Source organism: Kitasatospora sp. NPDC094016 (genome assembly GCF_040304045.1).
In the GTDB taxonomy this organism is placed as follows: domain Bacteria; phylum Actinomycetota; class Actinomycetes; order Streptomycetales; family Streptomycetaceae; genus Kitasatospora.
The window spans coordinates 1-51,312 of record NZ_JBEOUK010000057.1; the positions used below are offsets into that span (position 1 = coordinate 1).

Genomic DNA, 51,312 nt, shown 5'->3' on the forward strand with positions numbered 1-51,312 from the left:
CAGACCGCCGCCCCACCCGCGTCCACGCACTCTGCACCCAACACGGCATCACAGCAACGGCCTGACCCAGATCAAATACTTCGCCAGCAGAGTCGCCGGTCCGACTTCCTGTGCGGAACCGCCGGTTTGCTGCGGCCCGTCGTCCTGCTGGGTCCTTGTCCGGCTCCCGCTCAGAGGCCTGGTGGATCCGCTGGGACGGGTCCTTGTCGCTCACGGTACGTCGCAGGCGGTGGCGGGGGTGGTCGGAGGGTCAGGCGGTGGGGAAGTCGCCGGCCTTGATTCCGGTGAGGAAGGCGGTCCAGGCGTCGGCCGGGAAGACCAGCACGGGCCCGTCGGGGTCCTTGGAGTCCCGGACGCGGCCGGGGTGTGCGTCGTCGACCTCGACGCAGTTTCCCTGATTGCCGCTGTAGCTGCTCTTGCGCCAGGAGGCAGGGTTCTGAGCGGTGTTGGTCACGGACGATCCTCCGCAAGCTGGGTTGCGCTGCTTCAGGGCGGGTCCTTCGCGCTCACGGTACGTCGCAGCCCCGGTCGTGCGGCCGGGGCTGTGACGGGGGTGGCTGGCGGGTCAGGCGGTGGGGAAGTCGCCGGCCTTGACTCCGGTGAGGAAGGCGGACCAGGCGTCGGCCGGGAAGACCAGGGCCGGGCCGCTGGGGTCCTTGGAGTCGCGGACGGCCATGCCGCCGGCGACGACGTTCCCTGCCTCGACGCACTCGTTCGCCTGTGCGCTGTAGCTGCTCTTGTACCAGCCCCGAGCGGAGATCTTCGGCTTGGTCATGCGCTCACCCTCTTGTCTGATCTCGTACTCATGCCTCTGTCGCGATTGCGGTGATCATATCCAGCGACTGGGCGGGGTTCAGTGCTGACGATCGCAGGTCCTCGAAGACGAGTCCGTAGCCGTCGAGTTCTGCCTCTCGTTCCAGGTAATGGCTGCTCGTCAGATTCTCCAGAAACACCGCTCCCGAGGTGGGGGAGCCAGTGAATCCGTACATCACGAATGCCCCGCAGGCGCCAGCGGTCGGACCGATGTCGAGCGGAACCACTTGCAAGGTGACGTTGGGGAGTTGTGCCGCTTCGACGAGGTAGCCCAGTTGTGCACGGTGTGCATCGGCGCCGCCCACCGGGCATCGGAGGGCCGGCTCCCAGACGATCGCGCAGAGTCGGGCCGGATCGGGCTTGGTCAGAACCTCCTTGCGTTCCATCCGGAGCTTGACCAACTGGTCGATGCGTTCCGGGCGGACAACAGCCGGGTTGGCCTGAAGCAGAGCGCGGGTGTAGTCCTCGGTCTGCAACAGGCCTGGCAGGACCAGTGGCTGCCAGTTCCGGATGTAGCGGGCGTCTGCTTCCAGATCGAGGAAGTCCACATAGGCGGGCGGGATCGTGTCGCCGTGGTCGTGCCACCAGCCGCGCTTCTTGCTGTCGCGGGCCAGCGTCTCAAGGGAGTCGCGGTCCCCCGGCTCCGTGACGCCGTACAGGTCCATCAGGACGCCGAGGTCCAGCCGGCGGATCCCGACCGCGCCGGTCTCTATCCGGCTGATCTTCGCGCGCGAGCACGCGAGCGCGGATGCGGCGTCCTCGGTGGTCTTGTTCGCTGATTCCCGGAGCCGACGGAGCTCCGACCCCAGGCGGCGGCCGCGGACGGTCGGCCTCGGTTCGTCGGTCATGCGCGATTCCTCCCTTGAACTGCCCAGTCTGCCCCGTGACGGACCGTCGGGGCCACGCGCCGCACAAATCTGCACGGTTGCAGTCGTTCTTGTTGCAGACGGTATTGGCGCAGTGGCATGCTACAGGGAGTAGTCCATGAAAGACACAGTGTGATCTTGATGGATCGTCACCCGGGCATCCCCATGCCCGCCGACCGTCCTCGGGCCTTGCCTCGCGCGCCCGGATCACCACGCCGCCGAGGAGGCGTCGCCATGTCCGAAACGCTGAAGATCCCGCCCTCCGCCGTGGGGGAGTACTCCTGCTGGCTGTCGCGCCACCACAAGTCCGTGCCCACCGCGCGGGGGCTGCTGCGCGGCTTCCTCTCCGACCACTCGGGGGGCGAACTGTTCTGCGACCACTCCGGGTTGGTGCTCGGCGAACTCGTCACCAACGCCGTCCAGCACGCCCGCACCCCGTCCGACCGGCTGCTGTTCGTGCGCTTCGCCCTCTCGGCCGACGACTTGCGGATCGAGGTCCACGACGCCGACCCCCGGCAGCCCGTGCTGCGCCGCGTGGGCGGGGACGAAGAATGCGGGCGGGGGCTGTGGCTGGTGTCCGAACTCGCCCTCCGATGGGGCTGCCGACCGCGCGCGGGCGGAGCCGGCAAAGCGGTGTGGGCGGTCCTCGGACCCCAGAGCGGCGCCGCCGCGTGACCACCATCCCTCCCCGCGACTACCCGCACCCGGTCACCGTCGAGATCGGCGGCGTCACCAAGGCCGCCACCTTCGCCCGGCTCGCCGACGCCCTGGCGGCCGTGCGCACCGCCCTGGCGCGCCTTCCCCTCGACGACGACCACGCCGCCTACCTCGCCGACCTGTTCGCCCCCGAATCCACCGCCCACATCGCCCGCCGACTGGCCGACTTCGGCGCGCTGCGCACGATCGCCTTCGTCGGCATCCACGCCCACCCCATCCACCTGCGTCCCGCCGAAAGCCCCGACGGCGCCGACGACTTCCCGGGGCCGGCGTGAGGCGCAGCTGCGCCCGGGTCGTGAGGTGGTGCTGTCTGCGCGGCCGGTTCTCCCTGCCCGTAAGGGCGTTGAGCCCGGGGCGCCGTGCCGCCCACGCCGAGATACGGCGCCGGGCAGCCGCCCCCGGCAGTGCCGAGGCCCTGCTGCGGGCCGTCGCCGACCGCGCCCGCCAGACGCCCTAGCGTCCGTCCCGCGCCGCTGCGGGGCGGAGAACGGGATCGATCCCGGCCAGGCTGTCGCGCAGCCGACGGGCCCCCAGGGCGACGTGGTCGTCGGCGGCCCGCGACAGCTCCTCGCAGAGCCGTAGCGCGTCGTCCCGGTCGTCGGCGAAGACGCCGAACACGTCGACGACCGCGGTGTGGATCCAGTCGCCGTGGTTGTCGTCGGCCACTGCCAGCGCGGACGCGACGATCGTCAGCCCGGCCAGGTCGTTTCGCCGCAGCAGGGCTTGCGCGCTCACCCGGGTGACGAAGGTGTCGCCCGTGTCGAGCACGAGCGCCAGCAGCGGCCCGCGGGCCTCCCGCAGTTCGGCGAAGCCTGCCAGGGCGCGACCGGCGTCCGCGCGGTCGCGGTGGTCGCGGCTGCGCCCGAGCTCGCCGAGCGCCGCGACTGCCGCCCGCCGCGCGTCCCCGTCCATCTGCCCGCCCGCCCCTTCCGCGAGGTCCGGCGAAAGTGCCGCCGGGGTGACCGCCACCGAATGTGGCGAATCGTCAACCATGAGTCAAGCAAGGGGAGTTGGAGAAGCCGTCCGGACGGCCTCAGCGCCGCGCGTGGCGGACCTTCAGCCGTCCGAACCCGGTGGTCCCGGAGATCCGGATCGTCGGGCCGCCGGCGGTGGGGTGCCGCGGGGGCGTGTAGCGGGCCTCCTTCCAGCCGGGCTGCATGCCCTCGATGTCGACGACCGCGTCGCGGGGCACCGTGATCCTGGCGCCGCCGGTGCCGAGTTGCAGTTCGATGTCGACGACCGGGTGCTCGAAGACCGCCCGGGACAGGTCCAGGCGCACCCTGCCGAGCGCGGAGGCGACCTTGAGCGTCCGGGGCACCCGCCAGGCGCCGCCGCGCCGGATGCGTCCCGCGGCGGCGCCGATCGTCGTCTCGGCTCCCGCGCCCGGCTCCGGGAGCGAGGCCAGGGACCGTGCGAGTGCGCCCTGCGTCCTGGCGGTGAGCGCCTGGTGGAGGCGTTCGTCCATCTCCTCGTGGGAGATGCGCCCTTGGCTGTACGCCTCTTGCAGGCGCTGCGCGGCCGCGTCGCGGTCGTCGTCGCCGGCCAGGGGGGAGAGGTCTTCCGGCAGAGAGGTCACCGCCGCACCCTAGCGCCGCCCCCGCCCCGCCCGGCCCGGGTTGACACGCTTCTTCACATCTAGAATATTGGATACGTCATCTGGTCGAGGGTCGGGCGAAGGGAGCACGCGGTGGATCCGCTGGCCGTCCACAAGGCGCTCGCCAACCCGGCGCGCGCGGACTTCCTGCGCTGGCTCAAGACGCCCGAGCGCTACTTCGACGAGGACTACTACCGCGAACGCGGCGTGGGCTTCCACATCGGCGTGTGCGTGACGGACATCCGGGAGAAGTCCGGGCTCGCCCAGTCCGTGGTCTCCGGCTACCTGCAGATCCTGCGCGACGCCGGACTGCTGGTGTCCGAACGCGTCGGCAAGTGGACCTTCTACCGCCGCGACGAGGAGACGATCGCCGCGTTCGCCGCCTACGCCCGCGACGAACTCTGACCCCACCGCCCCTCAGGGGCGCACCCCACCGCCCCCGCCGGGGCGCCCCGGGCTGCGCCCTTCCTTTTCGCCCCATTCCATCTAACTATCTAGATTTGTAGCCCCGTGCGTGGGGGGTGGGTGCCGTGCGCCCGCACACCCCGCGCGCCGGGCGGACGGAGACAGCACATGGGAAAGACCGGCCCCGCCGTCCTGACGCTCTCCCTGGGAGTGTTCGGGATCATCACCACCGAGATGGGCGTCGTCGGCGTCCTGCCCCGCATCTCCGAGGACCTCGGCGTCACACCCTCCGCCGCCGGCTGGCTGGTGGGCGTCTTCGCCCTCGTGGTCGCCGCCACCGGACCGTTCGGCACCCTGCTGGCCTCCGGCCTGCGCCGCAAGGCCGTCCTGGCGAGCGCCCTGGCCGTCTTCGCGCTCTCCAACGCCGTGTACGCGCTCACCGACGACTTCGCCGTGATGTTCGCCTTCCGGATCCTGCCCGCGCTCTTCCACCCCGTCTTCTTCGCCGTCGCCCTCACCACCGCCGCCAACCTGGTCCCCGCACACCGCGCCACCCGGGCGGCCACCACCGTCTTCGCCGGCGTCACCGTCGGCTTCGCCTTCGGCGTGCCGCTCACCTCCTACCTCGCCGAACACGCGGGCCTGGCCGCCGCGTTCTGGTTCGGCGCCGGCGTCAACCTGCTGGCCTGCCTGGGCGTCCTGCTCCTCCTGCCCTCCACCACCGCAGCGCCCGCCACCCCCGCAGCGCCCGCCGGCCGGCGCCCCTCCTACCGGGGCCAGCTGGCCATCCTGCGCCGGGGCCGGCTGTGGCTGTCGGTGCTCGCCGTCGTGTGCGTGTTCGCCGCGATGTTCTCCGTCTACGGCTACTTCGCCGAATACCTGGAACGCGTCACCGGCCTGAGCGCCTCCCTGGTGGGCGCCGCACTGATGGCCTTCGGGATCGTCATGGTCCTCGGCAACCTCCTCTTCGGCCGCCTCCTGGAACGCGACCTCCTGCGCACCGTCACCGCCTTCCCCGCCCTCTACGTCCTCCTCTACGTCCTGCTCTATGCGATCGGCCCCTGGCCCGCGCCGATGACCGCCGGCATCCTGCTCTGGGGCGCGGTGCACTCCGGCGGACTCGTCGTCAGCCAGAGCTGGCTGGCCCGCGACGCCCAGGACGCACCCGAGTTCGGCAACAGCCTGTTCATCTCCTTCTCCAACCTGGGCATCACCGCCGGCAGCGCGGTGGGCGGCCTCGTCGTCTCCACCGCCGGCGCCCGCCACCTGCCCTGGGCCGGAGCGGGCTTCGCCCTCGCCGCCCTGGCCGCCGTCCTGCTGCGCCGCCGCCTGGGCCCCGCCACCCCCGTCCCCGCCACCCCGGCCCCGCAGGCGCAGGACGCGCCGCCCGCCACCGTCTGACGCCCGCCGTATCAGTCCAGGCAGGACAAGGCGCCCGCCACGAGCGAGCGTGCTGGCGCGCCCTGCACCGCCCCCTGCGAGAGGCGGTCGAAGGCCCGGGCGTACAGACCGACCTGGTTGGGCCGGGCGAGGGTGGAAGCGGCGTCCGGCGTGTCCGCGTGGACCCCGGTCCCCGTGTCCTTGCGGATCTCGCTCAGCCGACCGGCCAGGGCTTCGCGGGCCCGTTGGACGCTCGCAGAGGGGTGCGCGGGCATGGAGCCGGCGTTCGTCAGATTTCGTACAGGTGGTGCGGGACCGCTCGCTCCCAGACCGCTTCGAACGCGGTGGCACACAGCGCCACGGTCTGCGGGTCCGCCGTGATCTCGTCCTCGACCACCGCGCCGTCACCGGAGAAGTGGTGCACCCGAAGCAGCGCGCCGTCGAACAGCCAGAAGTCGTTGCCCGGCAGGGGGATGCCCGTGGCCCGTCGCCGGGGCAGCCAGCGGACCTCCTCACCCGCCGTGACGTTGGCGTGGGTGACGTAGTGCTCCCACCGGATGTACGCGGACACGGGCTCGGAGACGACCCGGGCCCGGCGCACGGCCACACCCCGGGCCACCGTGTCCGTGATCAGCTGGTCGTAGGGATGCCACCAGGACCCGCGGTCCTGCCAGTCGATCCGCTCGCCGCGCCGCCACGCCTCGAACCGCTCCGTCGGGGCGTAGGAGTCCCGCAGCTCCAGATGGACGGCGGAGCGCCGGCACCGCCCGAGCAGCTCAGCGAAGTCGGGCACGCTCGACGGCATCACAGGCCTCCCTGATCATGGGCGCCATGGGGTCGATGCCAACGAACTCCACGGCCATGGCCGGCTCCCTGGTCCAGGTGCTCTCTCGGGCTCGCACAAGCTTTGCCGAACAGCGGACACGACGTCAATGCGGGTCCCCGCCAGGGAGATTGACGTGCAAGCCCGTGCAAGTTCGTGGAGCCCGGTGCCTCACCGTCCGTAGCGTGGCCTGTGCCGGTCACCGCAGACGGCGCAGGAAGCATCCGGGTCGAGCGCGGAGCCCGGGACGACGTGAAGGAGTCCGGCTATGGGTTGGGGAACCGGCAAGGGTGGGAGCAGCGGCGGCGGATCGGGCCGCAACGACGGCGGACAGGGCAAGCACGCGGGGAACAAGGACCCGGGCAAGTCGGCCCCGAGCCCCGACACGCAGGGCAGCAAGGGCGACAACAAGCACGGCAAGGGGAAGTAATTGCCTGAGCACGAGGGTCAGCCGGAGCAGGTTGCCGTTCGCGGCCTGCTCTCGGCCGTCGGTAAGGAGCTCGGCCGCGACGTGGCCCCGCAATGGGCGGCAGCCGCCGAAGCGGCGCCCCGGTCCTGGTTCCTCGCCGACCGGGTGTGGCTGGACGACGGGCACGGCGGCTACACGCCGTGCGACCGCGCATCCGATCCGGATGGCTGGAACAAGGCCGCCTACGCCGACGTACCGGTCGTCACGCAGGTCAACGACGGGAAGGACCCGGCCGCAGACCCATGGCCGTCGTCCTCGGCATCGGCCCCGTCCATCGTGTTCCGCATGCTCGAAATGCTCGATCTGCGGGACGGCATGACCGTGCTGGAGATCGGCACCGGCACGGGGCTGACCGCCGCTTACCTGAGCCACCGGCTCGGTTCGTCGAACGTCGTTTCCGTCGAGGTGGACGCGCAGGTCGCGACGCGAGCCCGGGCCAGTCTGGCGAACGCCGGGTTCAGCCCCGAAGTGGTCTGCGGCGACGGCACCCGAGGTTGGGGCCTGCGGGCCCCGTACGACCGTGTCTCGGTGACCTGCGCCCTGCAGAGCATCCCCGAGGCGCTGGTCCGCCAGACCAGGCCCGGCGGGCTGATCCTCACACCGTGGGACAACCCGTGGGTCTGCTGGGGCCTGCTGCGGCTGTCGGTCGCCGAGGACGGCAGCGCCGAGGGCCGTTTCAGTCCCTACAGCGCGTTCATGCTCGCGCGGAATCAGCGAACGGACCTGCGGATCTACCGGGACGTGGTCCGAGACGAGCACGTGCCGGACGAGTCGCACACCGAGCTGCCTGCGCACGGGATCGCGGAAGACCGGTGGGACCTCGCGTTCACCATCGGCGTGCACCTCGGCAACGTCTGGACGGCGTGGGACGACGACCCCGACGTGGACGGCGTCGCCCGCCGGCTCTGGCTCGCCACCACCGACGCCACGTCGTGGGCGGCCGTCGATCGGGCGGACGAGGGGTCGGTCGGCTACACCGTGTGGCAGTACGGCAAGCGGCGGCTGTGGGACGAAGTGGCACAGGCGCGCACCTGGTGGATCGACCACGGCGAACCCGGGCCAGAGCGGTTCGGGTTGACCGTGACGCCCCAGGGCGAGCACCGGTACTGGCTCGACAGTCCAGGCAATGCCGTCCACTCCAGGGCGACGGCTGGGCGCTGACCGGGGCGCGGGCATCTCCCACCGCGACGGTCCGTGCCTGCCTGCGTCCCGCACCCGGAAGGGTGACCATCCGGCCCGAACGCCGCCCGGGCCGGTCCAGACGGCAAACCGCCCCGTTCGACCAAGTGCCGGGCGGGGCTCTGTCGGCCCCGGGCGGTCCGGCGGCGCGGGCGCGGTGACGGCCGGATGCCGGGGGTGTGAGCCGGGTGCCGGTGGCCTGGCAGCGGCCTGCCGGTGGGCCCTGGGACCTTTCCGGGGACAGGCCGGGTGCCCATCCGGCAGGCGCGCGACAGACAGGGAACCACCATGACCACCGACATCACGATCATCGGCGCCGGACTCGGCGGGCTGACCCTGGCCCGGGTCCTGCACCTGCACGGCATCGCGTCCACCGTCTACGAGGCGGAGGCCTCGCCGGCGGCGCGTGCGCAGGGCGGGCTGCTCGACATCCACGACCACAACGGGCAGCTCGCCGTCCGGGCGGCCGGCCTGACGGAGGAGTTCGAGGCCCTCGTCCTGGAGGGCCGCCAGGCGCTGCGGATCCTCGACCGGGACGGGAACGTCCTGCTCGACAAGGCCGACGACGGCACGGGCGGGCGCCCCGAGGTGCAGCGCGCCGAACTGCGCCGGATGCTGCTCGACTCGCTGCCGGCCGGCACCGTCCGGTGGGGCCGCAAGGCCGCCGGCGTCCGCGCCCTGGGCGCCGGCCGCCACGAGGTGGCGTTCGCCGACGGCACCACCGCCGCCACGGGCCTGCTGGTCGGCGCGGACGGCGCGTGGTCACGGGTGCGGCCGCTGCTGTCCGCCGCCACCCCCCGGTACACCGGCACCTCGTCCGTCGAGACCTACCTGTTCGACGCCGACACCCGCCACCTCGCCGCCGCGAAGGCGGTCGGCGGCGGCTCGATGATGGCACCCTCCCCGGGCGCGGAGATCTTCGCCCACCGGGAGAGCGGCGACACCCTGCACACCTACGTGCTGCTCACCAGGACGCAGGAATGGTTCGCCGCCGTCGACTTCACCGACCCCGCCGCGGCACGCGCCCGCATCGCGGCCCAGTTCGACGGCTGGGCACCCGAACTCACCGCGCTGATCACCGAAGGCGACACCGCGCCGCTCCTGCGCCCCCACTACACCCTGCCGACCGCCCACCGCTGGGACCGGGTGGCGGGGGTGACCCTGCTGGGCGACGCCGCCCACCTCACCGCCCCCAACGGCGAGGGCGCCAACCTCGCCATGCTCGACGGCGCCGAACTCGGCCAGGCCCTGGCCGCGCACCCCGGCGACACCGAGGCCGCCCTCGCCGCGTACGAGCGGGCCATGTTCCCCCGCGGCGCCGAGGCCGCCTCCGAGGGCGCGCACATGCACGAACTCCTCAACCGCGACGACACCCCCCGCGCCCTGATCGCCGCCTTCCTCGACGCCGGCCCGGCCTCCTGAACCACCGCGCGGGAAACCGCCGGCGGGCGGCGCTCAGGCGTACCGGTCGAGCAGCGCCTCCAGGTAGTCCTCCAGGCGCCGGCCCAGCAGGGCCGCCGCCGACGCCCGCCCCCGCCCAGGGCCCCACCAGGCCCGCCCCACGGCCGCCGGCCGCGGGCGGGCCGGCCGTCAGGGCGCCGTACGGGCCTCGGCGTCGGCGGCGGCCACCACCGCCGACAGCAGGCCCGGGAAACGGCCCTCCAGCTCCTCGGCGCGCAGCGAGTTCATCTTGGTGGTGCCGACGTAGTACTGGTGCAGCAGTCCGGCCTGGCGCAGCACGTTGAAGTGGTGCGTCGAGGTGGAGCGGGAGACCGGAAGGTCAAAGGAGCCGCAGCTCAGCGCCGCGCCCGCGTGCGCGAGCCGGCGCACCACCGATCTGCGGGCAGGGTCCGCGAGTGCCTCCAACACCTGCTGGACGCTGAGGTCCTCCACACCAGGGTGCACGATCACCCGCGCCGCCACGCGTGCCCGTCCCACACCCACCACCCCTTCCCAACGCTCGACCCCCGTCCCGGTTCGGTAAAAGCCGCGCGGCGTGCGCGACTTCGCGCCTCGACGCTACTACGAGCGCGCCGTGCGCCACGCCCACCGCAACACCTCCGCAACACGCGCGCGCCCGCCCCGGCGCGCCCGCGACCCCCGCGCCCCCGCCCGCCCCCGTGCGCGCACGCGGGCGAGCGGCCCCTCGACACCGGGGGCCGCCCGCCACCGCGACGGACCCGTCAGGCCGCGCGCACCGGCGGCCCGGCCGGGCGCGCCAGCCGGGCCAGGGCCAGCGGCTCGAAGATCCCCATCAGCACCGGGTCCACCGGCCGCACCGCCGCCGCAGCGGGCGCGACCGGGGCGGGGGAGCGCAGCAGCGCGAGGTAGAGCTCCTGGGTCTCGGCGGCCGGGTCGATGCCCAGCTCCTCCGCCAGCACCTGGCGCAGCTGCTGGTAACAGCGCAGCGCCTCGGCCCGGTTGCCGGCCGCGGCCAGCGCCTCCATCCGGCAGCGGTAGGCGCTCTCGCGGAACGGGGCGCGGCGCACCGCCTCGTCGGCCCAGCGCAGCGCGTGGTGCTCCTCGCCCAGCGCCGAGGCCGACAGGCTCGCCGTCTCCAGCGCGGACATCCGCAGCTCCTCCACGTGCTCGCGCACCCCGCCCGCCCACTCGCCCTCGTGGTCGGGCAGGAACGCGCCGCGCAGATTGGCGATCGCCCCCGCGGCCAACTGCTGCGCCACCGCGTAGGAGCGGGACGCGTACGCCTCCCCGGCCTCCCCGACCGCGCCGGCGGCGGCCTCCAGGTCCACCGCCGCGTCCGCGGGCAGCCGCAGGACGTAGCGCCCGCCCTGGGCGATCAGCGGGGTGGCGCCCGGGCCCTGGCCCGGGGAGGCGACGAAGGCCCGCACCCGCGAGACCACGCTGCGCAGCGCGGAGGCCCAGGTGTCGGGCAGGCCGTCGGGCCAGATGGTGTCGGCCAGCTGGTCGCGGCTGGTGCCGGCGGAGCGCTCCAGGACCAGGCGGGCGAACGCCACCTGGGCCTGGGCGCTGGACAGGTGCTGCGGGGCGCCGTGGTCGTGCTCGATCGCCACAAGTCCTGTCAGGCGGATCAGCATGAGAATTCCCCCGATCTGCCGGACGGACTGTCTTCCCGGAAGCCGTTCAACGTGCTCCAACCCCCTTGAGCCAAAGCGGAGCCGACGGCCCGTGACGCCGGGCCGACGGCGTGGGAAACCTGGACCGGAAATTCCGCCTACCAGCCGTTCGGTTTCGGCGGATTTCGACCATACATTCGGCGCATCACACGGTGTCAACACTGGTCGACAAAACATACCCACCAGCCGGTCCATGCGTCGTGGACGCAAGGTTTCTGCACGTCAGAGCATTACCGCAGGCCGGGAACACGGCTATTGCGGACGCCTTGCGCATCCTGCCGTAGAAATGTAGTCATCCTTGAGCACCCCGCGTGAAGGCTTCGAGAAACACCACCCCACCCCCTGCGCCGGGCACCACCCGTAAAAGCCCCGGGACTATCCCGGGAGGAAACCCCAACACCCCCACCCGCCCCCGCGCCGGGAAATACCGAAAACAATCCGGAACAAGCCGACGACGAACCGCCGACCAGCCGACGGGCAACCGGCGGCAAACCGGCGGCAAACCGCACGGCACATACCGCCGCGCGCCCGCCGCGCCCCGCCGAGAAGGAGACCCGCACGTGAACGCCACCGGAGCATGGGACCGCCTGGAGCCGAAGCTCGCCGCCACCCTGGACCGCGTGGCCGCGCTGGAGTCCGACCCCTCACGCCGCAACAGCTTCGTCGCCTACACCATGGAACGCGACAGCGCCTACTGCGACCTGGACGGCGAGCGCCTGCTCATGATGTCCGGCTACAGCTACCTGGGCCTGGCCGGAGACGAACGCGTGGTGGCCGCCGCCAAGGCCGCCGTCGACGTCTACGGCACCGGCAACCACGGCGTGCGCGCCCTGGCCGGCACCATCCCGCTGCACGAGGAACTGGAAGCCGAGGTCGCCCGCTTCGCCCGCCGCGAACGCGCCCAGGTCTTCGGCTCCGGCTACGCCGCCAACGTCGGCACCGTCGGCGCCCTGGTCGGCCAGGGCGACACCGTCCTGATCGACAAGTACGACCACGCCAGCATCGTCGACGGCTGCCGCCTCTCCGGCGCCACCGTCACCCGCTTCCGCCACAACGACGTCGACCACCTCGAACGCCGCCTCAAGGCCGCCTCCCCGACCGGCGTGCGCCTGGTCATCGTCGACAGCGTCTACTCCATGGACGGCGACATCGCCCCGCTGCCCGAACTGCGCGCGGTCTGCGACGCCCACGACGCCCTCCTGATGGTCGACGAGGCCCACGCCCTGGGCGTCATCGGAGAAACCGGCGGCGGCATCGAGGAGCACTTCGGCCACCGCCACCGCGTCGACATCAAACTCGGCACCCTCTCCAAGGCCATCCCCTCCATGGGCGGCTGGGTCGCCGGCAGCCACGAACTGATCGGCCACCTGCGCTACGCCGCCCGCCCGTTCCTGTTCTCCGCCGCCCTCGGCCCCGCCCAGACCGGCGCCGCCCTGGAGTCCCTGCGGATCCTGCGCCGCGAACCCGAACGCGTCACCCACATCCAGGCCCAGGCCCAGCGCCTGCGCCGGCGCCTCAACGACGCCGGCATCTCCACCATGGACTCCGCCACCGCCGTCCTGCCCGTCATCGCCGGCTCCGACGACGCCGCCTACGACTACGCCACCGCCTGCCGCAAGGCCGGCGTCATCGGCCTGCCCGTCGTCACCCCCGCCGTGCCCAACGACCTGGCCCGGCTGCGGATCGCCGTCACCGCCCGCCACACCGCCGCCGACATCGACTTCGCCGCCGACGCCTTCCTGACCGCCGCCGCCCAGACCGGCCTCATCTGACCGGGACGGCCCCCGCCCCCGCGCCACCCCGCCCCCGCGCCGCCCCGCCGCCGGCCCGACCCCGGCGCCCGCCGGCCCCCAACGCCCGGAAAGGACAAGACCATGGCAGAGCGCCCCACCCGGCCCCCCATCGCCGTCACCGGCCTGGGCGTCGTCAGCCCCGCCGGCCACACCCCGGCCGCGTTCTGGCACACCGTCAGCACCGGCACCCCCACCGCCACCGCCCTCACCGACCCCGCCCTGGCCCGCCACCGCGTCCGCCTGGGATGCCGCGTCACCGACCTGCCCGACAACGGCCCCGTCCCCGCCAAGGACGCCCGCCGCCTCGACCCCTTCGCCCACTACGGCACCCTCGCCGCCCTCGCCGCCCACCAGGACGCCGGTGCCCCCGAACCCGACCCCGGCCGCAGCGCCATCGTCGTCGGCAACGCCGTCGGCGGCCGCACCACCAGCGACCGCGAATCCGCCCTCTTCACCACCGCCGGACCCCTGCGCGTCAGCCCCCTGATGCCCCTGGTCACCATGCCCAACGCCGCCGCCGCCCAGATCGCCATGCGCCTGGCCTGGACCGGCCCCGCCCTGACCATCGCCACCACCTGCGCCTCCAGCGCCGACGCCATCGGCCACGCCGCCCTCCTCCTGGAAACCGGCCGCGCCGACATCGTCATCGCCGGCGGCTGCGAAGCCACCCTCACCCCCGTCACCCTCGCCGCGTTCGGCAACCTCGGCGCCCACTCCCAGCGCAACGACGACCCCACCCGCGCCAGCCGCCCCTTCGACACCGACCGCGACGGCTTCGTCATGGGCGAAGGCGCCGGCTTCCTCGTCCTCGAACGCCTCGCCGACGCCCGCGCCCGCCACCGCACCCCCTACGCCCTCCTCGCCGGCTACGGCTCCAGCGCCGACGCCTACCACCTCTCCAACCCCCGCCCCGACGGCGCCGGCGCCGTCACCGCCATGCGCGCCGCCCTCACCGACGCCGGCCTCACCCCCGCCGACATCGCCCACGTCAACGCCCACGGCACCTCCACCGTGCACAACGACCGCGCCGAAGCCGCCGCGCTGCGCACCGTCTTCGGCCCGCACGGCGTGCCCGTCACCTCCACCAAGGGCTCCATCGGCCACCTCATCGGCGCCGCCGGAGCCGTCGAGCTGATCGCCGCCGTGCAGGCCATGAACAGCCGCCTCGCCCCTCCCACCGCCAACCACGAGCACACCGAACAGGGCCTGGACCTCGACGTCGTCCACGGCGCCGCCCGCCCCATCCGCCTCGGCGCGGCCCTGTCCAACTCGTTCGGCTTCGGCGGCCACAACTCGACCCTGGTGGTGACCCCGCTATGACCACGACCACACCCGCGACCGCGACCACACCCGCGACCGCGACCGCGACGACGCCCGCCCACCACACCGCCCGCACCAGCACCACCGTGACCGCCGACGCCCTGGCCGCCTACCGCACCGCCGCCCGCACCGGCCTGCCCCCCGCCCCGGACACCGCCGCCGCCCCCGCCCACCCCTTCGTCCTCGCCCACACCCTCGCCCAGCACACCGTCACCACCCTGACCACGGGCGACCCCGGCTTCACCGGCGTGGTCCACCTCGCCCAGGAGATCCACACCCACCACCCCCTTACCGCCGGCACCCACACCGACATCACCGTCACCGTCACCGCCGCCCGCCGCGAAGCCCGCGGCACCCGCCTGGCCCTCACCACCCACCTCACCGACGCCACCCGCACCCTGGCCCACCTCACCACCTCCGCCCTGCTCGTCGGCGCCACCACCATCGAACCCTTCGGCACCCTCACCCCCGCCGCCCACCCCGGCACCACCCCCGACACCGAACCCCACACCCTCACCCACACCCTCACCCCCGCCGACGTCACCGCCTACGCCCACGCCGCCGGCGACCTCAACCCCCTGCACCTCGACGACGACGCCGCCCGCGCCGCCGGATTCCCCGCCGCCATCGCCCACGGCATGCACCTGGTCGCCCTCGCCACCGAGGAGATCACCGACCGCCACGCCGACGGCGACCCCACCCGCCTCACCGCCCTGGGCGCCCGCTTCGCCGCCCCCACCACCCCCGGCACCCCGCTGCGCCTGACCCTGCAGCCCTACGACCGGGGCACGGTGGTGCGCTTCACCGTCGCCACCCAGGACGGCACCGCCGTCAAGGCCGGCTGGGCCACCCTCACCCCGGCGGGGGAGTGAGACCCCGATGACCACACCCGCCGCACCCACCACACCCGCCGCACCCGCCACACCCGCCGCGCAGGCCCCGCCGCCGCTGACACTGCCCGACGCGTTCACCGCCCACGCCCGCACCCGCCCCGACGCCGTCGCCCTCCTGTGGCACGAACGCGCCGTCACCTACCGCGAACTCGCCGAAACCGCCGAACGCGAACGGCTGCGCCTGCACACACTGGACCTCGCCCCCGGCGAACCGGTGGGCCTGCCCGCCGCCAAGTCCCCCGAGCAGATCGCCCTCGTCCTGGCCTGCCTGATCGAACGCCGCCCCTTCCTGCTGCCCTCCCCGCAACTGGCCCCCGCCCTGCTCGCGGCCCTGTTCGCCCAGGCCGGCGCCCGCCACCTGCTCGCCCCCCTCGGCCAGGACACCCCCGCCCTGCCCACCCTGGCCCGCCCCGCCCCCGTGCCCACCCTCGCCGCCGGCACCTCCTTCCTGCTCACCACCTCCGGCTCCACCGACCTGCCCAAGATCGTCCCCCTCGCGCAGGCCGCCGTCGACCGCTTCACCGCCTGGGCCCACGACACCTTCGACCTCGGGCCCGGCCGCGTCGTCGCCAACTACGCCCCCCTCAACTTCGACCTGTGCCTGCTGGACGTGTGGGCCACCCTCGCCGCCGGCGGCACCGTCCTGCTCATCGACCCCGCCCACGCGCTCAACGCCCGCCACCTGCTCGCCCAGCTCACCCGCCACCGCCCGCACGTCCTCCAGGCCGTCCCCCTCGCCTACGCCCTCCTCGCCCAGGCCACCGCCCAGACGGCAGGCCCGACGGTGCTGGACAGCGTCGAGCACGCCGCGTTCACCGGCGACGCCATCGACGCCCGCACCCTGGCCGCACTGCCCGCCCTGCTGCCCGGCGCCGCGCTCTACAACATCTACGGCTGCACCGAGACCAACGACAGCTTCCTGCACCGCCTGGACCGCCTGGACGCCACCGCCGCCCTGCCGGTGCCCATCGGCACCCCCCTGCCCGGGGTCCGCACCCTGCTCACCGCCCCCGACGGCACCCCCGTCACCGGCCCCGGCCGCGGCGAACTGTACGTCTCCACCCCCTTCCAGGCCGCCGGCTACCTGGACCGCTCCCGCGACACCGGCCGCTTCACCACCCAGCCCGAGGGCGCCGGGCCCGGACGCCGCTGGTTCCGCACCGGAGACCTGGCCGTCCGCGACGAACACGGCCGCCTGCACCTGACCGGACGCGCCGACTTCCAGGTCAAGGTCCGCGGCGTCGCCGTCAACACCGCCGAGGTCGAACGCGTCCTGCTCGCCCACCCCGAGGTCCGCGAGGCCGCCGTCGCCGCCGCCCCGGACCCACTGACCGGCAAACGCCTGCACGCCGCCGTCCAGCGCGCCGCCGGCTCCGCCCTCAACAGCCTCACCCTGCGCGAACACCTCGCCCGCAACCTGCCGCGCGCCGCCGTGCCCGAACGCCTGGCCATCCACGACACCCCGCTGCCCAAGACCGCCACCGGCAAGGTCGACCGCAAGGCCGTCCTGCCCACCGCCTGACCAAGCCACCCGACCCGAAACCACCAAAACCCGACACGACCAAGGGAGTTGCGAGCCATGAGCAACATCACCCAGATCAAGCGGTTCCTCATCGAGGAGTTCCTGCCCGACGTCACCCCCGAACAACTCGCCGACGACCACGACCTGCTCTCCGACGGCGTCATCGACAGCCTGGGCGTCCTCAAACTCATCGCCTGGGTCGAGGACCACTTCGCCCTGCCCGTCGACGACACCGACCTCGACCCCAACAACTTCCGCTCCGTCACCGCCATCGACGCCTTCATCACCCAGCGCCGCGCCGTCCCGGCCAGCGCCGTGGCCGGCGGCTGACCCGTGCACCCGGCCCTCACCGCGCTGCTCGCCGGACACGACGTCGACCTGGACACCTGGCGCTCGTGGTGGGACCAGCTGGAGCAGCGCACCCCGGGCCCGGCCCGCGACAGCGACCGGGCCCAGGCCGCGGCCCTGCTGGCCGCCCTCACCACCCGCCTGCCCGCCCCCGACACCCTCGCCGCCTTCACCACCTCCCTGACCGAACGCAGCCCCCACCCCGGCCCCGCCCACCCCGCCAGCGTCAACATCGTCGGCACCGGCGGCGGCCCGGCCACCTTCAACCTCTCCACCGCCGCCGCCCTGACCGCCGCCGCCATGGGCGTACCCGTCGTCAAGACCGGCTCCCGCGCCTACACCAGCAGCGCCGGCTCCATCGACCTGCTGGAACGCCTGGGCATCACCCTCACCTCCTCCCACACCGCCACCGCCGACCACCTCGCCCGCCACGGCATCGCCTTCGCCGGCCCCCACGTCTACCCACCCGCCCTCACCCGCCTGGCCCGCCTCCTGTTCCCGCTCACCCTCAAACCCTTCGGCCGCCTCCTCAACACCCTCGGCCCGCTGCTCGCCACCGTGCCCGTCACCGCCCAGCTCACCGGCACCAGCGCCACCACCGACCTGCCCGCCCTGTGCCACCTCGCCCCCCGCACCCCCGGACGCGCCGTGTGGCTGGCCACCAACACCGCCGGCGCCGACGAACTCCTGCCCTTCGCCGACAACACCCTGCACACCCCCGACACCACCATCCACCTGCCCGCCGGCTCCATCGCCCCCGCCGACGGCACCCTGGCCGACCTCGCCCCCCACCCCGAGGACCTCACCGGCCACTTCCTGCAAGCCCTCGCCGGCCGCGCCGGCCCCACCGCCACCCACACCATCGCCCTCAACGCCGCCGCCCTCGCCCTCGCCTCGGGCCGCCACACCCACTGGCACACCGCCCACACCGCCGCCCTGGACGCCCTGGCCGACGGCGCCCCCCGCGCCCTGGCGACCCGCCTGCGCACCGACCACAAGGCCCCCGCCCATGCCTGACACCACGTTCTTCGCCGCCCGCGCCGACGGCCGCCCGCACCTGGCCCTGTTCCTCAACGCCGGAGACCCGCCCGCCCGCCTCACCGACCTGGCCCTCGTCCTGGAAGAGGAAGGCGTCGACGTCCTCGAACTCGCCGTCCCCTTCCCCCACTCGCCCACCGACGGCCCCGTCATCCGCCGCTCCGCCGACCGGGCCCTGGCCGCCGGCACCACCCTGCACACCGTCCTGGACGAACTCGCCACCCTGCGGCCCCAGTTGAAGAACCTGAAGATCGCACTGCTCGCCGACTGGAGCCACAGCCTGCGCGCCGCCGACCCCGCCACCTGCGCCCGCGCCATCGCCCAGGCCGGCGCCGACGCCCTGCTCGTCCACGCCCTGCCGCCCCGCCTGCGCCCCGCCTGGCGCCAGGCCCTGCGCGAGGCCGCCCTGCCACAGGTCGCCACCTGCTACCCGACCTCCACCCCCGAGGTCCTCACCGCCGCCGCCCGCGACGCCCACGACGCCTACGTCTACCTCGTCGCCCACTACGGCCGCTCCGGCACCACCCCCGCGGCAGGCCACCACACCCTGGCCGCCACCGTCGCCACCCTGCGCGCCGCCGCCCCCGCCACCCCGGTCGCCATCGGCTTCGGCGTCAAAAGCGCCGCCGACCTGGACGCGGTCGCCGCCGCCGGAGCCGACGCCGCGATCGTCGGCTCCGCCGCCGTCGCCCGCATCGAGGCCGCCCTCACCGAGGGCCGCGACGCCGCCCAGGCGCTGCGCGCCCTCCTCCACGACCTCCGCCCGCCCGGGCCACCCCAGCCCGCCACGGCCGGACGCACCAGCACCACCCCCGGCACCACCAGCACCACCCCCGGCACCACCAGCACCACCCCCTGCACCACCACCCTCGCCCGCTGACACGAAAGGCAGAACCAGCATGCTGATCCGCGACCTTGACGACGTCCAGACCGTCGAGTGGGGCAACGGCCTCTCCCGCCGCTTCCTGGTGGCCGGCGACAACCTCGGCTACACCCTCACCGACACCATCGTCAACGCCGGCACCAAGTCCCGCCTGGAGTACCGCAACCACCTGGAGGCGTGCTACTGCATCGCCGGCTCCGGCGAGGTCATCGCCATGGACGGCACCTCCCACCCCATCACCCCCGGCCGCCTCTACGCCCTCGACGAGCACGACGCCCACTACCTGGTCGCCAGCCCCCACGAGGACCTGCGCCTGGTCTGCGTCTTCTCCCCGGCCCTGCGCGGCGACGAGGTCCACCAGCTCGACGCCGCCTCCTCCTCCGCCTACTAGGCGAAGACCCTCCCCTTCGAGTCACGCGCCGGCGCCCCGCGCGCCGGCCTGCCACCCCGGGCCCCGCACGCGGGCCCGGGAGGAAGGCGGCACGTCCATGATCCGCTGGAACGCCGACCAGCACGCCCTGCGCGAGGGCCTGGCCCGCTTCGGCGACGACCTGAGCGCCGGCCACATCGAAGGCGACGAACAGGCCGCCTTCTCCCACGACAAGTGGCGCCTCGTCCAGAAGACCGGAATCCTGTCCCTGCCCTTCGAGGAACGCTACGGCGGGCTGGGCCAGTCCCTGCTCACCACCATGTACGTCCTGGAGGGCCTGGGCCAGACCTGCCGCGACGGCGGCCTCAACTTCTCCGTCACCACCTCCCTCGCCTCCACCGGCGTCCCCCTCCAGGCCTTCGGCTCACCCGCCCTCAAAGAGACCTACCTGCCGCGCATCGCCTCCGGCGAGGCCATCGGCGCCCACGCCATCACCGAGTCCGAGGGCGGCTCGGACGCCATGCAGATGCGCACCCGCGCGATCCGCGACGGCGACCACTTCGTCCTCAACGGCGCCAAGACCTTCGTCAGCAACGGCCCCGTCGCCGACGTCATCGTCGTCTACGCCCGCACCCACCCCCAGGGCGGGGCGCTCGGCGTCACCGCGTTCCTCCTGGACCGCGACATGCCCGGCATCAGCACCGGAAACCCCATCAAGAAGATGGGCCTGCGCACCTCACCGCTGTCCGAGGTCTACCTCGACGACGTCAAGGTGCCCGCCTCCCGGGTCCTGGGCCGCGTCGGCGGCGGCTTCCTCGTCCTGGACCACGTCATGAAACGCGAGATCCTCTACTCCTTCATCGTCAACACCGGCGAGATGCAGCACCGCCTGGCACGCTGCCTCGACTACGCCAAGACCCGCATGTCCTTCGGCAAGCCCATCGGCTCCTACCAGTCGGTCGCCAACAAGATCGTCGACACCAAGATCCGCCTGGAGACCGCCCGCAAGTGGCTCTACGACACGGCCCAGCGCCTGGAGGCCGGCGAGAACGTCACCGTCGACATGGCGATCGCCAAACTCCTCACCAGCGAATCCAACCTCGCCACCTCGCTGGCCGCCGTCCAGGTCTTCGGCGGCAACGGCTACATGTCCGAGTACGGGCTGGAGAAGGACGTGCGCAACGCCGTCGCCGGCACCATCTACTCCGGCAGCAACGAGATCCAGTACAACCGCATCGCCGCCATGCTCGGACTCGGCAAGTGAGCGCCCCCGCCCCGCCCCGCCCCCTGCCGCCCACGCGGCCCCGCCACCTCAAGGTGTGCGGGGCCCGCACCCGCGCCGACCTCACCCTCCTCGCCGAATCCGGCCCCACCCTGGTGGGCCTGTGGCACGGCGTGCCCGGCGGCCCCGCCGAACTCTCCGAACAGCACCTCGCCCACCTCGCCGCCACCGCCATCCGCCTGGGCCTGGAACCCGTCCTGGTCACCTTCCTCGACGACGCCGACCAACTCGCCCGCCTCGCCCGCGCCACCGGCATCCGCTGGATCCAGCTCCACGCCTACCAGAGCCCCGCCCTCGTCACCGAACTGCGCCACCGCCTGCCCTACGCCGTCCTCGTCAAAGTCCTCCACCTCTCCCGCGGCCGCTGCCTGGAACGCCCCTTCATCGGCGCCTTCGAACGCGCCGGCTGCGACCTGTTCCTCCTGGACACCGTCACCGACGACGGCCGCGTCGGCTCCACCGGCCACCCCCTGGCCCCCGCCGACGTCCACACCCTGCTGCCCCGCCTCACCATCCCCTTCCTCCTCGCCGGCGGCCTGAACGCCGCCAACCGCGACACCTACCGCACCGTCACCGACCACCCCCTGTACGCCGGCGCCGACATCGACACCGCCGCCCGCAACCGGGCCGGCGACTTCACCCACGAAGCCGTCACCGCCCTCGCCCACGCCTGGCACCCCCGCCCCAAGGAGGCCTACGTATGAGCGCCCCGCGGTTCCTCGACGCCCTGCTGGCCGCGAGACGCCCCCTGATCATGGAAGTCAAACTCCGCGACCCGCACGGCACCGACCTGCTGGGCCCGCGCACCGTCACCGACCTCGTCACCCGCTACGAACAGGCCGGCGCGCCCTGCCTGTCCGTGGTCACCGGCCGCTGGTTCGGCGGCACCCCCCGCCTGCTGCGCGAGGTCACCGCCGCCACCGACCTGCCCGTCCTGCAGAAGGACTTCCTCACCCGCCCCGCCCAACTGGAGGCCGCCGCCGCCCTCGGCGCCTGCGCCGTCCTGCTCACCGCCGCCCTGCTGCCCGCCACCTCCCTGCACCGCCTGGTCACCACCGCCCTCGCCCTGGGCCTGACCCCGTTCGTCGAGATCACCGGCGAACACGAACTCGCCCACCTGCCCCAGCCCGAACACTGCGTCATCGCCGTCAACAACAAGGACATCCGCACCCGCGAACGCGACCGCGGCGACCTCGGACGCAGCCTGCGCCTGTTGCCCGCCCTGCTCGCCACCGGCACCCGCGCCCCCGTCTCCGCCTCCGCCATCACCGAACCCGCCGACGCCGCCCGCCTCCTGGACGCCGGCTACGCCGGACTGCTCATCGGCACCACCCTGATGCGCCAGAGCGACCTCACCGGCTGGCTCACCGACCTCGACACCGCCCGCGCCGCCACCACCGCCCGCGCCGGGGCCGTCCGGGCCGGGGCCGCCGTATGAGCTTCCGCCCGAACCCGCGGCCCAACCCCCGCCTGGCCACCCGCTCCCTCGTCCTGGACGCCGGCGGCATCCCCGTCTCCGCCCTCGTCGCCGAACCCCAGGACCGCGCCCCCAAGGCCGTCCTCCTCGCCATCCACGGCCGCGGCATGCGCGCCGCCTACTTCGCCGGCCCCGCCCACCCCGACACCAGCCTGCTCACCCTGGCCGCCGACCTCGGCTACACCGTCCTGGCCCTGGACCGCCCCGGCCACGGCGCCTCCGCCCACCGCCTGCCCGACGGCCAGCTCATCGCCGACCAGGCCGCCACCCTGCACGCCGCCCTCACCGACTACGCCCGCGCCCACCCCGTCGGCGCCGGCGTCCAGCTCCTCGCCCACTCCTTCGGCGGCAAGATCGCCCTCCACCTCGCCGCCCACTGGCCCGCCGACCCCCGCCTGCCCCTGCTCGGCGCCGACATCTCCGGCCTCGCCCAGCACTACGCCCCCGGCGCGTGGGAGCGCCCCGACGACCTCGCCGGCGGCGGCCGCCTCAACTGGGGCCCCCTCGGCCTCTACCCGCCCGGTACCTTCCACGCCGCCCGCACCCTGCTCACCCCCGTCCCCGCCCTCGAATCCCGCGAACTGGCCACCTGGCCCGCCCGCTACAGCGCCCTGGCCGCCCGCGTACGCGTGCCGGTGCGCCTCACCCTCGCCGACCACGAGGCCTGGTGGCGCCTGGAGCCCTCCCACCGCACCGCCCTCACCGCCGCCTTCCCCCCGGGCCTGGCCCACCTCGTCACCGCCCACCGCGCCGGCCACAACCTCTCCCTGGGCCACGCCGCCCGCCCCTACCACCTGCGCGCCCTCGCCTTCACCGACGACTGCCTCACCCGCCCCCGGCCCCAGCCCGCTGCCGCGGCCCCCGCACCGGTCCTGGCCGCCGCCGGGTGACCGGCGGGCGGGGGCTCGTGGCCACCGCCCGCGGCGCGGTGGCCCCGGACAACCTCGCCCCGTCGCGCTGCCGCCCACCCGGTGGCGCCACAGCGCCGAGGCCCGCGCCGGCCCCGCCCCGCCCGCGCTGATCACTCTGCTCGCCCGCGGGCCCGGCGGCGACCCCGGGCCGGCCGCCATGACGGGGGCCGCCGGGTGCGCCACTTCGCCCTCGCCCGCGCCCATCGGCACGCCGCCGGGGCGCGTGGAGCGGATTGCCCTGGTGCCGCGATGCTCCGACGCACCCTCACGACGCCCCGCCTCCACCGCCTCCGGCGGCGCCCCCCTCAACGCCGCCGCCGTGACCGGCTCGGCCGCGACGGCCTGGACGGCAAAGGCAGCCCGATCGTCTCCGTGGTGAACCCGACCGCCGACGGCCCCTGCTGACCCGAGCGCCGTTGCGCGGCGGACGGCTGCACGAGAAGTCGGAGGGGCCGACTTCTCATGCAGGGTCGGACGACGCGATCGCGGCCACCTGTGCAATAGCCGTCCCCCCGGAGGGCGCCGGGTAGGGGAGTTGGGGTGACGTGGCGGCTCGTTGCGCAAGGCCGGGGAGGCGGTCCGGCTGCCCGACGACGTCCCTCGCTTCCCCTGGACCTGACCGTCTGGCCGGCCGCCGGCCGCCGGCCGCCCGGACGGCCCGGGTCAGGCCGCGACGCCGAGTTCGCTGCGGATGCGGTGGACGAAGTCGCGGACGGCCGGTTCCCGGCGCCAGGGGGTGAGGGCGGCGTTGAACTCGCGGACGTAGTCCAGGGCCCGACTGGACTGAACGCGGACGAGGGTGTCGACGGCCTGGTTGCCGAGCGCGAGGCCCTGGTCGAGGTCGTCGGCCTGGAGGTGGGCGGTTCCGACGATCGCCAGGCGCATGCCGACGGAGCGGGTGAAGATCCCGGGCTGCATGGCGGTGGCCTGCGCGTTCCAGGCCAGGGCTTCCTGCGGCTTCTTGAGGTCGCGGAAGACCTCGGCGGCATCTGCCGAGAGCCGGGCGTGGTGATAGAAGTCGATCCAGGCCGGCTCGTCGGCGCGGTCGCGGGCCCGGTCGAGCAGCATCTCGGAGGAAGCCAGCGCAGAGGCCGCCGCCTTCACGTTGTCGTCGCGGGCATGGGCGCGGGCCTCGATCAGCTTGGTGAAGGCCAGCACCCGGGGGGAGGCCTGGCCGTTCGCGCGGGCGAAGGCACCCTGGGTCATGTCGATGGCCTCACTGGGGAAACCTCGCAGCAGGGCCTGCATCGCCATGGTGGTGAGCACATAACAGCCGAGCTGGACGTCACTTCCGGCCCGGGCGAGGCGGAGAGCCTGAATGAAGTGACGCTGGGCGACCTCGTGCTGGCCGACGTCGAAAGCCGTCCAGCCGGCCAGGCGGGACAGCTCGGCGGTCACCGAGAACAGCTCGCGCCCGACCTCGTCGGCGAACGTGCCGGACAGCAGCGGGGCGGCCCGGTGCTGGAGGCAGTCGGTGACGGAGTTCGCTTTCCAATTGCCGCCGCCGTACTTGGAGTCCCAGCGGCGGGCCTCGTCGGCGGCGTCGCGGAGCTCGTCGAGGTCGGCCCGGCCCACGCGGGCACCACCGCGGTGGTCGGCGCGGTCGTCGGCCGGGCTCACCAGCCACCGGGTCACCGGGGTCGTGAACGAGGCAACGGCGAAGCCGGATCCGGTGAGGAAGTCACGGCGGTTCACGGAACTCCAGAACGAAGTGGCGACGCGTACGGCGTCGGCGGGCTCTCGCGGGAAATCCAACCCCACCCCGACGTCCGGTGTCTGCGCATCCGCCATACCGATTTCCGCCAACTGCACCGGGCGGCCCAACCGTTCGCCGATCGCCCGGGCCAGCAGCTTGGGCACCGGCCACTCGGGGACCATGCCCCGGCGGCACCAGTTCGCGACCGAGGTATGCGTATATGCGGTGGTCAGCCCGGCCTCGTGGGCCAGCTGGTTCACGCGGTGGGCCAGCGACTTGTGGCTGGCGCCCCCGCACTTTTCGATCATCCGGGCCAGCACGTCGTTCGGCGGCTTGGCCCGGCGGGTGGTCGACGCCACAGCGTCCCCCTCATCCGTTCCGCGCGGTTTGGCGCGGGGAGTCGTACTCGACTGGGCACGAGAAGTCGTACACCCGGCACCGAGGCCGGATCACCGAGGGTATTGCCTCCATTGCTCGCAGTGAACCGCTTTCGCGAGTTGTGAGCCCCCCTGCGAGCCCTGCCCGCACCGGCTTCCAGACGGTTGCCTGGTGCTCCGGGCCCCCGCCGGGACCTGGGGAATCACCTCCCGGCGGGGGCCACCACCGATTCACGCTCGGGGGTGACAACCAGATGTGCGGAATCGCAGGACTGGCCGGCGCCGACGCCGTCCGCCACCAGACCACCGTCGCCGCGATGGGACTCGCTCAGCACCACCGCGGCCCGGACGGCACCCGGCACCTGATCTCGGCCGACGGCCGGGCGGTGCTGTCCATGAACACCCTGCTGATCGTCGACACCGCCGCCCAGCCCGGCCCCTACCTGGACCCGACCGGCGGCATCGTCCTCACCTTCAACGGCGAGATCTACAACTACCGGCAGGCCGCCGCGGCCTGGGGCATCCCGTTGGAGCCCGGTGAGACCGACGCCCACCTGGTCCTGCGGGCCTGGGCCAAGCTCGGCCCCGGCTGCCTCGCCGGCCTGGACGGCATGTTCGCCCTGGCCGTCCACGACCCGAGCGAAGGCCGGCTGTTCCTGGCCCGGGACCGGCTCGGCGAGAAGCCGCTCTACTGGCGCCTCGATGGCGGCCGACTCGCGTTCGCCTCCGAGGTCACCACCCTGACCGGCTACGGCACCGCCCCGCTGGTCGTCCGCCCGGAAATGCTGAGCATCGAGACGCCGACCGGCACGGACACTCCGTTCCAGGGCATCCAGTTGCTGCCGCCGGCCGGGCTGCTGGCCTTCGACGTCGCCACCGGCTCGCTGGCCCAGCGGACCTGGTGGCAGCTGGAGAGCCTGGAGCCCTGGCAGGGCGACTACTCTACGGCGCTGGCCCGGTTCTCGACCCTGCTGGCCGACCGGATCCCGATGCGGGCACCCGGCGCGGACTTCGCGCTGCTGCTGTCGGGCGGGCTGGACTCCTCGGTGCTGGCCTACCTGATGCGGCCGCAGGTCTGCGTCACGGTCCGCTATCCGGGCCAGGACCGCCTGGACGAGTCCGCGACGGCAGCCGTCGTCGCCCGGGACATCGGCGCCGAGCTGGTCGTCATCGAGCCGACCGCCGCCGACTTCGCCCGCACGCTGCCGGAGATCATGCACGCGCTGGACTACCCGATGGGCAACGCGTCCACGTTCTCCGAGCACATGGCCTACCGGGCCGTCGCCGAGCGCGGCGTTCGCGTCGTCGGCGGGCTGGGGCCGGACGAGTTCCTGATGGGCTACGTCCGCCACGCGCTCGTCCTCTTCGGCCCGGAGGCGGTGCTGGGCGCCGGGCTGGAGGCCTACCGGCCGCTGGCCTCCAAGCTCATGACCAGGGACGGCGGCCAGCTGGAACCGGCCGAGGCAATCGTCCGCCTGGTCCTGCGCGGCCAGGACCCGGACGGCCAGCTGCGCGAGGTGGTCGCCGACGCCCTCCGCCGGGCCGACGGCGACCTGGCCCGCGGGCTGACGCCGGCGGACCTGGCCACGGCCTGGCGCCCGCTGGTGATGACCAGCGACAAGCTGGCCTCTGCCTTCGCACTGGAGCGGCGTTCGCCCTTCCTGGCCCGGGACCTGGTCGAGTTCTCCTACCGGCTCCCGGTCGAGCACAAGATCGCCGACCCGGCCGCGGGCAAGCGGATCCTGCGGGACGCCGCGAAGGCCCTCGGCCTGCCCCCGGAGGTCTGGGGCAGCCGGGACAAGCTCGGGTTCGCCTCTCCGGTCCCGAGCTGGCTGTCCGGCCCGCTGGAGCCCTGGGCGACCGCCCAGATCAGCTCGGCGCTCGACCAGGCACCCCTCTCGCTTCGGCCGCTACTGGCCGGCGGGCTGAGGCCGGGCGGGCAGTTCGACCGGACCCGGATGCAGGCCCTGATGGCCGCGGCCTGGCTCTCCGACCACTCACTCGCGGCCGCGGCATGACGGGTCGTCGGCTCACTACGGTGAGCGCATGGACTCCCAGACTCTCCCCACCGAGCCGTCCGCCGCCGAACCGCGTGGAGCGGTCGCGATCATCACCAACCGGCACGGCGAATTCCTCCTGCACCTGCGCGACGACCTCGACGGCGTGACCTGGCCCGGTCACTGGAGCCTCCTCGGAGGAGGCTGCGACCCCGGCGAGAGCCCGGCCGAAGCGATCGTCCGCGAGCTCGACGAGGAAGCCGGCCTCGCCGTCGACGGCGACCTCACGGAGCTCTTCGAGACCCCCGACGTCCACGGCTCGGGGCAGATCATCACCTTCTTCGCCGCCGCCTGGGACGGCGACGAGACCGCGCTGCCGCTGGCCGAGGGCGTCAAGCTCCAGTTCTTCGCCCCCGAGCACCTGCCCGTTCTGACCATCCCGCCGTTCATCCGCGACGGCGTCCACCGCTTTCTCGCCGCCCAGCAGGGCACCTGACACCCCCGCCCTCAAGGGGGCTGGGGTGTCTGGCCGGGCGGCACCCCGCCCCTTGGAAGGACACGTTCGTGAAGCTCACCGTGATCGGCTGCGGCTACCTCGGCGCGACCCACGCCGCTGCGATGGCCGAACTCGGCCACCAGGTCCTCGGCATGGACACCGACACCGACAAGGTCGGCGCCCTGAACAAGGGCCAGGCCCCGTTCGTCGAACGCGGCCTGGACGACCTGCTCGCCAAGCACACCGCCACCGGACAGCTCGGTTTCACCGCCTCCTACGCGGAGGCCGCCGGCTTCGCCGACGTCCACTTCCTGGGCGTCGGCACCCCGCAGCAGGACGGCAGCGGCGCCTACGACCTCACCCACCTGCACACCGCCGTCCGCCGCCTGGCCCCCCGCCTCGGCAACGGCGCGCTGATCATCGGCAAGTCCACCGTCCCGGTCGGCACCGTCGCCGAGCTGCGGCAGACCCTGGACGAGCACGTTCGCGCGGGGGCGAGCGTCGGCCTCGCCTGGTCGCCGGAGTTCCTGCGCGAGTCCTTCGCCGTCCTGGACACCCTGGAACCGGACCGGATCGTCCTCGGTATCGAGGACGGCGACACCCGCAGCGAGGCCGTCTTCCGGAGGGTCTACGCCGACATCCTGGCGACCGGTTCCCCGCTGATCGTCACCGACATCCCGACCGCCGAACTGATCAAGGGCGCCGCGAACGCCTTCCTCGCCACCAAGATCTCCTTCATCAACGCGATGGCGGAACTCTGCGAGCTGACCGGCGCCGACGTCCAGCAGATCGCCCTCGCCCTTGGCTACGACCACCGGATCGGCGCCAAGGGCATGCGCCCGGGCCTCGGGTTCGGCGGCGGCTGCCTGCCCAAGGATCTGGCCGGGTTCACCCACCGCGCCGAGGAGCTCGGCGCCGACACCGGCCTGCTCCGCCAGGTCGCGGCGATCAACCGGCGCCGGCGCGAGCACACCGTCGACCTCGCCCGCGAGGCCCTCGGCAACGCCGTGACCGGCAAGCGGATCGCCGTCTGGGGCGCCGCTTTCAAGACCCACACCGACGACATCCGCGACTCCCCGGCCCTGGCCGTCGCCGACGCCCTCCAGCGGGCCGGCGCCGACGTCACCGTCCACGACCCCGCCGCCATGGAGAACGCCCGCAGGGCCTACCCCCGGCTCGACTACGCCGACGACCCCACCGCCGCGGTCACCGGCGCCGGACTGCTGCTGCACCTGACCGACTGGCCCCAGTACTCCGACGCCGACCCGGCCGACCTCGCCCGCCACATCGCCGTCCCCAAGGTCATCGACGCCCGCGGCACCCTCAACGCGAACCGCTGGCGTCAGGCCGGCTGGACCTTCTGCGCCCTCGGCCGCCCCTGACAGGGAAGGGTGGGGCCACCGCCACCAACCGGCTGCCCCACCCTCACCCGCCTACTCGGCCCGGTCACCATCGGGATCCACTGCTGCGGCCCCGCCGCCCCGAGGGCCGGGGCGCCGGGGCCGGGAGCCGCTGCTGGTGGGCTCCGAACCCGCCGGCGCGGACGGCGGTGACGAAGGCCCGCCAGGCGGGGGAGGGGGAGGCGAGGGCCGGGCCGCTCGGATCCTTGGAGTGACAGTTTTCGAACCCGCCTTCCACCTGTCCCTCGATGTGACGCATTCTCCGTATGCAACCGCCCCGTTACCGTTCGCAACATTAGATTGCTGGTCGCGACCCCCGGGATGGTCGACATGGTTGTCGAACCGCCCGGGGGTCGGCCGACGTCCATCCGGTCCGCCACCGGCATCGCGGACCGATCAACACAAGGAGCAGCCACCATGGGACCCGATGTGAAGCGTGCCAGGAGCGTCCGACTGATGGTCATGGTCGGTGCCGCCGCGGCCGTGCCGGCGGCACCCCTGCTGGGGGCCGCCCCGGCGCAGGCCGCCGAGCAGTGCGGGGCGGGGCAGCTCTGCGTGTGGAACCAGCCGGAAGGACAGGGGGCTATCAGGCGGATCGAGTCGCCCGCTTTCGGCACCTGCTACATCGCCACGACCAACACCGCGTGGTCGGACGGCACCACGGGCCAGGCCCGAACGGTCCACAATCTCACCGGGCACGTGCTCAACGTGTTCAAGAAGGGGGACTGCACCGGCACCCCCGACGGCCGGCTCGCCGACAACATCTACGCCAACCTGGGCGACGGGGACCGCGCGTTCCAGGTCGTCCCGGACTGCGACACCAACTCGATCTGCTTCTGGCCCAACTCGGACTTCACCGGCACCCGGGCCACCAAGATCCCCGGCTCCACCTGCGACAGCGCCGGCGACCAGGGTGGCCGCAGCGTCGTGAACAACAGCGGGGCCCAGATCCGCCTCTACGCCAGCCCGTTCTGCCTCGGCGGCGTGGTCGCCACCGTCCCCCCCGGCGCAGTCGCCAGCCTCTCCGACAAGGTGACGGGTTGGAAGAACGGCTGACGCCCCATCGTGGCCGGTGTCCCCGGCCGGGGACACCGGCGAAGTCCTCGGGGGGGGGCGGGCCGTGGCGTGGACTCCAGGGTCCGCCGAGATCCCGCGGGCGGTGACCGCGTGCCGGCGCGCGCCGGAAGCGCCGGCCGGGACGGCTCACCGCGCGCCGGCGGCCTCCAGGATCGCGGACAGCCGCGCCAGGCATTCGCCGGCGAAGCCGGGATAGGTGCCCCAGTAGTACGACAGCCCGCCGACCCCGACGCCGACCGCCCACGCCCGGGCCCGCAGCCACGTCACGTCGTCGAGGCCGAGGGCGTCCCAGTACGCCTGGCGGGCCGGGGCCGGAAGGTCCCACACCGTGGCGTGCTCGGCGTCGGGAAACCCGACCGACAGGCATCCGAAGTCGATGACCGCGTGCAGCCCGCCCTGCCGGACCAGCAGGTTGGAGGGTTTCAGGTCGCCGTGCAGCCACACCTGGCCACCGGACGGCCCGGGCAGGTCGAGCGCGCTCTTCCACAGGTGCAGCAGGTGCTCGATGTCGAGGTCGAGGCCCGGGATCGTCCGGCACTTCTCGAAGCATGCGGTGATCGACTCGTCGCTGTCGCGCAGGTCGCCTCCGCGGTACCAGTCGAGCGCGCCGTGGCGGGCGGCCCCCATGAGCGGAGCGGAGTGCAGGCCCCGGACGACCGCCGCCAGGTCGGCCCCGAAGGCGGGCCAGTCGGTGACCGACCCCGGGCCGGGCTCCTCGCCCTCGATCCAGCGGTACACCGACCACGCGAGCGGGAACACGGCACTGGGGGCCCCGGCGTGCACCGGCTCCGGGACGCGGCACGGCAGGTGCGGTGCCAGCCGCGGCAGCCAGGCCAACTCCTTGCGCACGGAGTCCGCGCTCTGCGCCGTGCGCGGCAGCCGCACGAGCAGGTGCTCGCCCAGCCGGTACATCGTGTTGTCCGTGCCCGAGCCGGCCGGCGCGATGGACAGGCCGGCCCATTGCGGCCGCTGCTCCCGGAGCAGGGAGCGGACGACCGCCTGGTCGGCGAAGACCTCGTTCTCGTGGAGCGTCACGGTCAGAGCCTTCACGCCGGACGCCACCGCCGCCAGCGATTTTCCCGGGGGGTGCGCGCGGAGCCGGGCGCCGACTCGGCTCCGCGCGCAGGGGGGCCGCGGCTCAGGCGGCGGTCAGGCGGGCGGTCCTGCGGTGTTCCGTCATGCCGGAGACCAGCTGGTCGCGGATGCGGGCGGGGACCTGGGGGGCGAAGCGGGCCAGGTAGTGGGCCAGGTGGGCCTCGTCGGCGACGAGGAAGGGCAGGTCGAAGACGAGGAGCTTGCGCACCGCCAGCAGCGGCACGGGCGCGCGCAGCGGCCTGAAGGAGCGGTTCCACAGGCCGCCCTCCTCGCACACGGGGTGGAACTGGCCGATCATCAGGCCCTGTTCGACGAACTCGTCCTTGGCCTTGCGCTGCGCCTCGTCCAGCGCGGTGGAGTCGGCCCGGTCCAGGCCCGGCAGCACCAGCAGCACGGTCAGCAGCTCCCGGTCCGACTCCTGCGTCAGGCCGGCCAGCAGCCGGTCGTACCAGGCGCGCAGCTCGCCGACCAGCGCGGGCAGGTCGCCGCCCGCGCCGGTGTCGGCGACGGCGATGTGGAACAGGCCGCGGCGCAGCGAGGGCTGGGTGTAGGGGCAGACGGGGCCGCTGCGCCCGAGGTCGGGGTGGGCGGTGGTGAGGAAGCGCCGGCTCCAGGCGAGGATCTCGGCGGCCTCGGGGTGGTGGTCGGCGGCGCCGGCGTCGATCTGCTCGGCGGAGTAGACGCGCAGCGCGGTGTCGATGCGCACTGCGGTGTCGATGCGCGGCGTGGTGTCGATGCGCGGCGCGGTGTCGATGTCGAGGGTGCGGGTGGTCATCGGGGGCCCCGCCACACGGGGGTCAGGCGGGGGCCGCCGGCGGGCAGGGCGATGGCCTCGCCGAAGCGGGTGAAGCCGGCGGCGCCGCAGACCCGGGCGCCGCCGGGGGAGCTGGTCTCGGCGTAGGCGGCCTGGCCGTCGTGGTCGACGCGGGCCAGGAAGGCGCGCAGGAGGGCGGTGCCGGTGCCGGTGTGGCGGGCGTCGGGGTGGGCGCCGACGAACGCCAGGTAGTGGTGGGGGCGGTGGCGCGGGTGGCGGCGGGCCTGGAGGCGGGTGATGGCGGCCAGGCGGCGGGCGGATTCGGGGTGGGCGTCGGCGTCGAGGGCGGCGTCCAGGGCGCGGGCGGCCGCCTGGTCCTGGTGGCCGGGGTGCTCCCACACGCCGGGGGGCAGGAAGAGCAGCGCGCCGGCGGGGGCGTGGCCGTCGGGGTGGCGGGCGGTCAGGGCGCCGCCGTGGGCCAGGCACTGGTCGACGTGGACGCGGAAGAAGGCGGGCAGGATGCGGGCGCGGTGGGCGTCGTCGGGGAAGGCCCAGCGGGTGAGCGGGTCGTCGTGGAAGGCGGCGGCGAGCACCCGGGCGAGGGAGGGGGCCTCCTCGGGTCGGGCGGGGCGGACCGCGGGGGCCGCGAGGGCGGCGCCCGGCGGGACGGTGGCGGTGGTCAACGGACACTCCTCGGCAGACAGGCGGCGGGCGGCGGGGCGGCAGGGCGGTCGTACGGGGGGTGCGCTCGTACGGGGGTGCTGTCGTACGGGGGGCCTCAGGGCCGGGCGGTGGCGAGCGAGGTCAGGCGCGCGTGCAGGGCGGGCAGGTGGTCCTCGGCCTCGGGCTTGATCAGGACGCTGCGCAGCACCGAGGCCCCGTCGGCGTCCGCCGCGGCCGCCGGGTGGCGGCGGGTGAAGTCGGCGGCGTCCACCCGCAGCAGGCTCAGGTAGAGCGGGTCGTGCTCGTCGGCCATGCCCTGGCGCAGCACGTGCCGGCTGGCGGCGTCGACGGCGGACATCGGCGCGTGGCCGGGGGTGGGGTGGTAGGTGACGATGTCCAGTTGCGGGCGCTGGTGGAGGGTCAGGTGCGGGCTGTCCTCGATCAGGTCCGCCCAGGCCAGGGCCGCGCGGCGCCCGCCGGCCAGGACGGCGCCCAGGCCCTGGGGGGTGAGCGGCAGCAGTTGCAGGGTCAGCCACAGGGCGGCGGCCGCGGCGCCGGCGCGCGAGCATTCCAGGCTGATCTCGCCCAGGTGCAGTTCGGCGTCGGTGAAGTAGGTGTAGGGGGAGTCGTGGGCGAAGTGGCGTCCGATGCCGGGGTCGGCGAACAGCACCGCGCCGCAGCCGTAGGGCTGGAGGCCGTGCTTGTGCGGGTCGACGGTGACGGAGTCGCAGCCGGCGATGGCCCGCCACGGCGCCGGGTCCAGGCGCAGGGCGGCGGCCTGGGCGTCGTCGGTGGCCAGCAGGGCGAAGAACCCGCCGTAGGCGGCGTCCACGTGCACCCGCACCCCGTGGCGGCGGGCCAGTGCCAGTACCTCGTGCACCGGGTCGACGGCGCCGAGCCCGGTGGTGCCGGCGGTGACGACCACCGTGCCGACGCGGCCGGTGGCGAGCAGGGCGGCCAGCGCGTCGACGTCCATGCGCCCGTCCGGGTCGGCGGCCACCGCGTGGCCCTCGACGCCCAGGACGTGGCACATGCGGCTGTGCGTGTAGTGGGACTGCGCGCTGTAGGCGACGCCGCGCCCGGGGTGGCTCTGGCGGGCCACGTACAGGGCTTCCAGGTTGGCGATGGTGCCGCTGCTGGTGAGGTGGCCGACGTGGCGGGGCAGGGCGAACATGGCGGCGAGCTGGGCGACGCACTCGCGTTCCATGTCGTTGGTGGCGGGCCCGCCCTCGTAGGCGTGGTTGTTGGGGTTGAAGCGCATCGCCGTCAGGTAGCCGACGACGGCGGCCGGGTGCGGCGGCTTGACCATCTGCCCGGCGTAACGGGGGTGGAAGAACGGGTAGTTGTGCTCCAGGCGCTTGGCGAAGCGCTCGAACGCGGCGGCGAAGTCCGCGTCGTCCACCTGGTGCGAGGGATGCGGGCTGTACGGCCCGAACCGCTCTCCCCACTGCTCGGCGACCTCGGCCGCCCTCGGCAGCCAGTACCGCAGGTCCACGCTCCGGCCCTTCCCTTCGAGGGATCCTCCAGTGTTCTGCGAGCCACGGTGACCGCCCGACGCAAGCGGCCCGCAACACCCGCAGCTCACCGCGCGCCCCGCCCGCGACCCGCCCCGCGCGGTCCACCGGGCCTCAGCCGGACCCCAACCGGGCGCAAGGATCCGCTGCTGCAATCACCCCCGGAACCCGCCCCCGCCCCACCCGCCGGGGCCGCACGGGCACACCGCCACACCGGGCCGGCAGCAGGAGGACGCGCGATGGTGACCAGACGCAGGATGATCGGCGCCGCCCTGGCGACCGGGGGAGGGGTCCTGCTCATGCGCACCACCCTGCGCCCGGCCGCCTCCGTCGAGACCGCCGCCGCCGCGGCCGCCCACACCCACCCGGGCGCCACCGCCCCCGCCGCCGAGGCCGACCCGGGCCCCGACGCCGGCCCCACCCTGGCACCGAAGTTCACCGCCGCGATGCCCCTGCCCCCGGTGCTCGCCCCCGTCTCCACCGACGGCGCCGCCGACACCTACGCCGTCACCATGCTCAAGTCCTACGCCCGCATCCTGCCCGGACACCGCACCGACGTCCTCACCTACAACGGCGCCTTCCCCGGCCCCGTCATCCGCGCCCGCTCCGGACGCCCGGTCGTGGTGCGCCAGACCAACCTGCTGGACGACCCCGTCTCCGTCCACCTGCACGGCGCCCGCGTCCCCGTCGCCTCCGACGGCGGCCCCATGAACCTCCTGGACGCCGGCGCCACCCGCACCTACACCTACCCCAACGACCAGCCCCACGCGAGCCTGTGGTTCCACGACCACGCCCACCACCTGGAGTCCGAGCACGTCTACCGGGGCCTGGCCGGCACCTACCTGATCACCGACGCCACCGAAGCCGCCCTGCCGCTGCCCGCCGGCCGCTACGACCTGCCCATCGCCCTGCGCGACGCCCGCTTCGACCCCCAGGGCCGCCTCGTCTACCGCATGGACGACCCCCTCAACCGCACCACCATCCTCGCCAACGGCCGCCCCTGGCCCAAGGTCGAGGTCGCCGCCCGCAAGTACCGGCTGCGCCTGCTCAACTCCTCCAACCTGCGCTTCTTCTCCCTGCGCCTGGCCGACGGCGGCCCCCTCACCCAGATCGGCTCCGACGGCGGCCTGCTGGAACGCCCCCACGTCACCGACACCGTCGACCTCTCCCCCGGGGAGCGCGCCGACGTCGTCGTCGACTTCTCCCGCTACCCGGTCGGCTCCAGCATCGTCCTCACCAACTCCATGCCCCCCGGCCCCGCCGAACACGTCGGCCAGATCCTGCGCTTCGACATCACCCGCGCCGCCGACGACCCCAGCCGCGTCCCCGCCCAGCTGCGCACCCTGCCCGCCCTGGGCGCGGCCACCCGCGAGCGCACCGTGGTCATGGAGTACCAGGAGAAGCCCGGCGCGGCCCCGCTCGGACTGATCGACGGCAAGGTGTACGACCCGGCGCGGGTGGACGCCTCGGTGGCGTTCGGCACCTCGGAGATCTGGACGGTCGTCAACGCCAACAAGGACGTCCCGCACAACTTCCACCTGCACCTGGTGCAGTTCCGGGTGCTGGCGCGCAACGGCGCCGCGCCCGGCCCGGCGGAGTCCGGGCTGAAGGACACCGTGCGCCTGCTGCCGGGGGAGAGCGTGCGACTGCAGGCCCTCTTCGACTCCTACCGCGGCCGCTACCCCTACCACTGCCACCTGCTGGACCACTCCGCGATGGGCATGATGGCGCAGCTGGAGATCACCTGACGGCCCGGGGCCACCCCCGCCCGCCCCTGCCGGGCCGCCCGCCCCCCGCGGGCGACCCGGGGGCCCGGCCGTCAGCCGGCGTGGATGCCCTGCCCCGGCGCCAGGATCCCCGCCGGATCCCACCGCCGCTTGGCCCGCTCCACCCGCTCCCACAGACCGCCGTAGTGACGCCGCCAGTCCGCCCCCGTCATCCCCGGCACCGCCCCGATCAGGTAGCGCTTGCCGCCCAGCGCCACCGCCCGGTCGTACAGCCGCCGGTTGCGCTCCAGCATCGCCGCCGTGTCCGCCCCCGGCGCCGGGAACGCCAGCAGGTCGAAGTGCCAGCCCACCGGCTCCTGCGGCAGCACCGCCAGCGGCGTCCCCACCCGCGCCCGCGCGTACGGGTAGAACAGCAGCAGCCCCGCCCCCAGGTCCGCCGCCGTCAGCAGCGCGGTCGCCTCCCGCATGAACACCCCCACCGTCGAGGCGGGCAGGAACAGGCTCAGCCACGGCTTCGGCAGCCCCCAGAACCCGGCCGCCCGCAGGTACCCCGCGAACGCGTCCACCCGGAACGCGTACTCGCGCCAGCTCTGCTCCACCACCGTCGTCTCGCCCGCCACCCCGTGCAGCCCCGCCAGCAGCGCCTCCCGGTCCACCGCCCGCCCGGCGTCCCCGTAGGCCACCAGCTCCGCCGTGTAGCGCCACCGCTGCCCGTCCGCGCTGCGCACCACGTTGCCGACCTGGAGGTCGAAGCGGCCCTGGGCCAGCACCTTCTCCTGGTCCGCGCGGTAGAGGTCCGCGTCGTCGTAGGCCAGGGTGAACACGGTGGCGCGCTCGCGGGCCGGCACCAGGGCGAGCGTGGCCCGCACGATGATCCCCACCTGCCCGCCGCCGGCCAGCACCGCCTCGAACAGGTCCCGGTTGTGCTCGCGCGAGGCCGTCACCAGCTCGCCGGTGCCGGTCACCACGTCCAGCGACCGCACGGTGTCCGCCTGCAGCCCGTGGCGCTGCACCGCCCCGCCGATGCCGCCCACGCTCAGCGTCCCGCCCACCGACAGGTGCAGGTAGTCCGTCAGGCACGGCGGCATCCAGCCCGCCGCCAGCGCCGCGTCCGTCAGCTGCGCCCAGGTGGCGCCCGCCTCCACGACGGCGCGCCCGGGTTCGACGGAGAGGATCCGCGACAGTCCGCGCGCGTCGATCGCGATGCCGCCGCGGGGGTTGGCCTGGCCGTAGCTGGAGTGCGACTCCAGCCCGTCGTCGCCGGCCGTCGCCTGGTCGCCGCTCTGCCCGTTGACCGCCACCGGGATGCGGTGGCGGCGGGCGAAGGCCACCACCTTCTGGACGTCGCGCACCGAGGCCGGGCGCAGCACCGCGCGGGGCGAGGCGGTGACCAGGTGCCCGAAGTCGGAGGAGAACCGTTCCACGTCGGCGCCCCGCAGGGCCACCGTGCCGTCCAGGGCGGGCAGTTGGTCGACGTTCTCGCCCGGCTCGGCGGCCCAGGCGCGGGCGGCGGTGTTCCAGCCGACGACGGCGGCGCCGGCGCCGGCGATCAGTGCGCGGCGGGACAGACCTGAACTGCTCATATCAGCGTTTCTCCGATCGGTCGTCAAATAGGGATTGTTGTACCGCAACCACCCCGCGACCACCTACCTCCCCGCACGCCCCTCCTGCCGCTCCAGCCCCGCCAGCGCGGCCGCGACGTACTCCCGCATCCGCACCTGGTGGGCCGGGGCGCCTGCGGGGATGTGCGCGCAGGCGGCCAGCGCCTCCTCCAGCAGCGCCCGCCGCGCCTCGGGCAGGTGCGCCACCCGCGGCGAGCCGGCCGCCGTCCACAGCACGTGGGCGAGCTTGTAGGCGTACACGCGCGGGCTGGCCGGGAACAGCGCCCGGTACACCCACAGCCCCTCCGGGGCGTCCAGGACCCACTCGTTGTGGCTCAGCAGCCGCACCCGCGCCTTGAGCACCAGGTCCCTGTGCGCCGCGTCCCCGCGCGCCGCGTCCGTGCGCGTCACGTCCTTGTCCGCCACGTCCTTGTGCACCGTCATCCTCGCGTCCCCCTTCGTCCGTTCACCGCCCACCGCCCCCGGCGCGATGCGGCCCGTGCGCAGCACGGCGCGCGCCCCGGCCGCCCCGGGCAGGGCGGCCGGCGCGTGGCCGAAGGAGTGGATGCGGACGAGTCTGCGGGCCGCGCCCGCCGCCCGGCAAGACGTGATCAGGGTGCTCTGCGTCCTACCGAAACCCCCCGCTGAACTGGCACAATGGGGTTCGGTACACGCCGCGAGCCCCGGCCGCGAGGCCCCTGCCGTGCGGGGCTAGCCTGGTCGCATGTTCGTACTTGAGCTGACGTACACCGCCCCGCTGGAGCGCATCGACGCCGTCTTGCCGCGGCACGTGGAGTGGCTGCGCGGGCACTACGAGGCCGGCACGTTCCTCGCCTCGGGCCGCAAGGTGCCGCGCGAGGGCGGGGTGATCATCGCGCTGGGCGAGGACCGCGCCGCGGTCGAGGAGTTGACCCGCACCGACCCCTTCGCCCGCGAGGGCCTGGTCGCCTACACGGTGACCGAGTTCCTCGCCACCACCACCGCGCCCGCCCTGGACGCCTACCGCCAGCAGTTGCCCGCCTGAACCCCGGCCTCTGAACCCCGGCCTCTGAACCCCGGCCCCGCCGTGCCCCGCCCCGCCTCGCGGTTCGGGGCACGGTCGCGTTCTGGCTACGATCGGTGGCACGGGGCAAGGACGCGTACGGGAAGTTGGCGGGAGAAGACGGATGGCACACGCACGGGCCGGGCAGCCGGCGCAGCCGGATGACCTGGTGGATGTCGCGCGGCTGGTGACGGCGTACTACGCCCTGAACCCGGACCCTCAGGAGGTCGGCCAGCGGGTGGCGTTCGGCACCTCGGGCCACCGCGGGTCCTCGCTGGACGCCGCGTTCAACGAGGACCACATCGCCGCGACCACGCAGGCGATCTGCGAGTACCGGGCCCAACAGGGCATCGCCGGACCGCTGTTCCTGGGCGCCGACACGCACGCCCTCTCGGAGCCGGCGAAGGTGACGGCGGTGGAGGTGCTGGCCGCCAACGGCGTGCAGGTGCTGCTGGACGCGGCCGACGGCTACACCCCCACGCCCGCGGTCTCGCACGCGATCCTGGCCCACAACCGGCGCAGCCCCCGGGCGCTGGCGGACGGCATCGTGGTCACCCCCTCGCACAACCCGCCGCGCGACGGCGGCTTCAAGTACAACCCGCCCAGCGGCGGCCCGGCCGGCTCGCAGGCCACCGGCTGGATCCAGGACCGCGCCAACGAGCTGATCCGCGAGGGCCTGCGCGGCGTCAAGCGCGTCCCGTACGCGCGGGCGCTGGCGGCGGCGACCACCGGGCGCCACGACTACCTGGGCACCTACGTCGAGGACCTGCCCGCCGTGCTCGACCTGGACGCGGTGCGCGCGGCCGGGCTGCGCATCGGCGCGGACCCGCTGGGCGGGGCGTCGGTGGCGTACTGGGCGCGCATCGCCGAGACGCACCGCCTGGACCTGACGGTGGTCAACCCGGTCACCGACCCGACCTGGCGGTTCATGACGCTGGACTGGGACGGCAGGATCCGCATGGACTGCTCCTCGCCGTCCGCGATGGCCTCCCTGATCGGCCGCAAGGACGAGTACGCCATCGCCACCGGCAACGACGCGGACGCCGACCGGCACGGCATCGTCACCCCCGACGGCGGCCTGATGAACCCCAACCACTACCTGGCGGTGGCCGTCGACTACCTGTACCGCCACCGCGCGGACTGGCCCGCCGACGCGGCGGTCGGCAAGACGCTGGTGTCCTCCTCGATGCTGGACCGGGTCGCCGCCGACCTCAAGCGCGAACTGGTCGAGGTGCCGGTGGGCTTCAAGTGGTTCGTCGACGGGCTGGCGGAGGGCTCGATCGCCTTCGGCGGCGAGGAGTCGGCCGGCGCCTCGTTCCTGCGCCGCGACGGCGGGGTGTGGACCACCGACAAGGACGGCATCCTGCTGGCCCTGCTGGCCTCCGAGATCACCGCCGTCACCGGCGCCACCCCCAGCGCCTACTACCGCGAGCTGACCGAGCGCCACGGCGCCCCCGCCTACGCCCGCGTGGACGCCCCGGCCGACCGCGAGCAGAAGGCGCGCCTGGCCCGGCTCTCCCCGCAGCAGGTCACCGCGGGCGAGCTGGCCGGCGAGGCGGTGACCGCGGTGCTGGCCGAGGCGCCCGGCAACGGCGCGCCGATCGGCGGCATCAAGGTGTGCACCGACAACGCCTGGTTCGCGGCCCGCCCCTCGGGCACCGAGGACGTCTACAAGATCTACGCCGAGTCCTTCCTCGGCACCGGCCACCTGGCCCGGGTGCAGGAGGAGGCCCGGGCCCTGGTCGGCGAGGTCCTCGGCGCCTGATCCCCGCGCCCGCGGGTGCCCCGGACCGGTTCCCCGGCCCGGGGCACCCGCGTTTTCCGGGCCCCTCGCCCTCAAGGCGCCGTCCCGCGCGCCCGTACGCCCGTCGCCCCGGCCCGTCGCCCCGTGCTCAGCCGAACGGGCCCTGCTCGGTGAAGCGCCGCAGCGACCGGGCGAACGCCTCGGCCTCCCCGGGCGGCCAGGAGGCGAGCGCCTCCTCGATGCCGCCGGCCAGGCGCCCGCGCATCACCGCCACGGTGCGCTCGCCCGCGCCGGTCAGGGTCAGCAGGGTGGCGCGCTGGTCGCGCGGGTCGGCCTCGCGGCGCAGCAGCCCGGCCTCCTCCAGACGGGTGGCCCGGCGGCTGACCCCGGAGCGGTCCAGGCCGATCTCGGCGGCCAGGTCGGCGGCGCTGCGCGCCCCGGTGCGGGCCAGGCCGGAGAGCACGGGGTAGGTGACCTCGTCCACCGCCTCGCCCAGGCCCTCGGTCAGGCGCCGGTAGAGCGCGGCGCGGGCGGGGCGGCGCAGCAGGACGGCCAGGGCCTGGGCGACGGCGTCCCCGAGGCCGGAGGCGGCCTCCGGGGCGGTCGTGGCCTCGGTCTCGGGGTCGGGGTCGGGGTCGGGGTCGGGGATTTCGGGGGAGTGGTCCACCCCCCGATCATAGCGTGCGCGGCGCACGCGTTCCTGGGGTACGCTCATCCCATGAAGCGTGCGCCACGCACGCATTGCCGGATTCCGAGAAGGGAACCCCCATGTCCGCCACCGCCCCCCGCACCACCATCGCCGCCGCCCTCGACGACCTGCTCTTCACCCCCGGCCTCGACCTGGAGACCGCCGTCGAGCGCCACTTCACCCCCGACTACCGCCAGCGCACCGACGGCCGCTGGGACGACCGCGCCGCCTTCGCCGACCACATCCGCCACCTGCGCGCCGTGGTCGCCTCCGGCCGCGTCGAGGTCCACGAGGAACTCCACGACGGCGACCGCACCGCCACCCGGCACACCGTCGACGTCCTCAAGACCGACGGCACCCGGGTCTCCATGGAGGTCTACCTCTTCGGCCGGTACGCCCCCTGCGGGCGCCTGCGCCGCATCGAGGAGACCACCCTGCTGCTCGCCGGAGCCGAGGCCGACCGCAACCTCGGCTCCGCCCGCTGAGGGCCCCCGCCCGCTGAACCCCGCCCGCTGAACCCCGTCCGCCCGGGGATCAGGACCGCGACGGTGCCGGCACCGGCACCGTCGCCTCCCCCTCCGCCGGCGCGCCCGCCCGCGCGTCCCGCGTGGTCGCCGCCGCCGTCACCGCCGCCACCAGCGCCAGCCCCGCCGCCGCGAACGGGAACCACCGCCCGCCCAGCACCGCGATCGCCGCACTGCCCGCAACCCCCCCGGCCGCCGTCCCCAGGTACAGCGCACTGCTGTTCAGCGAGATCAGCAGCGGCGCGTTCCCCGGATCGATCGACGCCAGCCGGTGCGGCAGCGCCACCGACACCGCCCACCCCGCCAGCGGCACCACCGCCGCGTACACCAGCGCCCCCGGCATGCTGCGCCCCAGCCACGGCAGCGCGGCGAACGCGCCCGCCGCCACCGTCGAGCCGGTCAGCAGCACCCGCCGCACCCCGACCCGGTCCACCAGGCGCCCGCCCAGCCAGCTGCCCGCCACCGACATCACGCCCGCCGTCAGCAGCACCAGGCTCAGCCGGTCCGCGTCGCCCCCGGTCGCCCCCGAGACGGCGGTGGCCAGGTAGATGTAGACGCACTGGAAGGCCAGGAAGAACGCCAGCGTGGTGGCCGCCGCCCCCAGCACCCGCCGCTGCCCCAGCGGGGCCAGGCGCGCCCGCAGCCCCGGCGCCGCCACCGGCGCCGGCAGGTCGCGCAGCAGCAGCGCCAGCCCCGCCAGCGCCGCCACGCCCAGCGCGGTGACCAGCCACATCGTCATCCGCCAGTCGCCGCGCCCCACCCAGGTGCCCAGCGGTACGCCCAGCGCGGTGGCCACCGTCATCCCGCCCAGCACGGTGGCCAGCGCCCGTCCGCGCCGCTCGGGGGCGACCAGGGTGGTGGCCACCGCGTTGGCGGTCGGCGTGTACAGCGCGGCCCCGGCGGCCGCCAGGACCCGGGTGGCCAGCAGCAGGCCGTAGTTCGGGGCGAGCGCGCTGAGCGCGTTGGCCGCGCTGAACACCGCGAGCGCGGTCAGCAGCAGCCGCCGGCGCGGCCAGCGGGCGGTGAGCGCGGCCAGTGCCGGGGCCAGCAGCGCGTAGCCGAGCGCGAAGACGGTGACCAGCTGGCCCGCGGCCGGCACGGACACCCCCAGGTCGGCGGCGATCGGGCCGAGGATGCCGGCGACGACCATCGAGTCGGTGCCCATGGCGAAGGTGCCGAGGGCGAGCAGGAGCAGGCGTACGGGCATGGGAAAGCCCCCCGATTGTTTGACGATAGGGCAACAGTTTGACGCTCGTCAAACACTAGAGATGGGTGGATGATTGTCAAACCAATGCCCACCCGACGAGGACCACGCGCCATGACCGAAGACGAGCGGCTTCCCCAGCCCGCCACCGCCGACATCGACCTCGTCACGGTCCTGCACGCCCTCGGCGACCCCGTCCGGATGACCCTGCTGCTCAGCTACGCCGACGGCGCCGAACACTCCTGCGCCCCCCGCGACCTGGGCCTGGACCACCTCCACAAGTCGACCGTCTCCCACCACATGCGCGTCCTGCGCGAGGCCGGCGTCACCACCACCCGCGTCGCCGGGCGCAACCGCTTCGTCAGCCTGCGCCGCACCGACCTCGACGTCCGCTTCCCCGGCCTGCTCGACGCCCTCCTCACCGGTGCGCCGGCCGCCCCGGCTGCCCCTGCCGCGCCCGCCGGGCCTGCCGGGCCCGCCTGAACCCGCCTGAACCGGCCAGGACCCACCGCCCGCGGGGTGCCGGGGCGGTGGGTCCTGGAGGGGGAAGCCGGCCCGTCCGACGTCCCGCGGCGGCGCCGTGCCGGGGCGCCCGTCGGCAGGAGGTCGGCAGGAGGTCGGTCGGGGATCAGTAGGGGATCGGGCGGTTCTCGCGGGCCCACAGCTGTTCGGCCTCGCTCTGGGACGGGGGCGGGGCGATCCCGTTGATCATCCACAGGTCCCGGGGCGTCTCGTCGATGTGGAACTCGCAGTGCAGGCCGCGCCCGGTGGTGTGGGGCGCGAGGAGGGCGGCCAGGGCCTCCCGGGTGCGCTTGCGCAGGTCGGGGTCCTCGGTGTGCCGGGCGATGTGCTCGACCACGATCCGCACCGCGTCGTGCGCGGGCCGGTCGCCCACGTGGAAGGAGTCGGCGCCGATCTCGTGGAAGAGCGTCATCACGTAGAACTTCGGCAGCCCGAAGCGGGTGTAGAACCCGGTGATGTCGGCGGCGAGCCGCTGCTTCTGCCCGGGGGTGTAGGTGCCGGGCGGGTGGTAGACGTGCCACAGCGGCATGGGTGTTCTCCTCAGTGGTGTCGGGTGGGGTCCGGGTTCAGCGGCGGACGGGGATGGTGAGGCCCTCCACCGGGCCGGGGAGCGCGGCCTTGAGCGCCCTGGTGAGGTCGTCGACGAGGACCTCGCGGTCGCCGCGCTCGACGCCGTCCAGGACGATGCGGGCCACCTCGCCGGCCGGGATCTTGTCGACGGGCAGGGCCGCCACCATCTCGGTGTCCGCGAAGCCCAGGTGCACGCCGACGACCTGGGTGCCCTGGGCGGCGAGCTCCAGGCGCAGGGAGTTGGTCAGGGACCACAGGGCGGCCTTGGAGGCGCCGTAGGCGCCCGCGCCCGCGCCCCAGGACAGCGCGGAGTGGATGTCGACCAGCGCCCCGCCGCCACCGGCCGCCAGCACCGGCGCGAAGGCCCGGGCGATGCGCAGCGGGCCCAGGACGTTGGTGTCGAAGGTCGCCTGGACCTGCCGCAGGTCGCCGGTGAGCAGCGCTCCCGGGTACAGGACGCCGGCGTTGTTGAAGACGAGGTCGACGTCCTGGACGCGCTCGGCCAGGGCGGCCACCGAGGCGTCGTCGGTGACGTCCAGGGCGAGGACCTCCACCCGCGCGTCCTCGCTGGGCACGGGGGTGCGGGCGGTGGCGTAGACCTTCTTCGCGCCGCGCGCCAGCAGTTCCCCGACGAACGCCCGGCCGAGGCCGCGCAGGCCTCCGGTGACCAGGGCGGTGGAGCCGTCGATCACGGTCATGTGCGTGTTCCTCGCTCTCGGAAGGCGGTGCCCGCGGCCGGGGCACCGCAACGTTTAGATTACTACCATCATCTAAACTGGATGGGGAAGCCCGGATGGGAAAGTAGGACCACCACCACCGCAGGACGAGGAAAGGAACGCAGGCATGTCCCGCGTGTCACGCGCCGAGGCCGAACGCCACCGCCAGGAGGTGATCGACCACACCGCCAGACTGATCCGGGAGCAAGGCTCCGACCAGATCAGCGTCCCCCGGGCGATGGCCGCCGCAGGCCTGACGCACGGCGGCTTCTACCGGCACTTCACCTCCAAGGACGACCTCGTCGCCAGGGCCCTCACCGCCGCCTTCACCGAACGCCGCGAAGCCATGGACCGCCTCGCCGACCACCCCGCACCCGGCACGCCCGCCGCCGACCCGACCGCGCCCCAACACCCCACCCCCCGCGCCGAGTTCCTCGCCCGCTACCTCTCCACCCCCCACCGCGACAACCCCGGCCAGGGCTGCGCCGCCGCAGCCCTGGCCGCCGACGCGGCCCGCGCCGAACCCGGCTCCCCGCTGCGTACCGCCTTCACCGCCGGACTGCGCGACCTGGTCGACGGCTTCCAGCACCTGCCCGACGCCGCCGACCGCGAGAGCGCCCTCGCCGACCTGTCCACCATGGTCGGAGCCCTCCTCCTCGCCCGCGCCAGCGACGACCCCGCCCTGTCCGACGAACTCCTCGCCGCCGCCCGCCACCGCCTGACCACCCCCGCCGCCCCCGCGTAGGGCCGGGGCCGCCGCGACGGCCCCGGCCCGCCCGCTCGGGCCCGGGGCCACCGGCCCCTGCCCCGGCGGCGCTTGCCCCGGCGCCGAGACCCGTGATCGGATGGCGCCAGCATCGCGTGCCGGTGACGGACAGCGTCAGGCATGGAGGTGCGGAACCGAAGGGACCGCCCTCCGTGGCTTCCCATGACGGCGACCGCGTGGTCGCCCTGAGTCTCCAACTCTCCCGAGCACACCAGGAACTGCGCCGCCGGATCGGCCGGATCAGAGCCGGGATCGGACAGCGCCGCCCGGACGGCGACACACTGCGCACCCACTGCCTGGCCTTCTGCGCCGCACTGACGGCACACCACCAGGGCGAGGACGAGGGCATGTTCGCCCACCTGCTGCGCGAACACCCGCAGCTCGCCGGGACGATCGCCAAACTCGTCGAGGACCACGAGATGATCGCCCGCATCCTCAACCGGGTGCGCGAACTCGCCGACCACGCCGCCGAATCGGCCGGACCACCCGGCGAAGGACTGGAAGCGGTCGGCCGCGAACTCGACGGCCTCACAGCGATCATGGAATCCCACTTCGCCTACGAGGAACGCACGATCAGCAAGGCCCTCGACAGCGCAGCGCCCGACAGCAGCTGGCCCGACCAGGTGTTCCGGTTCGGCTGACGAGCCCCCGCTGCTACACCCCCTACGAACTCCACCTCCTGCCCGACGCCGTCCGCCCCGCCGCCCACACCCCCGACCACTGACGCACGCGGACGCACGGCCCCGTCGGCGGCTGGACGGCCGAGACGGGGCCGTCTTCGCCCGCCGCGCCGCCGCGCTCGGCAGCTGAGCCGACCCACTACGGCGGTTTCACCCGACGCCCTCGCCGGCGACTTTCACCAGTGCCTGCGTGCCGAGCACCGCCAGCAGCGCCAGCCGTTCGGCGTCCTCAGTGCCGGGTTCGGCCGTGTAGACCATGATCCGCAGATCGCTGCCCGCGACGCTGAGCACGTCGCAGTCCAGCGTCAGCGATCCCACCTGCGGGTGGTCGATGGTCTTGCGCGAGGCCTCCTGGTGCCCCACCGCGCCGGAGTCCCACAGCTTGGCGAACCGCTCGCTGCGGCCGCGCAGATCAGCGATCAGACGCCGCAGCCGCAGGTCCGCCGGGTAGCGGCTCGCCGTCGCCCGCAGGTCGGAGACGACCGCGGTCTCCAACGCCTGCCGGGACTCCGGCGTGTGGCGGACCCGGCTGCCCGAGCCGAGGAAGTTCCGCCACGCCCCGTTGCGCTCCTTGCCGTGCCGCTCACCCATCAGCGCGGTGTAGAGCGGATTGGCCAGCAGCAGCGTCCACGCCGCGTCGTAGACCGCGACGGGTGTGCCGGTCAGCCGGTCCAGCATCCGTTGCACGCCGGCCGTGATGTAGGCGGGCACCGTGCCGCGCCCCGGCGCCACCAGCCCGGCGACCCGGAACAGATGCTCACGCTCCTCCGCGTTCAGCCGCAGCGCCCGCCCCAGCGCCTCGACGACCTGCTCCGACGGGTTGGCCGCCCGGCCCTGCTCGAGGCGGGTGACGTAGTCGACCGAGATCCCGGCCAGCAGCGCCAGCTCCTCCCGGCGCAGTCCGGCCGCGCGCCGATGGCCGCCCACCGGCAGACCGACCGCCTCCGGCGGGACCCGGTCACGCCAGCGCCGCACCGTCCGCCCGAACTCCGTGGCCGCCATGCCACCACTGTGCACCTCCCCACCCGCGAGTGCCTGGTACCGGCAGTCCCAGGAAGACCGGACGCATGGCTGACGGCACCGCCGCGCAGCATCCTGGAGGCATGACCACAACACTGATCACCGGAGCGAACAAGGGGCTCGGCTTCGAGACCGCCCGCCAACTCATCGCCGCAGGCCACACCGTGTACATCGGCAGCCGGGACCCCGAACGGGGGCGTCGCGCCGCCGAGCAGTTGGGCGCACGGCTGGTCGTCATCGACATCACCGACGACGCCTCGGTCGCCGCAGCGGCGAAGACCGTCGAGGCCGACGGCGGCCTGGACGTGCTCGTCAACAACGCCGGCGTGGAGGAGCGGGACGAGGACAACGGCATCATCGGTGCCGCCGACGTCACCGCCGACCTGATGCGGAGCACGTTCGAAACCAACGTCTTCGGCACGGTACGCGTCACCCACGCGTTCCTCCCGCTGCTGCAGCGCTCCGCCGCCCCCGTCATCGTCAACCTCAGCAGCGGCCTGGCCTCGCTCACCCGCGTCACCACCGCCGACACCCCCACCTACGCGTACCCCGGCGTCGCCTACCCGGCCTCCAAGGCCGCCGTCAACATGGTCACCGTGCAGTACGCCAAGGCGTTCCCGCACATGCGCATCAACGCCGTCGAGCCCGGCTTCACCAAGACGGACCTCAACGGCAACACCGGCATCCAGACCGTCGAACAGGGCGCCGAGATCATCGTCCGCATGGCCGGCCTCACCCCGGACGGCCCCACCGGCACCTACACCGACGCCGAGGGCCCACTGCCCTGGTAACCGACCCGCCCACGACGGCCGCCCCGACCGACGAACACGTCTTCGCCGGAGCATGAGGCCCAGGAGTCAGCGCGGGCCGGTCCGGATGCCGCCGCCCCGGGACCAGAGTTCTTCGACGTGTTCGGCGAAGCGGTCGAACATGCCGTTCTCCCCGCTGCGCCGCAGGTGCATCAGTGGCGGCGGGTTGAACCGGGTGGAGGGGTTGAGAAGGCCCCGCCGCCCCGAGTTCGGGGCGGCGGGGCCGGAGTTGCTGCTATCAGGCCTCGAACTCACCGGCGCCGACGGCGGTGACGAAGGCCTGCCAGGCATCGGCGGGGAAGGCGAGGGTGTGGCCGTCGGGGTCCTTGGAGTCGCGGACCGGGACGATGCCGGGGAAGCCGTCCGCTACCTCGATGCATTCGCCGCCCTGGCCGCTGAACGTGCTCTTGCGCCAGCGAGCGCCGGATAGGTCAAGGTGCACTTTCAAATTCCTTCCGTAGTGCGCGGATCAGCTCAAGCGACGGAGTCAGAGGCAGTGCCTCGGCTTGCAGCCGATCGTACTCCCTGGCCCAGCCCGCGAGGGTTTCGGCGTCGCGCTCCAGGTGACCGCGCAGGTGGCTCTCCGAATAGCCGAGCAGCGAACGATTCGGCATCGTCAGAAGCGTCACCGGGTGCGCGAACGGCCGGTGCTCTCCGAGGCCGAGCGGGGCTACCTGGATGGTCACGTTCGGCCGACCGGCCAGCTCTTCCAGGTGGGCCAACTGACCTGCCATCACGGCCGGTCCACCGACCGGCCGTCGCAGGCTCCACTCGTCGAGTACGGCCTGGACATAGGGCGGAGACGGCCGGTTGATCCGTTCCTGTCGGGTGAGGAGGAACCGCATGCGCTCGTCGGCCTGCTGCTGGGTGACGGTCCCGCGCGTGACCGGTGCCTGTTCATAGGCTGCCGCATACTCGGGAGTCTGCAGCAGCCCTGAGATGACCCCGATCTGGAAGAGCCGGATGGCGGTCGCCTCGGCTTCCTTGTCGGCGTACTCGGGGAAACCCTCTATCAGGATGCTGTGTTCAAGCTGGTCGAGCATCAGGCCGAGCGTGCCGCCGGTGGCGAGGTGCTCGTCCACGAGATCCACGAATCGGCGGCTCGGCGCGCGGATGCCGCGCTCGATGCTGGAGATGTAGGCACCGGAATAGGCGATGGCCTCTCCGAGTTCCGTCTGGGTCAGGCCGCGTGCCTCGCGTGAACGCCGGAGCTGAATCCCGAGGGTCGCGTACGGGGATGACGCAGGATCAAGCTTCTTACGGTTCATGATGCTTCCCAACTGAACCATGCTGAACTGGCGACTTCAGATGCTTCCCCAGGAGGGGTCGTTCCGCAAGTCTTTCCCACACGGAACGTGAAGGATCGACAGCGGAAGGTTACTCCCATGGGTGATGTCCAAGTGCCCCGGTTGCACGGCTACGGGGTGCGCTGGGACTCGGAGGGCCGGTGTTACCGGGTGCGGAACGAGACGACGGGGGAGTGGCTGCGCAGCGGCACCTCGGGTGCGCTGGCCTCCTTCTCCTCCTTCTCCGCCGCCTTCAGCGCGTGGCGGGGGTTCGAGGTCCGGCGCCGGGTGGGGGCGTGATGGGATCCGCCCTCAACCGCGCCACGGCCGACCAGCGGCGGCAGGCGGCCGACGTCCTCGACGACCTGACCACCGTCCTCGCCCTGGGCGGGGTGAAGTTGCCCTCCGTCGAAGTCGACTGGGAGCACGGCCGCAGGACCGGCTGCTACCTGATCGGCCTCGGTTGCGTCCGCCCGTTCGAACTCCTGCGGGTCGTCGACCTGTTGCGCAAGGGGCTGCGCTACGAGCGCCTCACGTATGACGGCTGAACTCCTCGCCCGCCTCTTCTGGTTGGCGGGCTTCTCCCTCGTACTCCTCGCCGCCCTCAGGAAGTGAACTGCCCGTGCGCGACCCCCGTCTCCTCGCCAAGCCGCCCGTGTGCCGGCTCGGCTGCCTCGTCCTCGTGCGCAACCCGCGCGGCGACGTGCTGCTCGTCGACCCGGAAGACGGAGAGCCCGGCGAGGGGTTGAGAAGGCGCCGCATGCCCCCGGGTAGGGGCGGCGGCGCGCGGGGTGGTGAGCTGGGGTGCGGGGTTGGCAACTCGCGCTGGTCGGGGCGTGTGTGCGCGTAGTGTCGGAAGCATGGCGAGCGATCATCTTGGGGATCGGGTCAAGCGGCTGCGTCGCTTGGCCGATCTGACGCAGGAGGGCCTGGCTGAGAAGTCGGGCGTGTCGGTGGATGTGGTTCGGAAACTTGAGCAGCAGCGGAAGCATTCCGCGCGGCTTCCGACGCTCCACGCCCTGGCCAAGGGACTTGGCGTTGAGCTGACTGCGCTTCTGGGCGATCCACCAGCGGTGCCGTCGACAGGTGATGCGGACCCGCCTGGCCTGGTCGCGGTGCGGCGGGCGATCATGCCGCCCTTGTTCACGCCGCTGCCGGTGGCGGACGGTGTGGAGAAGTTGTCGATTCCGCTGCTACGTGGCGAGATCGCAGAGGCCTGGACCCTGTATCACGCGGCCGACTTCGGCAGGGTCATGGAGACGTTGCCGACGATAATCGCGGATGCCCGCCTCGCCGCGGCCGTCGGCCGCGGCGAGGACCGCCTGGCCGGTCACCATGCGCTCGGCAAGGCTCTCCAACTGGGAGGACATCTCGCGATCCGTCTCGGTAAGACAGATCTCGGCCTGTCCAGTCTCGAACGGGCAATAGCGGCAGCGGACTCGGCAGAAGACCCGCTGCTGGGAGCGATGATCTGCAACTCGGTGGCCTGGGCGTATCAGCGCCAGAACCGGCTCGGCGACGCGCAGACGCTGGCCATCCACGCAGCGGACGGAGTGGAGAACGAGCACTCGTCGAAGGCGGAGGGGCTCAAGGTGTGGGGCGGACTGATCATGTCCGCAGCGACCAGCACGGCCCGAAGCGGCGACTATGACGGAGCATCCGAGATGATGCTGACCGCAGAACAAGCGACCAGACGCCTTTCAAAGCTTCCTGCCTCGGCCGACGGCCGCATGGTCAGCGTGTTCAACAGCTCCTCGGTGCGCATCGAGCGGGTTCGGCTCGCGGTCCAATTCGCCCGGCCGGAGGAAGCCTTGGGGCTCGCGAAGGGAATCCGGCTCAGCAACGACACCCCGGTGTCCTGGCGGACCTGGCTGCTCCTGGACGTGGCACGCGCCTACACGGACATGGGGGACGCAGCCGGAGCGGTGTCGACCTTGGAGAAACTCCAACGAGTAGCGCCGGGCTGGATGCGGCACCACACCCTCGCCGTGGCCATCGTCTCCGACCTCTGGGCAGGTCCGGCTCGCCCGCCCGGCCTGAAGAGGCTCGCCCGCTCCCTGGGGCTGACTGACTAGTGCTGCTCCGCGCAAGTTCGTGGAGGGGTCAGGTCGCCGGGCTGTCGAGGTAGAGGCCGCAGGCGCAGTCCAGGCATTCTTCGGGGGCGCC

General features: G+C 73.7%; 58 protein-coding genes. 34 read left to right on the top strand and 24 right to left on the bottom strand.

The features are described from left to right. Window positions 1–250: 250 nt before the first annotated feature. From ABT015_RS33780 to ABT015_RS33790, 3 genes are all read right to left on the bottom strand, one after another. Window positions 251–454 carry a DUF397 domain-containing protein gene (locus ABT015_RS33780; RefSeq protein WP_350886051.1) on the bottom strand — a complete coding sequence of 68 codons (204 nt, stop codon included), beginning with the start codon at window positions 452–454 and terminating at the stop codon, window positions 251–253. A gap of 111 nt (window positions 455–565) precedes the next feature. Continuing rightward, window positions 566–775 (bottom strand): DUF397 domain-containing protein, encoded by a 210-nt coding sequence (locus ABT015_RS33785; protein WP_063353001.1) that lies wholly within the window; start codon window positions 773–775, stop codon window positions 566–568. A 28-nt stretch (window positions 776–803) separates the two neighbouring features. Further along, window positions 804–1,661, bottom strand: coding sequence for a helix-turn-helix domain-containing protein (locus tag ABT015_RS33790; RefSeq protein ID WP_350886054.1), 858 nt, complete (start codon window positions 1,659–1,661; stop codon window positions 804–806). A 252-nt stretch (window positions 1,662–1,913) separates the two neighbouring features. Here ABT015_RS33790 and ABT015_RS33795 point away from each other — a divergent pair, with 252 nt between their 5' ends. Both ABT015_RS33795 and ABT015_RS33800 read left to right on the top strand, forming a co-directional pair. Next, a complete protein-coding gene (locus ABT015_RS33795) occupies window positions 1,914–2,354 on the top strand; it encodes an ATP-binding protein (protein WP_350886056.1) in 441 nt (146 codons plus the stop codon). Continuing rightward, entirely contained in the window at window positions 2,351–2,671 is a 321-nt protein-coding gene (locus tag ABT015_RS33800; protein ID WP_350886058.1) for a hypothetical protein, read from the top strand. The genes ABT015_RS33795 and ABT015_RS33800 overlap by 4 nt, the downstream gene beginning before the upstream one ends. 178 nt (window positions 2,672–2,849) lie before the next feature. Here ABT015_RS33800 and ABT015_RS33805 read toward each other — a convergent pair whose 3' ends face one another. Next, window positions 2,850–3,308, bottom strand: a complete 459-nt coding sequence (locus tag ABT015_RS33805; protein WP_350886060.1) for a hypothetical protein — start codon at window positions 3,306–3,308, stop codon at window positions 2,850–2,852. 121 nt (window positions 3,309–3,429) lie between these two features. Beyond that, window positions 3,430–3,972 carry a DUF1707 SHOCT-like domain-containing protein gene (locus ABT015_RS33810; RefSeq protein WP_350886062.1) on the bottom strand — a complete coding sequence of 181 codons (543 nt, stop codon included), beginning with the start codon at window positions 3,970–3,972 and terminating at the stop codon, window positions 3,430–3,432. Window positions 3,973–4,083: 111 nt separating this feature from the next. Between ABT015_RS33810 and ABT015_RS33815 the strand changes: the two genes are divergently transcribed. Both ABT015_RS33815 and ABT015_RS33820 read left to right on the top strand, forming a co-directional pair. Continuing rightward, window positions 4,084–4,395, top strand: a complete 312-nt coding sequence (locus ABT015_RS33815) for an ArsR/SmtB family transcription factor (RefSeq protein WP_063352995.1) — start codon at window positions 4,084–4,086, stop codon at window positions 4,393–4,395. A gap of 168 nt (window positions 4,396–4,563) precedes the next feature. Next, the gene (locus tag ABT015_RS33820; RefSeq protein ID WP_350886065.1) at window positions 4,564–5,796 is read left to right on the top strand and encodes an MFS transporter; all 1,233 of its coding nucleotides are present in this window, start codon (window positions 4,564–4,566) and stop codon (window positions 5,794–5,796) included. A gap of 11 nt (window positions 5,797–5,807) precedes the next feature. On the opposite strand, the gene ABT015_RS33825 is transcribed toward ABT015_RS33820, so the two are convergent. Both ABT015_RS33825 and ABT015_RS33830 read right to left on the bottom strand, forming a co-directional pair. Further along, a complete protein-coding gene (locus ABT015_RS33825; RefSeq protein WP_502897467.1) occupies window positions 5,808–6,050 on the bottom strand; it encodes a hypothetical protein in 243 nt (80 codons plus the stop codon). Window positions 6,051–6,064: 14 nt separating this feature from the next. Then, window positions 6,065–6,580, bottom strand: a complete 516-nt coding sequence (locus ABT015_RS33830) for a DUF6879 family protein (RefSeq protein WP_350886067.1) — start codon at window positions 6,578–6,580, stop codon at window positions 6,065–6,067. 286 nt (window positions 6,581–6,866) lie between these two features. Here ABT015_RS33830 and ABT015_RS33835 point away from each other — a divergent pair, with 286 nt between their 5' ends. From ABT015_RS33835 to ABT015_RS33845, 3 genes are all read left to right on the top strand, one after another. Next, on the top strand, window positions 6,867–7,028 hold the full coding sequence (locus ABT015_RS33835) for a hypothetical protein (RefSeq protein WP_350886069.1): 162 nt from the start codon (window positions 6,867–6,869) through the stop codon (window positions 7,026–7,028). Next, entirely contained in the window at window positions 7,029–8,228 is a 1,200-nt protein-coding gene (locus ABT015_RS33840; protein ID WP_350886071.1) for a methyltransferase domain-containing protein, read from the top strand. It abuts the gene before it with no gap. 306 nt (window positions 8,229–8,534) lie between these two features. Next, complete coding sequence (locus tag ABT015_RS33845) at window positions 8,535–9,668, top strand: FAD-dependent oxidoreductase (protein WP_350886073.1); 1,134 nt, start codon at window positions 8,535–8,537, stop codon at window positions 9,666–9,668. A gap of 168 nt (window positions 9,669–9,836) precedes the next feature. Here the strand turns inward: ABT015_RS33845 and ABT015_RS33850 are convergent, their stop codons facing one another. Together ABT015_RS33850 and ABT015_RS33855 are read right to left on the bottom strand one after the other, a co-directional pair. Then, window positions 9,837–10,184, bottom strand: coding sequence for an ArsR/SmtB family transcription factor (locus ABT015_RS33850; protein WP_350886075.1), 348 nt, complete (start codon window positions 10,182–10,184; stop codon window positions 9,837–9,839). A 245-nt stretch (window positions 10,185–10,429) separates the two neighbouring features. After that, on the bottom strand, window positions 10,430–11,302 hold the full coding sequence (locus ABT015_RS33855) for an AfsR/SARP family transcriptional regulator (RefSeq protein WP_350886077.1): 873 nt from the start codon (window positions 11,300–11,302) through the stop codon (window positions 10,430–10,432). Window positions 11,303–11,901: 599 nt separating this feature from the next. Between ABT015_RS33855 and ABT015_RS33860 the strand changes: the two genes are divergently transcribed. The 12 genes from ABT015_RS33860 (at window position 11,902) to ABT015_RS33915 (ending at window position 23,157) form a co-directional block, all read left to right on the top strand. Beyond that, window positions 11,902–13,113: an aminotransferase class I/II-fold pyridoxal phosphate-dependent enzyme gene (locus ABT015_RS33860; RefSeq protein ID WP_350886079.1), complete on the top strand. Its 1,212-nt coding sequence runs from the start codon at window positions 11,902–11,904 to the stop codon at window positions 13,111–13,113. 102 nt (window positions 13,114–13,215) lie between these two features. Continuing rightward, window positions 13,216–14,454 carry a beta-ketoacyl-[acyl-carrier-protein] synthase family protein gene (locus tag ABT015_RS33865; protein WP_350886081.1) on the top strand — a complete coding sequence of 413 codons (1,239 nt, stop codon included), beginning with the start codon at window positions 13,216–13,218 and terminating at the stop codon, window positions 14,452–14,454. Beyond that, entirely contained in the window at window positions 14,451–15,326 is an 876-nt protein-coding gene (locus ABT015_RS33870) for a MaoC family dehydratase (protein ID WP_350886083.1), read from the top strand. The genes ABT015_RS33865 and ABT015_RS33870 overlap by 4 nt, the downstream gene beginning before the upstream one ends. A gap of 7 nt (window positions 15,327–15,333) precedes the next feature. Then, window positions 15,334–16,869: an AMP-binding protein gene (locus ABT015_RS33875; RefSeq protein WP_350886085.1), complete on the top strand. Its 1,536-nt coding sequence runs from the start codon at window positions 15,334–15,336 to the stop codon at window positions 16,867–16,869. A 57-nt stretch (window positions 16,870–16,926) separates the two neighbouring features. Continuing rightward, a complete protein-coding gene (locus ABT015_RS33880; RefSeq protein WP_350886087.1) occupies window positions 16,927–17,199 on the top strand; it encodes an acyl carrier protein in 273 nt (90 codons plus the stop codon). Between the two features lie 3 nt (window positions 17,200–17,202). Then, the gene (locus ABT015_RS33885) at window positions 17,203–18,234 is read left to right on the top strand and encodes a hypothetical protein (protein ID WP_350886089.1); all 1,032 of its coding nucleotides are present in this window, start codon (window positions 17,203–17,205) and stop codon (window positions 18,232–18,234) included. Then, entirely contained in the window at window positions 18,227–19,135 is a 909-nt protein-coding gene (trpA, locus tag ABT015_RS33890) for a tryptophan synthase subunit alpha (protein ID WP_350886091.1), read from the top strand. The genes ABT015_RS33885 and trpA overlap by 8 nt, the downstream gene beginning before the upstream one ends. Before the next feature lie 19 nt (window positions 19,136–19,154). Beyond that, window positions 19,155–19,529 carry an ectoine synthase gene (locus ABT015_RS33895; RefSeq protein WP_350886093.1) on the top strand — a complete coding sequence of 125 codons (375 nt, stop codon included), beginning with the start codon at window positions 19,155–19,157 and terminating at the stop codon, window positions 19,527–19,529. A 97-nt stretch (window positions 19,530–19,626) separates the two neighbouring features. Beyond that, window positions 19,627–20,772, top strand: coding sequence for an acyl-CoA dehydrogenase family protein (locus ABT015_RS33900; RefSeq protein ID WP_350886095.1), 1,146 nt, complete (start codon window positions 19,627–19,629; stop codon window positions 20,770–20,772). Continuing rightward, a complete protein-coding gene (locus ABT015_RS33905) occupies window positions 20,769–21,494 on the top strand; it encodes a phosphoribosylanthranilate isomerase (RefSeq protein WP_350886097.1) in 726 nt (241 codons plus the stop codon). The genes ABT015_RS33900 and ABT015_RS33905 overlap by 4 nt, the downstream gene beginning before the upstream one ends. Then, a complete protein-coding gene (locus ABT015_RS33910) occupies window positions 21,491–22,228 on the top strand; it encodes a beta/alpha barrel domain-containing protein (protein ID WP_350886099.1) in 738 nt (245 codons plus the stop codon). Before ABT015_RS33905 ends, ABT015_RS33910 begins: the two co-directional genes overlap by 4 nt. Further along, window positions 22,225–23,157, top strand: a complete 933-nt coding sequence (locus tag ABT015_RS33915; RefSeq protein ID WP_350886101.1) for an alpha/beta fold hydrolase — start codon at window positions 22,225–22,227, stop codon at window positions 23,155–23,157. The genes ABT015_RS33910 and ABT015_RS33915 overlap by 4 nt, the downstream gene beginning before the upstream one ends. A 684-nt stretch (window positions 23,158–23,841) precedes the next feature. On the opposite strand, the gene ABT015_RS33920 is transcribed toward ABT015_RS33915, so the two are convergent. Further along, complete coding sequence (locus ABT015_RS33920) at window positions 23,842–25,233, bottom strand: NsdA family TPR-like regulatory protein (RefSeq protein ID WP_350886103.1); 1,392 nt, start codon at window positions 25,231–25,233, stop codon at window positions 23,842–23,844. Between the two features lie 272 nt (window positions 25,234–25,505). Here ABT015_RS33920 and ABT015_RS33925 point away from each other — a divergent pair, with 272 nt between their 5' ends. The 3 genes from ABT015_RS33925 (at window position 25,506) to ABT015_RS33935 (ending at window position 29,126) form a co-directional block, all read left to right on the top strand. Then, window positions 25,506–27,269 (top strand): asparagine synthetase B family protein, encoded by a 1,764-nt coding sequence (locus ABT015_RS33925; protein ID WP_350886105.1) that lies wholly within the window; start codon window positions 25,506–25,508, stop codon window positions 27,267–27,269. Window positions 27,270–27,297: 28 nt separating this feature from the next. After that, complete coding sequence (locus ABT015_RS33930) at window positions 27,298–27,744, top strand: NUDIX domain-containing protein (protein WP_350886107.1); 447 nt, start codon at window positions 27,298–27,300, stop codon at window positions 27,742–27,744. A gap of 68 nt (window positions 27,745–27,812) precedes the next feature. Continuing rightward, a complete protein-coding gene (locus ABT015_RS33935; RefSeq protein ID WP_350886109.1) occupies window positions 27,813–29,126 on the top strand; it encodes a UDP-glucose dehydrogenase family protein in 1,314 nt (437 codons plus the stop codon). Between the two features lie 64 nt (window positions 29,127–29,190). On the opposite strand, the gene ABT015_RS33940 is transcribed toward ABT015_RS33935, so the two are convergent. Then, the gene (locus ABT015_RS33940) at window positions 29,191–29,403 is read right to left on the bottom strand and encodes a DUF397 domain-containing protein (protein WP_350886111.1); all 213 of its coding nucleotides are present in this window, start codon (window positions 29,401–29,403) and stop codon (window positions 29,191–29,193) included. Window positions 29,404–29,561: 158 nt separating this feature from the next. Here ABT015_RS33940 and ABT015_RS33945 point away from each other — a divergent pair, with 158 nt between their 5' ends. Further along, a complete protein-coding gene (locus ABT015_RS33945; protein WP_350886113.1) occupies window positions 29,562–30,200 on the top strand; it encodes a peptidase inhibitor family I36 protein in 639 nt (212 codons plus the stop codon). A 147-nt stretch (window positions 30,201–30,347) separates the two neighbouring features. On the opposite strand, the gene ABT015_RS33950 is transcribed toward ABT015_RS33945, so the two are convergent. The 4 genes from ABT015_RS33950 to ABT015_RS33965 form a co-directional block, all read right to left on the bottom strand. Next, the gene (locus tag ABT015_RS33950; RefSeq protein WP_350886115.1) at window positions 30,348–31,256 is read right to left on the bottom strand and encodes an aminoglycoside phosphotransferase family protein; all 909 of its coding nucleotides are present in this window, start codon (window positions 31,254–31,256) and stop codon (window positions 30,348–30,350) included. A 103-nt stretch (window positions 31,257–31,359) separates the two neighbouring features. Further along, the gene (locus ABT015_RS33955; protein ID WP_350886117.1) at window positions 31,360–32,091 is read right to left on the bottom strand and encodes a DUF6875 domain-containing protein; all 732 of its coding nucleotides are present in this window, start codon (window positions 32,089–32,091) and stop codon (window positions 31,360–31,362) included. Beyond that, complete coding sequence (locus ABT015_RS33960) at window positions 32,088–32,753, bottom strand: hypothetical protein (RefSeq protein ID WP_350886119.1); 666 nt, start codon at window positions 32,751–32,753, stop codon at window positions 32,088–32,090. The genes ABT015_RS33955 and ABT015_RS33960 overlap by 4 nt, the downstream gene beginning before the upstream one ends. A 95-nt stretch (window positions 32,754–32,848) precedes the next feature. Beyond that, window positions 32,849–34,228 carry a pyridoxal phosphate-dependent decarboxylase family protein gene (locus ABT015_RS33965; protein ID WP_350886121.1) on the bottom strand — a complete coding sequence of 460 codons (1,380 nt, stop codon included), beginning with the start codon at window positions 34,226–34,228 and terminating at the stop codon, window positions 32,849–32,851. 258 nt (window positions 34,229–34,486) lie between these two features. On the opposite strand from ABT015_RS33965, the gene ABT015_RS33970 reads away from it, so the two are divergent. Further along, window positions 34,487–35,995: a multicopper oxidase family protein gene (locus tag ABT015_RS33970; protein ID WP_350886123.1), complete on the top strand. Its 1,509-nt coding sequence runs from the start codon at window positions 34,487–34,489 to the stop codon at window positions 35,993–35,995. Window positions 35,996–36,066: 71 nt separating this feature from the next. On the opposite strand, the gene ABT015_RS33975 is transcribed toward ABT015_RS33970, so the two are convergent. Continuing rightward, on the bottom strand, window positions 36,067–37,557 hold the full coding sequence (locus tag ABT015_RS33975; protein ID WP_350886125.1) for an FAD-binding protein: 1,491 nt from the start codon (window positions 37,555–37,557) through the stop codon (window positions 36,067–36,069). A gap of 63 nt (window positions 37,558–37,620) precedes the next feature. Next, on the bottom strand, window positions 37,621–38,019 hold the full coding sequence (locus ABT015_RS33980) for a hypothetical protein (protein WP_350886127.1): 399 nt from the start codon (window positions 38,017–38,019) through the stop codon (window positions 37,621–37,623). A 280-nt stretch (window positions 38,020–38,299) separates the two neighbouring features. On the opposite strand from ABT015_RS33980, the gene ABT015_RS33985 reads away from it, so the two are divergent. Together ABT015_RS33985 and pgm are read left to right on the top strand one after the other, a co-directional pair. After that, window positions 38,300–38,599, top strand: a complete 300-nt coding sequence (locus tag ABT015_RS33985) for a YciI family protein (protein WP_350886129.1) — start codon at window positions 38,300–38,302, stop codon at window positions 38,597–38,599. 142 nt (window positions 38,600–38,741) lie between these two features. Further along, on the top strand, window positions 38,742–40,382 hold the full coding sequence (gene pgm, locus ABT015_RS33990; protein WP_350886131.1) for a phosphoglucomutase (alpha-D-glucose-1,6-bisphosphate-dependent): 1,641 nt from the start codon (window positions 38,742–38,744) through the stop codon (window positions 40,380–40,382). 127 nt (window positions 40,383–40,509) lie between these two features. On the opposite strand, the gene ABT015_RS33995 is transcribed toward pgm, so the two are convergent. Next, entirely contained in the window at window positions 40,510–40,917 is a 408-nt protein-coding gene (locus ABT015_RS33995; protein WP_350886161.1) for a MarR family winged helix-turn-helix transcriptional regulator, read from the bottom strand. A 212-nt stretch (window positions 40,918–41,129) separates the two neighbouring features. On the opposite strand from ABT015_RS33995, the gene ABT015_RS34000 reads away from it, so the two are divergent. Next, complete coding sequence (locus ABT015_RS34000) at window positions 41,130–41,534, top strand: nuclear transport factor 2 family protein (protein WP_350886133.1); 405 nt, start codon at window positions 41,130–41,132, stop codon at window positions 41,532–41,534. A gap of 49 nt (window positions 41,535–41,583) precedes the next feature. On the opposite strand, the gene ABT015_RS34005 is transcribed toward ABT015_RS34000, so the two are convergent. Continuing rightward, a complete protein-coding gene (locus ABT015_RS34005) occupies window positions 41,584–42,780 on the bottom strand; it encodes an MFS transporter (protein ID WP_350886135.1) in 1,197 nt (398 codons plus the stop codon). A 111-nt stretch (window positions 42,781–42,891) separates the two neighbouring features. Between ABT015_RS34005 and ABT015_RS34010 the strand changes: the two genes are divergently transcribed. Beyond that, complete coding sequence (locus ABT015_RS34010) at window positions 42,892–43,260, top strand: ArsR/SmtB family transcription factor (RefSeq protein ID WP_350886137.1); 369 nt, start codon at window positions 42,892–42,894, stop codon at window positions 43,258–43,260. 145 nt (window positions 43,261–43,405) lie between these two features. Here the strand turns inward: ABT015_RS34010 and ABT015_RS34015 are convergent, their stop codons facing one another. Together ABT015_RS34015 and ABT015_RS34020 are read right to left on the bottom strand one after the other, a co-directional pair. Next, complete coding sequence (locus ABT015_RS34015) at window positions 43,406–43,828, bottom strand: tautomerase family protein (RefSeq protein WP_350886139.1); 423 nt, start codon at window positions 43,826–43,828, stop codon at window positions 43,406–43,408. A 37-nt stretch (window positions 43,829–43,865) separates the two neighbouring features. Next, window positions 43,866–44,567 carry an SDR family oxidoreductase gene (locus ABT015_RS34020; protein WP_350886141.1) on the bottom strand — a complete coding sequence of 234 codons (702 nt, stop codon included), beginning with the start codon at window positions 44,565–44,567 and terminating at the stop codon, window positions 43,866–43,868. A 145-nt stretch (window positions 44,568–44,712) separates the two neighbouring features. Between ABT015_RS34020 and ABT015_RS34025 the strand changes: the two genes are divergently transcribed. After that, window positions 44,713–45,330: a TetR/AcrR family transcriptional regulator gene (locus ABT015_RS34025; protein WP_350886143.1), complete on the top strand. Its 618-nt coding sequence runs from the start codon at window positions 44,713–44,715 to the stop codon at window positions 45,328–45,330. Window positions 45,331–45,503: 173 nt separating this feature from the next. Beyond that, entirely contained in the window at window positions 45,504–45,992 is a 489-nt protein-coding gene (locus ABT015_RS34030; protein WP_350886145.1) for a hemerythrin domain-containing protein, read from the top strand. A 189-nt stretch (window positions 45,993–46,181) separates the two neighbouring features. Here the strand turns inward: ABT015_RS34030 and ABT015_RS34035 are convergent, their stop codons facing one another. Next, window positions 46,182–47,033 (bottom strand): helix-turn-helix transcriptional regulator, encoded by an 852-nt coding sequence (locus ABT015_RS34035; RefSeq protein WP_350886147.1) that lies wholly within the window; start codon window positions 47,031–47,033, stop codon window positions 46,182–46,184. 101 nt (window positions 47,034–47,134) lie between these two features. On the opposite strand from ABT015_RS34035, the gene ABT015_RS34040 reads away from it, so the two are divergent. Further along, window positions 47,135–47,842: an SDR family NAD(P)-dependent oxidoreductase gene (locus ABT015_RS34040; RefSeq protein ID WP_350886149.1), complete on the top strand. Its 708-nt coding sequence runs from the start codon at window positions 47,135–47,137 to the stop codon at window positions 47,840–47,842. Window positions 47,843–48,098: 256 nt separating this feature from the next. On the opposite strand, the gene ABT015_RS34045 is transcribed toward ABT015_RS34040, so the two are convergent. Both ABT015_RS34045 and ABT015_RS34050 read right to left on the bottom strand, forming a co-directional pair. Continuing rightward, window positions 48,099–48,308: a DUF397 domain-containing protein gene (locus ABT015_RS34045; RefSeq protein ID WP_350886151.1), complete on the bottom strand. Its 210-nt coding sequence runs from the start codon at window positions 48,306–48,308 to the stop codon at window positions 48,099–48,101. Continuing rightward, a complete protein-coding gene (locus ABT015_RS34050) occupies window positions 48,292–49,128 on the bottom strand; it encodes a helix-turn-helix domain-containing protein (RefSeq protein ID WP_350886153.1) in 837 nt (278 codons plus the stop codon). Before ABT015_RS34050 ends, ABT015_RS34045 begins: the two co-directional genes overlap by 17 nt. A gap of 117 nt (window positions 49,129–49,245) precedes the next feature. Between ABT015_RS34050 and ABT015_RS34055 the strand changes: the two genes are divergently transcribed. The 3 genes from ABT015_RS34055 to ABT015_RS34065 all read left to right on the top strand — a co-directional run bounded on the left by ABT015_RS34055 (window position 49,246) and on the right by ABT015_RS34065 (window position 51,221). Next, window positions 49,246–49,446 carry a hypothetical protein gene (locus ABT015_RS34055; protein ID WP_350886155.1) on the top strand — a complete coding sequence of 67 codons (201 nt, stop codon included), beginning with the start codon at window positions 49,246–49,248 and terminating at the stop codon, window positions 49,444–49,446. Next, window positions 49,446–49,694 carry a hypothetical protein gene (locus tag ABT015_RS34060; protein ID WP_350886157.1) on the top strand — a complete coding sequence of 83 codons (249 nt, stop codon included), beginning with the start codon at window positions 49,446–49,448 and terminating at the stop codon, window positions 49,692–49,694. The genes ABT015_RS34055 and ABT015_RS34060 overlap by 1 nt, the downstream gene beginning before the upstream one ends. A gap of 312 nt (window positions 49,695–50,006) precedes the next feature. After that, the gene (locus ABT015_RS34065; protein ID WP_350886159.1) at window positions 50,007–51,221 is read left to right on the top strand and encodes a helix-turn-helix domain-containing protein; all 1,215 of its coding nucleotides are present in this window, start codon (window positions 50,007–50,009) and stop codon (window positions 51,219–51,221) included. Window positions 51,222–51,312: the final 91 nt, after the last annotated feature.

Coding starts and splice junctions, on each gene's coding strand:
- ABT015_RS33820 (WP_350886065.1), top strand. CDS start 4,564: ATGGGAAAGACCGGCCCCGCCGTCCTGACGCTCTCCCTGGGAGTGTTC.
- ABT015_RS34035 (WP_350886147.1), bottom strand. CDS start 47,033: ATGGCGGCCACGGAGTTCGGGCGGACGGTGCGGCGCTGGCGTGACCGG.
- ABT015_RS34060 (WP_350886157.1), top strand. CDS start 49,446: ATGGGATCCGCCCTCAACCGCGCCACGGCCGACCAGCGGCGGCAGGCG.
- ABT015_RS34065 (WP_350886159.1), top strand. CDS start 50,007: ATGGCGAGCGATCATCTTGGGGATCGGGTCAAGCGGCTGCGTCGCTTG.
- ABT015_RS33845 (WP_350886073.1), top strand. CDS start 8,535: ATGACCACCGACATCACGATCATCGGCGCCGGACTCGGCGGGCTGACC.
- ABT015_RS33970 (WP_350886123.1), top strand. CDS start 34,487: ATGGTGACCAGACGCAGGATGATCGGCGCCGCCCTGGCGACCGGGGGA.
- ABT015_RS33830 (WP_350886067.1), bottom strand. CDS start 6,580: ATGCCGTCGAGCGTGCCCGACTTCGCTGAGCTGCTCGGGCGGTGCCGG.
- ABT015_RS34025 (WP_350886143.1), top strand. CDS start 44,713: ATGTCCCGCGTGTCACGCGCCGAGGCCGAACGCCACCGCCAGGAGGTG.
- ABT015_RS33910 (WP_350886099.1), top strand. CDS start 21,491: ATGAGCGCCCCGCGGTTCCTCGACGCCCTGCTGGCCGCGAGACGCCCC.
- ABT015_RS33870 (WP_350886083.1), top strand. CDS start 14,451: ATGACCACGACCACACCCGCGACCGCGACCACACCCGCGACCGCGACC.
- ABT015_RS33785 (WP_063353001.1), bottom strand. CDS start 775: ATGACCAAGCCGAAGATCTCCGCTCGGGGCTGGTACAAGAGCAGCTAC.
- ABT015_RS33915 (WP_350886101.1), top strand. CDS start 22,225: ATGAGCTTCCGCCCGAACCCGCGGCCCAACCCCCGCCTGGCCACCCGC.
- ABT015_RS33975 (WP_350886125.1), bottom strand. CDS start 37,557: ATGAGCAGTTCAGGTCTGTCCCGCCGCGCACTGATCGCCGGCGCCGGC.
- ABT015_RS33945 (WP_350886113.1), top strand. CDS start 29,562: ATGGGACCCGATGTGAAGCGTGCCAGGAGCGTCCGACTGATGGTCATG.
- ABT015_RS33985 (WP_350886129.1), top strand. CDS start 38,300: ATGTTCGTACTTGAGCTGACGTACACCGCCCCGCTGGAGCGCATCGAC.
- ABT015_RS33940 (WP_350886111.1), bottom strand. CDS start 29,403: ATGCGTCACATCGAGGGACAGGTGGAAGGCGGGTTCGAAAACTGTCAC.
- trpA (WP_350886091.1), top strand. CDS start 18,227: ATGCCTGACACCACGTTCTTCGCCGCCCGCGCCGACGGCCGCCCGCAC.
- ABT015_RS34000 (WP_350886133.1), top strand. CDS start 41,130: ATGTCCGCCACCGCCCCCCGCACCACCATCGCCGCCGCCCTCGACGAC.
- ABT015_RS34005 (WP_350886135.1), bottom strand. CDS start 42,780: ATGCCCGTACGCCTGCTCCTGCTCGCCCTCGGCACCTTCGCCATGGGC.
- ABT015_RS33955 (WP_350886117.1), bottom strand. CDS start 32,091: ATGACCACCCGCACCCTCGACATCGACACCGCGCCGCGCATCGACACC.
- ABT015_RS33980 (WP_350886127.1), bottom strand. CDS start 38,019: ATGACGGTGCACAAGGACGTGGCGGACAAGGACGTGACGCGCACGGAC.
- ABT015_RS33880 (WP_350886087.1), top strand. CDS start 16,927: ATGAGCAACATCACCCAGATCAAGCGGTTCCTCATCGAGGAGTTCCTG.
- ABT015_RS34015 (WP_350886139.1), bottom strand. CDS start 43,828: ATGCCGCTGTGGCACGTCTACCACCCGCCCGGCACCTACACCCCCGGG.
- ABT015_RS34010 (WP_350886137.1), top strand. CDS start 42,892: ATGACCGAAGACGAGCGGCTTCCCCAGCCCGCCACCGCCGACATCGAC.
- ABT015_RS33855 (WP_350886077.1), bottom strand. CDS start 11,302: ATGCTGATCCGCCTGACAGGACTTGTGGCGATCGAGCACGACCACGGC.
- ABT015_RS33875 (WP_350886085.1), top strand. CDS start 15,334: ATGACCACACCCGCCGCACCCACCACACCCGCCGCACCCGCCACACCC.
- ABT015_RS33930 (WP_350886107.1), top strand. CDS start 27,298: ATGGACTCCCAGACTCTCCCCACCGAGCCGTCCGCCGCCGAACCGCGT.
- ABT015_RS33865 (WP_350886081.1), top strand. CDS start 13,216: ATGGCAGAGCGCCCCACCCGGCCCCCCATCGCCGTCACCGGCCTGGGC.
- ABT015_RS33900 (WP_350886095.1), top strand. CDS start 19,627: ATGATCCGCTGGAACGCCGACCAGCACGCCCTGCGCGAGGGCCTGGCC.
- ABT015_RS33895 (WP_350886093.1), top strand. CDS start 19,155: ATGCTGATCCGCGACCTTGACGACGTCCAGACCGTCGAGTGGGGCAAC.
- ABT015_RS34020 (WP_350886141.1), bottom strand. CDS start 44,567: ATGACCGTGATCGACGGCTCCACCGCCCTGGTCACCGGAGGCCTGCGC.
- ABT015_RS34055 (WP_350886155.1), top strand. CDS start 49,246: ATGGGTGATGTCCAAGTGCCCCGGTTGCACGGCTACGGGGTGCGCTGG.
- ABT015_RS33790 (WP_350886054.1), bottom strand. CDS start 1,661: ATGACCGACGAACCGAGGCCGACCGTCCGCGGCCGCCGCCTGGGGTCG.
- ABT015_RS33925 (WP_350886105.1), top strand. CDS start 25,506: ATGTGCGGAATCGCAGGACTGGCCGGCGCCGACGCCGTCCGCCACCAG.
- ABT015_RS33825 (WP_502897467.1), bottom strand. CDS start 6,050: ATGCCCGCGCACCCCTCTGCGAGCGTCCAACGGGCCCGCGAAGCCCTG.
- ABT015_RS34050 (WP_350886153.1), bottom strand. CDS start 49,128: ATGAACCGTAAGAAGCTTGATCCTGCGTCATCCCCGTACGCGACCCTC.
- ABT015_RS33795 (WP_350886056.1), top strand. CDS start 1,914: ATGTCCGAAACGCTGAAGATCCCGCCCTCCGCCGTGGGGGAGTACTCC.
- ABT015_RS33805 (WP_350886060.1), bottom strand. CDS start 3,308: ATGGACGGGGACGCGCGGCGGGCGGCAGTCGCGGCGCTCGGCGAGCTC.
- pgm (WP_350886131.1), top strand. CDS start 38,742: ATGGCACACGCACGGGCCGGGCAGCCGGCGCAGCCGGATGACCTGGTG.
- ABT015_RS33835 (WP_350886069.1), top strand. CDS start 6,867: ATGGGTTGGGGAACCGGCAAGGGTGGGAGCAGCGGCGGCGGATCGGGC.
- ABT015_RS34040 (WP_350886149.1), top strand. CDS start 47,135: ATGACCACAACACTGATCACCGGAGCGAACAAGGGGCTCGGCTTCGAG.